Origin of the sequence: Kutzneria sp. NPDC051319 (genome assembly GCF_040682195.1) — a bacterium.
Lineage (GTDB): Bacteria > Actinomycetota > Actinomycetes > Mycobacteriales > Pseudonocardiaceae > Kutzneria.
This window is the reverse complement of record NZ_JBFBAM010000017.1, coordinates 115344-171529: the sequence shown is the minus strand read 5'-3', so window position 1 is coordinate 171529 and position 56186 is coordinate 115344. Positions and strand designations below refer to the sequence as shown.

Genomic DNA, 56186 nt, shown 5'->3' with positions numbered 1-56186 from the left:
TCGCTGGGGGTGCGGCCCGGGATGGTGCGGCTGGTGGTGCTCGCCGCGGCGTCGTTGGCCACGGCGGCGGCGGTCTCGGTGAGCGGATTGATCGGCTTCGTGGGAATCGTTGTGCCGCACGTGATTCGGTTGCTGTTCGGGGCCAGCTACCGCGTTGTGGTTCCTTTGTCGTTGGCCGGCGGGGCCATTTTCCTCATCCTCGCCGACATCGTCGCCCGCACCGCGCTGGCCCCGGCGGAATTGCCGATCGGCGTCGTGACCGCGTTTACCGGCGCGCCGTTCTTCGTACTCGTTCTCCGGAGGCGACAGTCGTGATCGCGCTGAAGCTGGCCGCCGTGACCGCCGGGTATCGGGGTCGCCCGGTCGTGCGGGACGTCACCGTGGACGTGCCGGCCGGCAGCTGGCTGGCGATCATCGGGCCGAACGGAGCCGGCAAGTCGACGCTGCTCAAAGCGGCGGCCGGCCTGGTCCCTTCCACCGGTGACGTGTTCGTCGGCGGGCAATCCGTTGCGGCGCTGGGACATCGCGAGCGAGCACGGTTGATCGGCTACGCACCGCAGACGCCAACGCTCCCCGAAGGCCTGACCGTCACCGATTACGTGCTGCTGGGCCGGACCCCGCACCTCGGGCCGCTGGGTCGCGAGGGCCGGGCCGATCTGGAGCTGGTTTCCGATGCCCTGCAACGATTGGACCTCGAAGCACTGGCCGATCGTCCACTGAGGACGCTGTCCGGCGGCGAACGGCAGCGGGCGGTGCTGGCCCGGGTGCTGGCGCAGCAGGCCGGCGTGCTCCTGCTGGACGAGCCGACGACCGGGCTGGACATCGGTCACGCCCAGTCCCTGCTGGAGCTGGTCGACCAGCTGCGCAAGGCCGACGGCACCACGGTGGTCAGCACCCTGCACGACCTCACCCTGGCCGCCCAGTACCCGGACCGGGTGCTGCTGCTCGACGGCGGCGAGGTGGCGGCGGTCGGCACCCCGGCCGAGGTGCTGACCGCCGACCGCCTGTCCCGTCACTACGCGGCGTCGGTGACCGTGCTGACCGCTCCGGACGGCAGCCTGGTGGTCTCGCCGGCCCGGCGGTGAGTCAGCACCTCCCGTAGCCGGTCCCGGTCCAGCGCGCCCTGCCAGCGGGCGATCACCAGGGTGGCGACGCCGTTGCTGATCACGTTGATGGTGGACCGGGCCTCGGACATGAACCGGTCGACGCCGACCAGAAGGGCAATGCCCACAACGGGAATCGCCGGATTGTTGAAGGCCTGCAACGACGCCGTGAGGGTGATCAGGCCGGCCCCGGTGACGCCGGCCGCGCCCTTGCTGGAGATCAGCATGAACGCCACCATGCCGATCTGCGTCGGCACGCTCACCGCGTGCCCCGTGGCCTGGGCGATGAACAACGCGCCCAGCGTGAGGTAAACGCAGATTCCGTCGAGGTTGAACGAGTAGCCGGCCGGCACCACCATGCCGACCACCGAGCGGCTCACGCCGGCGTTCTCCAGCTTGGTCATCAGCCGCGGCAGGACCGTCTCGCTGGAGGAGGTGCCGACCACGATCAGGATCTCGTCGGACAGGTACCGGATCATCCGGAAGATGTTGAAGCCGGCGAACTTGGCCACCGCGCCCAGGATCACCACCACGAACACGATGCACGTGACCCAGAAGGTGACGACCAGCAGCGCGAGGTTGCCCAGCACCCGGCCGCCGAAAGCCCCTACCGTGTAAGCGATGCCGCCGAACGCGCCGATCGGGGCCACGTACATGATGACCTTGATCAGCTGGAACATGAGCTGTGCCAACGTCTCCAGCGCTCGCACGACCGGAGCCGCCCGCTGGCCGAGGCCGCTCAGGGCGATCGCCACCAGCACGGCGATCACCAGCACCTGGATCGGTTGGCCGCCGGTGAAAGCGCCGACGAACGAGGACGGCACCAGGCCGAGGATGAAGTCGGAGACGCTGGTGCTGGTCGCCTCGGCCGACTTGATGGTCGTCGCGGCCAGATCGGGATCGGCGGCGATGTCGAGGCCGTCGCCCGGCCGCAACACGTTGCCGACGACCAGGCCCAGCAGCAGCGCCACGGCCGTCATGGCCATGAAGTAGCCGATCGCCCGCGCCGCCAGGCCGCCGGCCTTGGCCAGGCTGCCCAGGCCGGCGATGCCGACGACGACGGTCAGGAAGATGGTCGGCGCGGTGACGACCTTGACCAGGTCGAGGAAGAGGTCCGCGAGCCATTTCGAGCCGGCGGCCTGCTTCGGGAACGCCAACCCGAACACGGCCCCCAGCGCGATGGCCGTCAACACCCAGACGTAGAGCCTTCGCATGAGCCGAGAATGGCCCCGGGCGGGGACAGGGGGCCCGTCCGGAGACCACCCGACGCTTCGGAAGTACCCGTACGAACCGGATACCGGGTGAAGGGGAAGGGTCGGCGGGCCTGGTAGGAGGCGGCCCGCCGACCCGGGTCTGGAAGGCGTGGGTCGCGGCATCGGGACACCACGACCCACGCCGCCGCTCCGGTCCTGCCTGTGACCTTCGCGGCATCGCCCCGCCGCGGCCGAAGTCGGGGGTTCGGCCGCGGCGGCGCGTGTCCTACGGGGTGCCGGCCAGCGCCTCGGCCTCGCGCTCGACGTCGACGGTGGTCGGGTTGTCCAGGACCTCCCTGAGGCGGTCCCGGTCCAGCTCGCCCTGCCAGCGGGCGATGACCAGGCTGCCGACGCCGCTGCCGATCACGTTGGTCAGCGCCCGGGCCTCGGACATGAACCGGTCGATGCCGACGATGAGCGCGATGCCCACGACGGGGATGACCGTGCCGAACGCGCTGAGCGAGGCGGCCAGGGTGACCAGGCCGGCGCCGGTGACGCCGGCGGCGCCCTTGCTGGAGATCAGCATGAACAGCAGCAGCCCGATCTGGGTGCCGATGCCGATGTCGTGGCCGGTGGCCTGGGCGATGAACAGCGCGCCCATGGTCAGGTAGATGCAGGTCCCGTCCAGGTTGAACGAGTAGCCGGTGGGCACGGTCAGACCGACCACCGAGCGGCTCGCGCCGGCCGCCTCCAGCTTGGTCATCAGCCGCGGCAGCACCGTCTCGCTGGACGAGGTGCCCAGCACGATCAGCAGCTCGTCCTTGATGTAGCGGATGAACTTGAAGATGTTGAAGCCGACCCAGCGGGCGATCAGGCCCAGCACCACCGCGATGAACAGGACGCAGGTCACGTAGAAGGCGACCATCAGGAAGGCCAGGCTGCCCAGGATCTTGCTGCCGAACGCGCCGACCGTGTACGCGATGCCGCCGAAGGCGCCGATCGGGGCGACCCACATGACCGCCTTGATCACGCCGAACATGAGGGCCTGCAACGACTCCAGCGCCCGCAGGATCGGCTTGCCGCGCTCGCCGAGGCCGGAGAGGCCGATCGCCACGAACACCGCGACCACCAGCACCTGGATCAGCTGGGTCTGGGTGAACGCCCCGACCAGCGAGCTCGGCACCAGGCTGAGCACGAACTCGGTGACGCCCTCGCTGGCCGCGCCGGCCTGCTTGAGGGTGCTGTCGGCCACCTTCGGGTCGATGTGCAGGTTCAGGCCGTGGCCGGGCTGCAGCACGTTCACCACGACCAGGCCGATGACCAGCGCCACCAGCGTCATGACGATGAAGTAGGCGATCGCCCGCAGCGCCAGGCCGCCGGCCTTGGCCAGGTTGCCCAGGCTGGAGATGCCCACCACGACGGTGAGGAAGATGATCGGCGCGGTGACCATCCTGATCAGGTTGACGAACAGGTCGGCCAGCCATTTCGAGCCGGCCGCCTGGTGTGGGAAGGCCAAGCCGAAGATGATGCCCAGCACGATGGCGGCGATCACCCAGAAATACAGCTGGCGGTACCACGGTCTACGGGCGGTGGTCACCGTCGACATTGCCCTACTCCTTCACCCGTCAGTGGGAATTGCAGTGATCCTTGGCACACAGATACCGCGCGACAAGGTCGGCCGGCGAAACTTTGGGTTCACCTGACGTTGACGGCTACCCTTCCAGCCATGCTCGACCGGCGAGCGCTGCTGCGCGGACTGGCCGCCCTGGGTCTCGGCGCCACGGCGGCCGGCTGCTCCGGGCCGCGCACCCCCGAGCTGGAAAAACTGGTCATGCTGACCGGACCTCCGGGCGCGGTGTTCCGGGAGCTCGGGGCGTCGCTGGTGTCGGCGCTGCGGCCGCACCTGCCCAACACGACCATCACCGCCCGGGAGACCGGGTCCTCGGTGGACAACCTCCAGTTGCTGCGCGAGGGCGCCGGCCAGCTCGGGCTGGCGTCCATCGACGCCGTGGAGAGCTCCGGCGAGGCCCCGCCCGGCCTGAGCGCCATCGGCCGCGTCTACGACAGTTTCCTGCACCTGGTGGTGCTGGACGACTCGCCGATCAGGTCCTTCGCCGACATCGACGGCCGCACCGTGTCGCTGGGAGCCCCCGGCTCCAGCACCGGCTTCACCTCCGACCGGCTGCTGTCGCTGACCGGCGTCAAGCCGATCGGCCGGCTGATGAGCCAGGCCGCCGGGGCCGACGCCCTGGCCGACCGGTCCCTGGACGCCATGCTCACCCTGACCGGAATTCCGACGCCGGCCATCACCGATCTCGCCGGCAAGCGTGCCATTCGGTTGGTGTCGCTGAAAAACGAGGCCGCCCTCCTGGCCGACCACTACCTGGGGCCCTACGTGGCGGCGACCATTCCCACCACCACGTACGCCCATGTGCCGCCGTGCGAGACCGTGGCCGTGCCCAATCTCCTGCTCACCCGCGACGACCTCGGCGACGACGTGGTCCGCATCGTGACGGAGACCGTGTTCACCGAGGTCTCCGCGATCACCAAGGGCCATCCCGAGGCCAGCCACATCAACGTGCGGACCGGGATCGCCACCGGCATCGTGCCGCTGCACCCCGGCGCCGCCGGCTGGTTCCGGGACGTGAAGCGCTGAATGCTGTTGCTGCTCAACGGCCCGCCCGGGGTCGGAAAGTCCACTGTGGCCGCTCGCTACGTCGACGAGCACCCGCTGGCCCTGAACCTGGACATCGATCTGCTGCGGGCCCAGCTCGGCCGCTGGCAGGACGATCCGACCAGCGCCGGCCGGTTGGCCCGGGAGCTGGCGGTGTCGGCCGCCCGCACGCATCTGCGGTCCGGGCATGACGTCGTGGTGCCGCAGTTCCTGGCCCGGGTCGAGTTCATCGACCGGCTGGCGGCGCTGGCCGACGAGGTCGGCGTCGACTTCGTCGAGGTGATTCTGTTGGACAGCAAGGAGAATACCCGGCGGCGGTTCCAAGAGCGGGACGATACCAGCAAGGCCGTCGACCCGCTTGAACTGTCCACAATGCACGACCGGCTACTGGCGCTGGCCCCGACCCGGCCGCGGGCCCTGACTGTCCACACCGGAACCGTCGCCGAGACCTACGCCCGGTTGTTGGCCGTCCTCTAGGTTTCCAGCAGCCGCCGGATGTCCTCCGCCGCCGGGGATTCCAGCTCCGCGTACAGGGCCAGCGCCCGTTCCAGGTGCTCGCGGGACTTCAGGCCTCGACCGAGGCCGGCGTGGGCCCGGGCCTGCTGGTCCGGGGCGCTGATCTCCGTCGCCACGATCAGGGCTTCGGCGTGGTGCGTGACGTCGTCCAGGGTTTCACCGAGGCCGTTGAGCGCGTAGGCCTCGCCATCCCGGTCCTCGACCTCGCGGAAGATCGTCAGCGCTCGGCGGAAATGCTCGGCGGCCTGCGCCGGCTCGCCCCGCGAGGCGTGCAGGGCGCCGGTGCCTTCGACGGCCCACGCCTCGCCGTCGCGATCGCCCAGTTCACGGAAGATCGCCAGCGACTGCTCGAAATGGCGTCCGGCGTCGGCTCCGTGCCCCGCCCGCACCTCCACCGAGGCGAGGCCGGTCAACGCCCAGGCTTCGTCGTCACGGTCGCCGAACTCCCGGGACAGGGCCAGGGCGTGCCGCAGGTGCTCGACCGCGGACTCGTGCTGGCCGAGCCGCTCCTCCACGGCGCCGAGGTTGTTCAGCACCCGGGCCTCGCCCACCTTGTCGCCGACCTGCCGGAACAGCGTCGCCGCCCGCTCATAGTGCTCGGCGGCCGCTTTGTAGCGGCACAGCCGGGTGTCGGCCACACCGAGATTGGTCAGGGCCCGCGCCTGGCCGGCCACGTCGCCGGTCTGCCGCAGCAGGGGCAGGACCTGGTCGAGCAGGTCGACCGCCTGCTCCAGATTGCTCAGCTGGAGGTGGGCCGCCGCGAGCTCCATCGTGGCCTGCGCCCGCGCGGCCGGATCGTCGCTGTTCCGCGCGGTTCGGTATGCGTGGCCGTGCACGATCAGCGCGTCCGCGGGATAACCGTGAATGAAGTAGCGCCACAGGATGGTGGAAAACCGGAGCGTGTGGCTGGGCCAGCCGTGGTCGGCGGTATGCGACGCCACCGCGACCAGGTTGGGGCGCTCGGCGTCCAGCCAGGCCCGGGCGGCGTCGGGTGCGTTCAGCGCGGACAGATGGGTGGCGGGCGCGTCGGGCCGTCGGAGCGCGTCGGCCGGGAACAGGGTGTTCACGGCCAGCGCGGCCGCGCCGAGGTAATGGTTGAACAGGCGGGTCTGCGCGGCGCGGCGCTCGGCCGGCGGGTCCTCATCGGCCGCGCGGGCGGCGGCGTAGGAACGGACCAGGTCGTGGCAGGTGTAGCGGGCGGACGCGTCGCGGTGCAGCAGGTGGTCGCGGTGCAGGTGGTCCAGCCCGGCCTGCGCGGCGGACGGCTCGATGTCGGCCAGCGCGGCTGCCGCGTGCACGTCCAACTCCGGGCCGGGATGCAGCGCGGCAAGCCGGAGCAACCGGCGCAGATCGGCTGGAAGGCGTTGGTAGGACAGGGAGAACGCGAGCTCGACGCCGCCGTCGATGCGCCGGGTGCGGTGGCGTTCGTCGAGGCGCTCGGCGTGGTCGGTGAGCGTCCAACCGGGAGTGGCCCGGATGTGCCCGGCGATCAGGTCGAGGGCCAGCGGCAGGCCGCCGCAGCGCTCGGCGATGCGGGCGGCGGCCGTCGGGTCCGCGCCCACGGGCACGTCGGGCAGCATGCGGCCGAGGAACGTCACGGCTTCGTCCGAGGTGAACGGGTCCAGCACGACGTTCGTCACCGCGGCGACACCGTCGAGGCGCCGGCGGCTGGTGACCAGCGTCAGGCATCCAGCGGTCCCCGGCAGCAGGGGCTCGATCTGCTCACGGTCGGCCGCGTTGTCCAGGATCACCAGCGCTTCGGCCCCGGCCAGCCGTTCCCGGTAGGCGGCGGCGCGGGCCGCCAGACCGTTCCCGATCTTGTGGCCGGGCACGCCGAGCAGGCGCAGGAAGCCGTCCAGCACGGCGGCCGGATCGGCCGGCGGCTGATCCGGGTCGAAGCCGCGCAGGTCGACGAACAGCACCTGGTCAAACGGCTTGTCCCGGGCCATCAGATGCCCGACGCGCACGGCCAGCTCGGTCTTGCCGATGCCGGCCATGCCCTCGATCGCGGAGATGACCACGGCATCGCCGGTGCGGCGGCTCTCGGCCAGCACCTGCCTCAGCCGGCGCACTTCGGGCCCACGGCCGACGAAGTCGGCGAGATCCGGCGGCAGTTCGGCGTGCACGCGGACCTGCGCCGCCGCCCGTGCCTCACCGCCGACCACCCGCAGCGCCTGCCGCCACTGTGCCTCGTAGCCGACGTCCGGGTTCAGCGCACGCACGACCGCCGTCACCAGGTCGGTGTTCAGCCGGCGGCGGCCGGACCGGAAGCAGTCCACCACCGTGGTCTTGCCGGCCAGCTCGCCCTCGGGCCGGCCGTCCTCCCGCCAGGCCGCGTTGACCCGGGCCGTGATGCGCTCGTACGAGGGGTCGCCGGCCCAGACCTTCAGCCGCCGCAGGCCGTCGACCAGGTCGTCGAGCGTGCGCGCGAGGCCCGGATCGGGCAGCTCGTCGGCCATGGCGCCGTCCCCCTTCGGCTCGGGCCCCCACGCTAGCCAGTCGGCCGTTCGGCGGCGTTCGGATTCGGTCGGAATTCCCCGTTCGGACACGGGCCCACCGCACGATCGACCCCGTTCGAAATCCACTGGAGGGGAATCCATGAAGAAGTCCATCGCCGCCCTCGCCGTCGGCGCGGCCCTCTGCGCCACGGCACTGGCCGGTGGCGTCGCCGACGCCGCACCGGCCTCGACCCCGGCCACCTGCCCCACTTCGGGCTCCGGCGACGTCCAGGTCGTCACCACCAACCTCACCGTCCGGACCGGGCCCGGCACCAACTACGCCGCGCAGGCGCCGATGGTCCACGGCGGCGACGTGCTGCGCTGCTACCCGGTGCGGGCCGGCGGCCGGTACACCGCGTGCGGGAAGACCAACGCCAACGGCTGGATCGAGATCTACCGGCAGCAGGGATTCGGCTACGTCGCCAGCGCCTGCACCTCCGACTACTGACCAACCCCCCGCGAGTCCCGCTCTCCGTCACACCGAAATACGGTTTCAGGCAGAATTGAGCCTCGAAGCTCAGTTCTGCTTCGTCGCGGGTTTCGGTGTGACGCTGGGCGGGACTCGCGGGGTGATGACGACGTCCAGGCCGGGGGTGGCGGGGTCTAGGCGGAGCGTGCCGCCGGCGGCGGCCACCAGGTCGGCGCAGATGGACAGGCCGAGGCCGGTGCCGCTGACGTTCTGGTGCTGGGGAGAACGCCAGAAACGGCCCAGCGCCAGGGCGCGGTCGGATTCGGTGAGCCCAACGCCGTTGTCGGCGACATGGAGCTCACCGTCCACGAAGAACACTCGAACCGTTGTGCCGCCGGAGAGGCGGGCGGCGTTGGCGACGAGCTCGTCCAGGACACTGCCGTAGGACACCGGAACCCGTTGCCCCTCAGGCACATCGGTCTCCACGGCGACACCGAGGGCCTGCCACTTGGGCAGGTGCACGGAGACCAGCAGCGCCAGGTCGACGGTCTCGGCGGCGGCGTCGAGACGGGTGGCGGCCAGCAGGGCGTCGAGGACGTTGCCCATCTCCTGGGCCTCCTCCACGGCGACGTGGTGCGCCTCCCGCGCGGACTCGCCAGGAGGCAGATGGTGTTCGAGATTGTCGACGGCCAATCGCAGGCTGGCCAAGGGATTGCGCAGCTGGTGGGAGGCGTCGGCGACGAAGTCGCGCTGCCGGCGCATGGCCGTGTTGACGACGTCCACCATGGTGTTGAAGGAAGTGCTGAGCCGCCGGAGCTCGGGGGGACCGCTGACGTCGTCGACATGGGTGTCGACCAGACCGCCGGCGATGGCCGCGGTGGCCTCGTCCAGCCGCCGGATGGGCCGCAGGATCCACCGGGAGATCGGCCAGGCGGCGGCGATCACGGCCAGCAGCGGCAGAATGCCCAGCAGCGCGCGCCAACCCCACTGGGACAGGATGTCCGCGCGCAGGCGGTCGGTCGGCGACACGGCCACCACCGCCGCCACCACTTCGCTGTCACGGCCCACGGGCTCCACGACGACCAGCGGCGCGGGCACCCACGGCATCACAGCCTCGGGCGGACTGGGCCGGTAGCCGGAAAACGCGGCGGTCAGCCCGGCTGCCACGGCCGGATCGGTCAGGTCAGGCCGCTGCCGCGACGCGAACAACACCTTGCCACCGGGCTGGACCAGCGCCACGGGAATGCCGTACAGCTGGTCGTAGCGGCTCAGCTCGTCCTGTAGGGCCTCGGTGCGGCCGGAGGTCAGCGCGGTCTCGGCCAGGGTCGCGAACCGGCTCACGTCGGCCAGCCGGTCCAGGTACGTCGTCTGGGTCTCCCGCTCCGCGACGGCATTGCCCAGCGGCACGCCCAACGCCGCCCCCAGCAGCAGAATCAGCGGGACGAGCACCAACAGCAGCCGGCGCAGCATCAGCCCACCAGGCGGTAGCCGACGCCCCGCACGGTCTCGATCCGCACCCGGCCGCCGAGCTTGCCGCGCAGCGCCGCGACATGGGTGTCCAACGTCCGCGTCGGCGCCTCCCACGACGCCTGCCACACCTGGTCCATGATCAGGTCCCGGCTCACCACCTGCCCCGGCCGCGCGGCGAGCAGGGACAGCAGGTCGAACTCCTTGCGGGTCAACGCCAGCTCGCGACCCCCGACCGACACGGCCCGAGTAGCGACATCCAGCGTCAACGGCCCGACCCGCACGAGCTCGGCGTCCACGACCTCGGCCCGGGCGGTCCGAGTGCGCCGCAGCACGGCCTCTATGCGCGCCAGCAGCTCGGCCGTGCCGAAGGGCTTCACCACGTAGTCGTCGGCCCCGGTGCGCAGGCCCAGCACCCGGTCGCGTTCCTCGCCACGGGCGGTCACGGCGATCACCGCGGTCCCCGAGTCACGTCGCAGCCGGCGCAGCACCTCGATGCCGTCCCCGTCGGGCAGCCCCATGTCGAGCAGCACGACGTCGGCCGGGGGCGCGCTCAGCGCGTCCGCCACCGTGGCCACGCGATGGACGTCGTAGCCGGCGTGGCGCAGCGCCGTCATCAGGCCCCGCGCCACCCGGTCATCGTCCTCGACGACGAGGATCCGCATGGACAGCGATGGTAGGCCGCCTCAGCTCTTGCGCTCGGCCGCCTCTTCGACGCGGGTCTTCTCGTCGGCAGCCTTGTCGGCCTCGGCCTCGTCGGTCGAGGCGGGCCCCTCGTCGACCGCCTTCTCCGAAGGCTCGGCGTCCTCGGAGCCCTCGACGGCGTCGGCCTCAGCGGCGTCACTGTCGACGGCCGAGGCGGCAGCGCCGGTCAGACCTTCCTCGCGCGCCTCGCGGATGGCCACCAGGTCCTCACGCGGCCCGCGCTTGCGCGCCACGATCATGTAGACCACGGCCCCGATGAACACCAGCGCCGCGACCCAGACGTTGACCCGGACGCCGAACACCAGCGTGGCGGTGTCGTCACGCATGAGCTCGATCCAGAACCGGCCCGCGGTGTAGGCGGCGACGTAGAGCGCGAACGCCCGGCCGTGGCCCAGCTTGAACCGCTTGTCGGCCCACACCACGAGCAGCGCGACGCCGATGTTCCACAGCAGCTCGTACAGGAAGGTCGGGTGCACCAGCTCGGTGGCCGGGCCCTGCGCGACGCCGTTGATCGGGTCGGCGACACCGGTGGCCGGGTCGACCCGGTTGAAGATCTCCAGCGCCCACGGCACATCGGTGACGCGGCCGTAGAGCTCCTGGTTGAAGTAGTTGCCGAGGCGGCCGATGGCCTGGGCCAGCACGATGCCCGGCGCGATCGCGTCGGCCACCGCGGGCAGCGGGATACCGCGCCGCCGGGCGCCGATCAGCGCGCCGACGCCGCCCAGCGCGATGGCGCCCCAGATGCCGAGGCCGCCGTTCCACACCTCAAGGGCGCCGATCGGGTTGCCGCCCGGGCCGAAGTAGGTCCGCCAGTCGGTGGCCAGGTGGTACAGCCGGCCGCCGACCAGGCCGAACGGCACGGCCCAGACCGCGAGGTCGGTGATGAAGCCCTTCTGGCCGCCGCGGGCCTGGAAACGCTTCTCGCCCCACACGATCGCCACGATGATGCCGACGATGATGCACAGCGCGTAGGCCCGGATCGGGATGGGGCCGAGGTGCCACACGCCCTGGGGCGGGCTGGGGAAGCTGGCCAGGTTCAGGGTCGTCGCCACGCGCCCACCGTACTTGAGCCCGTGTGACGGCTGTGCCCCGGCCAGGTCCGCATCAGGTCACAAAGCGGGGACCGCCGGGTTGCGCACGCCCTCGGCCAGCTCCTTGGCCAGCGCCGCGACGCCGGACTCGCCCTCGGCCGACCTGGTCACGAAGGCCGAGCCCACGATGACCGCGTCGGCGAAGCCGGCCAGCTCGGCCGCCTGCGCCCCGGACTTCACGCCGAGGCCCACGCCGACCGGCAGGTCGGTGTGCGTGCGGACCCGCGCCACCAGCTCGGGGGCCAGGGAGCTGGTGACCTCCCGGGCGCCGGTCACGCCCATCACCGACGTCGCGTAGAGGAAGCCGCTGCTGGCGGCCGCCGTTGTGGCGATGCGCTCCTCGGTGGAGGACGGCGCGACCAGGAAGATGCGGTCCAGGCCGTGGGCCTGTGACGCCGCCATCCACTCCTGCGCCTCGTCCGGCACGAGATCGGGCGTGATGATGCCGAGGCCGCCGGCCGCGGCCAGGTCACGCGAGAACTTGTCCACGCCGTAGTGGTAGATCGGGTTCCAGTAGCTCATCACCACGGCCTTGCCGCCGGCCGCGGAGATCGCCTCGACGACCTCGAACACGTGGCGCAGGCGGAAGCCGTTGGCCAGGGCCTGGTCGGCGGCGGCCTGGATGGTCGGGCCGTCCATGACCGGGTCCGAGTAGGGCACGCCCACCTCGACCAGGTCGCAGCCGCCGTCGACCATGGCGTTGAGCAGCGCCTTCGAGCCCTCGACGGTGGGGAAGCCGGCCGGCAGGTAGCCGATCAGCGAGGACCGTCCCTCGGCGAGCAGCGACATCAGGAATCACTCTCCGGCACGAGGTTGAAGAACGCGTTGGCGGTGCCCATGTCCTTGTCGCCGCGGCCGGACAGGTTCACCAGGATCACGCCGTCCGGGCCCAGTTCGCGGCCCAGCACCATGGCGCCGGCCAGCGCGTGCGAGGACTCGATGGCCGGGATGATGCCCTCGGTGCGGGACAGCAGCATCATCGCGTCCATGGCCTCGGCGTCGGTCACCGGGCGGTACTCGGCGCGGCCGATGTCCTTGAGGTGCGAGTGCTCCGGGCCGACGCCCGGGTAGTCCAGGCCGGCCGAGATGGAGTAGGCCTCCATGGTCTGGCCGTCCTCGTCCTGCAGCAGGTACGAGCGGGCCCCGTGCAGCATGCCGGGCGTGCCCTCGGACAGGGTCGCGCCGTGCTCGCCGGAGTCGATGCCGTGCCCGCCGGGCTCCAGGCCGACCAGCCGGACCTCGGGGTCGTCGATGAAGCCGTGGAAGATGCCGATGGCGTTGGAGCCGCCGCCGACGCAGGCCGCGACCACGTCCGGCAGCCGGCCGATCAGGTCCAGGCACTGCTGGCGGGCCTCGATGCCGATGATCCGGTGGAAGTTGCGGACCATCACCGGGAACGGGTGGCCGCCGGCCGCGGTGCCGAGCAGGTAGTGCGTGTCCTCGACGTTGGCCACCCAGTCCCGCAGCGCCTCGTTGATGGCGTCCTTGAGGGTGCGGGAGCCGGTCTTGACCGGGATGACCTCGGCCCCGAGCAGCCGCATCCGGGCCACGTTGAGCGACTGCCGCTCGGTGTCGACCTCGCCCATGTAGACCACGCAGTCCAGGCCCATCAGCGCGCACGCGGTGGCGGTGGCCACGCCGTGCTGGCCCGCGCCGGTCTCGGCGATGACCCGCTTCTTGCCCATGCGCTTGGTCAGCAGGGCCTGGCCCAGCACATTGTTGATCTTGTGCGAGCCGGTGTGGTTGAGGTCCTCGCGCTTGAGCAGGATCCTCGCGCCGCCCGCGTGCTCGGCAAACCGCTTGGCCTCGGTCAGCAGCGAGGGCCGCCCCGCGTAGTCACGCAGCAGCCGGTCGAACTCGTTGATGAACTCCGGGTCCAGCCGGGCCTTCTCGTACACCGCGGTCAGCTCGTCCATCGCGGCGATCAGCGCCTCCGGCATGAACCGGCCGCCGTACGCGCCGAAGTACCCGCGCTGATCCGGGTCGTGCTTGTCGGTCATGTCTCCCCAGAACCTGGTCGTTAGCGCGCCCGGATTGTCATCGGCTGGGCCGTGGGCACGCCGGATGCGAGCCGGCGGTGACCAACTGCGTCACGGCCGCCTTCGGATCCCCGCTGGTGATCAGACTTTCCCCCACCAGCACCGAATCGGCGCCGGCTCCCGCGTACGCCATCAGGTCGCCGGGGCTGCGCACACCGGACTCCGCCACCTTGTAGGTGTCGAACGGCAGGCCCGGGGCCAGCCGGGAGAACACGTCCCGGTCCACTTCCAGCGTGTGCAGGTTGCGGGCGTTGACCCCCAGCACCGTCGCGCCGGCCTCCAGCGCGCGGTCGCACTCCTCGGCGTTGTGCACCTCGACGAGCGCGACCATGCCCAGCGACTCCACGCGGTCCAGCAACGCCTCCAGGGCGTTCTGCTCCAGCGCGGCGACGATCAGCAGCACCATGTCGGCGCCGTGCGCCCGCGCCTCGTGCACCTGGTAGGGGCTGACCACGAAGTCCTTGCGCAGCAACGGAACACTGACCGCGGCCCGCACCGCGTCCAGGTCGTCCAGCGAGCCGCCGAAGTGCCGGCGCTCGGTGAGCACGCTGATCACGCGGGCCCCGGCCGCGGCGTAATCCCTTGCCAGCTCGGCAGGATCGAGCACCGGGGCCAGCTCGCCCCGGGCCGGGCTGCGCCGCTTCACCTCGGCGATGACGCCGATGCCGGGCGCGTTGAGGGCGGTCATCACGTCCCGCGGCGCGGGCGCCGTCTGGGAGCGTTCCTTCATGACCTCGAATGGGATCTGGGCCTCGCGCACGGCCAGATCGGCGCGGACGCCGTCGATGATCGAGTCGAGCACGGACACGCCATTTCCCCTTCCCGCCGCATTTGATGCTAACCCCGCGACGCATCCGGCACGTACGGCGGGTCACCGAAAGACCCCCTGGTAGTCAAGGCCCTATCCGGTAACAATCACGCCGCGTGCCGCTTCCGTCACTGGCTGGCGGTGGGGTCCGAGCCCGAGTCCAGCGCCTGCCACAGCTCCCGGTCCGGATCGCTCACCCGCCTGGCCTGGGCCGGGGCCTGGTATTTGGCCCCGAGACGGGGCATCCGGTGGCCGGACCGGACCAACAGGACACCGGCCAGCGTCACGGCCAGCCCGGCCAGCACCGCCACGCCGTGACCGACCGCGATCGTCCAGAACGGATAGGCGGCCGGGTGCGTCGCGAAGACCTCGCCCACCCCGTCGAAGGCCAGCCACACCGTGCCCACGCCGACCAGGAACACCACCCCGCCGGCGATCCGCCGCACCAGGCCCCCGGTCGCCACCACGGCGGCGATCAGGGCCAGCGACAGCAGGGCCAGCGGCACGAGCGCGGTCTCCCGCTCCGAGCCGTTGAGCCTGGTGGTGACCAGCCCGGTCAGCGGGTCGCTGTGCTGCGTCCAGGACCACGTCATCAGCGACGACACCCAGAGCAGCAGCGCGGCCAGCGCCAGCAGGCCCACCACCGTCCAGAGTGGACGCCGGTCAGACATCGGCGGTCACCGACTCGCGGGCCGGCCGCAGCGTCTCCGCGGTGGCGATGGCGGCCAGCACCGCGCGCGCCTTGTTCAGGCACTCGGTGTCCTCGGCCTGCGGGTTCGAGTCGGCCACGATGCCCGCGCCGGCCTGCACGTAGGCCACGCCGTCGCGGACCAGCGCGGTGCGGATGGCGATCGCGGTGTCCCCGTCGCCGGCGAAGTCCAGGTAGCCGACGATGCCGCCGTACAGGCCGCGCCGGGTCGGCTCCAGCTCCTCGATCAGCTCCATGGCCCGCGGCTTGGGCGCGCCCGACAGCGTGCCGGCCGGGAAGCAGGCGGCCAGCGCGTCGTACGCGGTGCGGCCCTCGTCCAGCTCGCCGGTGACCGTGGAGACGATGTGCATCACGTGGCTGTACCGCTCGACCTTGAAGAAGTCGACCACGTGCACCGAGCCCGGGCGGCAGACGCGGCCCAGGTCGTTGCGGCCCAGGTCGACCAGCATCAGGTGCTCGGCCCGCTCCTTGGCGTCGGAGAGCAGGTCCTTCTCCAGCATCGCGTCCTCGTCGGCGTCGGCCCCGCGCCAGCGCGTGCCGGCGATCGGGTGCGCGGTCGCCTTGCCCTCGCGCACCGTGACCAGGGCCTCCGGGCTGGCGCCGACGATGTCGAAGCCCTCCAGCCGCAGCAGGTACATGTACGGGCTGGGGTTGGTGGTCCGCAGCACGCGGTAGACGTCCAGCGCGTCGGCGGTCGTGTCGATCTCGAACCGCTGCGACAGCACCACCTGGAACGCCTCGCCCGCGCGGATGGCCTCCTTGGCCGTCTCCACGGCCGCGCCGTACTCCTCGGACGTGCGGCGGCGGCGCAGGCGCACCTCGGCCGGCCGCAGCACCGACGCCGTCGGCGGGGCCTCCGTGGACAGCTCCTCGGTCATCTGGTCCAGGCGGCGCACGGCGTCGTCGTACGCCGCGTCCACGCGCTCCTCGGAGTCGTCCCAGTTGACGGCGTTGGCGATCAGCGTGATGGAGCCGGAGTGGTGGTCGAGCGCCGCGAGGTCGGTGGCCAGCAGCATCACCATCTCGGGCACCTGGAGGTCGTTCTCGGCCAGCTCCGGCAGGCGCTCCAGGCGGCGCACCGCGTCGTAGCCGATGAAGCCGACCATGCCGCCGGTGAGCGGCGGGAGGTCGGGCAGCGGGTCCGTGCGCAGGATCTCGATGGTGGCGCGCAGGGCCTCCATCGGGTTGCCGCCGGCCGGCAGGCCGACCGGGGGTGTGCCCGTCCACGCCGCCTCGCCGTCGATCACGGTCAGCGCAGCCGGGCTGCGCACGCCGACGAAGGACCAGCGGGACCAGGAGCGGCCGTTCTCGGCCGATTCCAGCAGGAATGTGCCCGGTCGGTCGGCGGCTAGCTTGCGGTACACCCCCACCGGCGTCTCGGCGTCCGCCAGCAGGCGGCGGACGACCGGGATGACCCTGCGCTGCGCCGCCAGCGCGCGGAACTCCTCGCGGCTGGGACTGACCTCCCCGAAGGCACTGACCATGACTGCCATTCTGCTCCATGAGGTTGACGCCGTGACGACGCGACCCTAGATTTCAATGGTTGTTGAAATTAGGAGTGGACGTGACCGAGCTTGCGGGGGAACCGTTCAACACTGGGACCTGGGTACCAGACCCGCCGAGCGCCAGCGAGGTGGGCCTGTGACCGACCCGAAGCGGCGGGGCCGCCGGCCCGCCGGCGAGGACACCAAGGCCGCCTTGCTCGCGGCCGCCCGGGAAGTCTTCACCGAGCAGGGGTTCGACGGTGCCACCGTACGCGCCATCGCCGCCCGGGCCGAGGTCGACGCGGCCATGGTCAACCACTGGTTCGGGGGCAAGCAGGGCCTGTTCGCCGCGGCCGTGCAGCTGCCCGTGACACCCGAATGGATCAAGGAGACCGTGCTCAACGGGCCCGCCGACCAGGTGGCCGTGCGGGTGGTGCGGACCTTCGTGACGACCTGGGACAACAGCGCCGGCGGGGCCTTCGCCACCCTGGTCCGCAGCGCCGCCACCCAGGAGTCGGCGGCGCAGATGCTGCGCGAGTTCATCACGTCCGTGTTCGGCGGCATACTCCGTGAACTCGGCGTCGACCAGCCCGAACTGCGGCTGAGCCTGTTCGGCTCCCAGCTGGCCGGCCTCGGCCTGGCCCGCTACGTGATCCGCCTGGAGCCCTTGGCTTCCGCCGACATGGAGACCATCGTCCGCACCATCGCCCCCACCCTCCAGCGCTACCTCACCGGCAACCTCTGAGCCTCAGCCCAGGAGACCGCTCGGCCGCCCCGGTGCCTGGACATCGTTTGGACCGAGCAAGGGCGTGATCCCCATGCAGGGAAGGACGCCTTACCCTCGTTGAACGCAGGGAAGGACGCCTTACCTGCATGCGCCCATGCAGGTAAGGCGTCCTTCCCTGCATAAAGGGGGGTCGTCAGAGGAGCTGGTCGGCATCGAAGCAGGTGCGGTCGCCCGTGTGACAGGCGCCGCCCTCCTGGTCGACCACCAGCAGGATCGTGTCGCCGTCGCAGTCGAGGCGCACTTCGTGCACTCGCTGCGTGTGGCCCGAGGTCTCGCCCTTGATCCACTGCTGCCCACGGCTGCGGGAGAAGTACGTCGCCTCGCGCGTGGTCAGGGTGCGGTGCAGCGCGGCGTCGTCCATCCACGCCACCATCAGCACCTCGCCGGTGCCGCGCTGCTGGGCGACGGCGCACACCAGGCCCTCCGCGTTTCGCTTGAGGCGCTGGGCAATCGCCGGGTCGAGCGTGTCGGTCACGTTGCGCTTCCCATGTGTCGGCGGGCGGGCAGGGTGATCTGCATGACGATCGAGTACACGTGCGCGGCGGCCAGAATCCCTGACAGCACGGCGATCCAGACGTCGACCGCCAGCAGCGTGAACGAGGCGTAGATCAGCGCGCACAACACCGTCCACAGTAGAGCCGGGATGCGCACGGGCCGGATTCCCCCGAGCAGCCCCGCGCCCAGCCCCAGGCTGATCACCGCCACCGGCGCCGGCAGGATGATCGAGCCGAGGTCGCCGGCCTGGATGCCCAGCACCAGGAACGTCAGCAGGAACAGCAGTCCCCCGCCGGCCAGCACCAGCGCCGCGATCTTGATCTCTACGGGCGCGGACGACCCGGGCAGCACCTGTCTCACCGGATCACCACTCCCGCGCCCCTGAGCTCGTCCTTCACCTCGCCGATGGACAGCGTGCCGAAGTGGAACACGCTCGCCGCCAGCACCGCGTCCGCGCCGGCCAGCACGGCCGGCGGGAAGTGATCGACCTGGCCGGCGCCGCCGCTCGCGATCAGCGGCACGCTCACCCGGGCCCGCACCAGGCGGATCAGCTCCAGGTCGAAGCCCGCCTTGGTGCCGTCGGCGTCCATGGAGTTGAGCAAGATCTCGCCGACCCCCAGCTCCTGCCCGCGGGCCGCCCACTCGACGGCGTCGATGCCCGTGCCGCGACGACCGCCGTGCGTGGTCACCTCGAAGCCCGACGGCGTCGGCCGGCCGTCCGCCGGCACCCGCCGCGCGTCCACCGACAGCACGATGCACTGCGCCCCGAACCGCTGCGAGCACTCTTGCAGCAGCTCCGGCCGGGCGATCGCCGCCGTGTTGACGCTGACCTTGTCCGCTCCCGCGCGCAGCAGCCGGTCCACGTCCTCCGGCGCGCGCACGCCGCCGCCCACCGTCAGCGGGATGAACACCTGCTCCGCCGTGCGCCGCACCACGTCGTAGGTCGTCTCCCGGTCCGACGACGAGGCCGTCACGTCCAGGAACGTCAGCTCGTCGGCCCCCGCCGCGTCGTAGGCCGCCGCCAGCTCCACCGGGTCGCCCGCGTCGCGGAGATCGGTGAAGTTGACGCCTTTGACGACACGACCCCGGTCGACGTCGAGACACGGGATCACACGGACTGCGACCGACATGGCCTCAGCCTACGGGCCGGTCAGCAGGTGGCGCAGGTACCGGTCCGGGTCGGCCAGGAACTCCCGGGTCAGCCGCACCGGCTGCGCCGTGTCGAACTCCACCCGTTCGATCGCGCCGTCCTCGCCGACCTCCAGGATCGCCGCGCCGGGCAGCGACAACAGGATCGGCGAGTGCGTCGCCACGATCAGCTGGCAGTCCTGCTCCACCAGCTCCGCCATCCTCGCCACCAGCGCCAGGCACCCTCGCACCGACAGCGCCGCCTCCGGCTCGTCCAGGACGTAGAGCCCGTTGGGCCCGAACCGGTGCGTCACCAGGTCCAGAAAGGACTCCCCGTGCGACCGCTCGTGCGGGGAGCGTCCCCCGTAGTGCTGGATCGAGTCGCCGCCCAGCCGCTCGATCTCCGTCGCCACGTTGTAGTACGACTCCGCGCGCAGGAAGAACCCCGTGCGCGGCTTCCCGATCCCCCGGCTCAGCGTCAGGTAGTCCCCCAGCGACGACTCCGTCGCCCTCGTCGCGAACCGGAAGTCCCGACTTCCCCCTTCCGGGTTGAAGCCCGCCGCCACCGCGATCGCCTCCACCAGGGTGGACTTGCCCGCCCCGTTCTCCCCGATCAGGAACGTCACGCCCGCCCCGAGGTCCAGACCGTCTACTTCGGACAGCCACCGCACCACCGGCAGTGTGAAGGGGTAGCGCCCGGTCGACGGCTCGTCGAGCCGCACCCGCCGAATGAACAGTCCAGCCACCCCTCCACCCTACGGGCCGAACCCGTCCAAACCGTCCAAGTCAAGGCACACCGGGAACGGCTGCGACGTGGTGAACCCACCGGTGACCCGGCCGTTGTCCCGATAGCCGGAACCCTCGCCCAGACGGCATTCGACCAGCGAGACCTCATCGTCCATGTCGATGATCCAGTAGTGCGGAATGCCGGCCTCGGCGTACTCGGCGCGCTTGACGACATGATCCATCCGGGCCGATCCGGGCGACACGATCTCCACAACCAGCCGCACCTCACAGGCGCGCAGGAGTGTTTCTCCCTCTCGATTGGCCCGCTCATAGGCGTCGTGGTCGACCATGATCAGGTTGGGCCGGCGGACATGGCCGGGGCCGTCCGGCGGGACGAGCTCCAGATTGACATCGATGTTCGGAAGCAGCACCAGACCAGCGGGCAATTGGACATCGAGCTCGGACCACAGGTGTGCATCGGCCGCCGCTTGGCGCGGGCGCCGTGGCGACATCATCACCAGGCAGCCTTCCTGGAGTTCCCACCATATTTCGGCATCCTCGGGCAGGCGCTCGTAGTCGGCGATCGTCAGCGGGCGACTGAAATGGCCCGACAAGGGCAAGGTCATAAATTCCCTCCTCTGTCCACATTGTCCCGAAGAAGGACCGCCGACACACGCCCCAGCCCCACGGTGCCGTCTACCGGAACGGCTTGATACCCACTCCCGGGCCGGCGTCGTCACCGTGCGTGGTGAACTTAGGTAATCCGGCCATACCTAGGTTCATCTCGGGATGGCAACGGCCGTCACGCCACCAATACGCTGCGGATGGCGGGACCCGCCATGAGGTCACGCATACCCGCACATCCTCTTCCCTGCGGAGGCACGCGTGTCGACTACGCTGCAAACGATTGCACACCTGGAGCTGCGAATACATCGGTGGTTGAGCCGGAACAGCGTAATACTGCTGCGGATCAGCATGGGTGGAATCATTCTGGTCTTTGGGTTCCTCAAGTACTTCCCGGGCCTGAGCCCGGCGGAGCACATGGTGGAGACGGTGAGCCGGATGCTGAGCCTGGGCCTGGCGCCGGACCGGCTGACGATGGACGTGTTCGCGACGGTGGAATGCCTGATCGGGCTGTCGCTGATCACCAATATCGGGCTCAGAATCGCGATCTACCCGATGGCGCTATGGGCGATCGGAATTCTGCTGCCGCTGGCGCTGATGCCGGCGGAACTGTTCAGCGGGCCGGACCACATGCCCACCCTGGAGGGCCAGTACGTGCTCAAGGACCTCATTCTGCTGGCGGCGACAATGGTCATCGCGGACACCACGGTGCACCGCGCACAGCGGAAGCACGGGGCCTCGGGCCGCTGGACCTGATCGTCAACCAAAGGTTGACAGTGCCGCTTGAGTCAACCTAACGTTGACGGCATGACCACACCACGACTCGACGACATGATCACCCTGGTCGCCACGCTGCACCCCGACGGCGACCCGCTGGACCGGCTGTCCGAGGCGGTGCTGCTGGCCGACCGCCTCGGGGAGCTGTCCGACCACCTGGTCGGCCACTTCGTGGACCAGGCCCGCCGGGCCGGCTCCACCTGGACCGACATCGGCCGCAGCATGGGCGTGAGCAAGCAGGCCGCGCAGAAACGCTTCGTGCCCAAGGACGAACCGCTGGACTGGGGCCCGTTCAGCCGCTTCACCGACCTCGCCCGCAAGGTCGTGGCCCAGTCCCAGACCGAGGCCCAGACCGCCGGCCACGGCTACATCGGCACCGAGCACGTGCTGCTGGCGCTGATCTCGCTGTCGGACGGCCTGGCCGCGAAGGCCCTGATCGCCCAGGGCCTCACCGAGGAGCAGGTCCGCGCCGCGGTGAAGGTCGCGGCGCCGGCCGGCGGCGAGACCGTCACCGGGCACATCCCGTTCACGCCGAGGGTGCGCAAGGTGCTGGAGCTGGCCGTGCGCGAGGCGCTGCGCCTGGAGCACAACTTCGTCGGCACCGAGCACATCCTGCTCGGCCTGATGGCTGAGGGCGAGGGCATCGGCGTCAAGGTGCTCACGGGCCTCGGCGTGAACACCGAGGAGCTGGAGCGCCACATCGTGGCCAAGCTCAGCGAGTTGCTGCGAGAGCGTCAGGGAGAGTGAAAGCGCCGGCGTAGAGGGCCTTGCCGACGATGGCGCCCTCGACGCCGTCCGCGGCCAGACCCGAGAGCGCGACGAGATCGTCCACACTGGACACTCCGCCGGAGGCGATCACGGGGGCGTCGGTCCGGTCGCAGACCGCGCGCAGCAGCTCGATGTTGGGGCCCCGCAGCGTGCCGTCCTTGCTCACGTCGGTGACCACGTAGCGGGTGCAGCCGTCACGGTCCAGCCGCTCCAGCACGTCCCACAGGTCGCCGCCGTCGCTGGTCCAGCCGCGGGCGGCCAGCCGGTGGCCCCGCTCGGTGATCCGGACGTCCAGCCCCACCGCCACCTTGTCGCCGTGCTCGGCGATGGCCTTGGCGCACCACTGCGGGTTCTCCAGCGCGGCGGTGCCGAGGTTGACCCGGGTGCAGCCGGTGGACAGCGCGGCGGCCAGCGACTCGTCGTCACGGATGCCGCCGGACAGCTCCACCTTCACGTCCAGCTTGCCGACGACGCCGGCGAGCAGCTCGCGGTTGGAACCACGGCCGAACGCGGCGTCGAGGTCGACGAGATGGATCCACTCGGCGCCGTCGTTCTGCCACGCGAGCGCGGCCTCGAGCGGGTCGCCGTAGGAGGTCTCGGTGCCGGCCTCGCCCTGGACCAGCCGGACAGCCTTGCCGTCGGCGACATCAACGGCGGGGAGCAGGTAGAACGTCACGGGTAGGACCCTATCGCGTGCTGGCCAGCCAGTTCTCCAGCAGGTGCGCGCCGGCGTCGCCGGACTTCTCCGGGTGGAACTGGGTGGCGCACAGCGCGCCGTTCTCCACCGCGGCCACGAAGTCCTCGCCGTGGTTGGCCCACGTCACCATCGGGGCCTTCAGGGTGTCGCTGTCCGGCACCAGTTCCCACTTGCGCACGCCGTAGGAGTGCACGAAGTAGAACCGGGCGTCGCCGTCGAGGCCGTCGAACAGGACGGAGCCCTCGGCGGCGCGCACGGTGTTCCAGCCCATGTGCGGCAACACGTCGGCGTGCAGGCGTTCCACGGTGCCCGGCCACTCGCCGCAGCCGGCGGACTCGATGCCGTGCTCGACGCCGCGCTCGAACAGGATCTGCATGCCGACGCAGATGCCCAGCACTGGCCGTCCGCCGGCCAGCCGCTCGCCGATGATGCGGCCGCCGCGCACGGCGTTCAGGCCCGTCATGCACGCCGCGTACGCGCCGACGCCGGGCACCACGAGGGCGTCCGCGGCGAGCGCGGCACGATGGTCGGCGGTCACCTCGACATCGGCGCCGACGCGGCGCAGCGCGCGTTCGGCCGAGCGGAGGTTGCCTGATCCGTAATCCAGCACGACTACACGGGGCACGCGCACAGCTTAGAGGGCCGACACGAACGTGATCTCCATCACGCTACGGAACGCATTCTCCCCGGCAGACCAACTATTCGAGTAGCTCGTCCGTCTTACGGGCTATTGCCGGTGTCGTACCGTAGCCGGCTGCTGCCGCCGACGAGCCGATCGAAGGACGCACCTTGACTCAGCTGGCCACCCCAGGCCGAACCACGAGCCCCGGGACCGAGTCACTGGGTGGACGCCTGCCGTCGCTGACCGGCCTGCGCTGGGCCGGCGCCTTCCTGGTGTTCGGCATGCACGTCCGCAACTTCGGCTTCTTCGGCCCCGGCCCGGCGGCCAACGTGATGGCCACCGTGTTCCAGGCCGGCGGCACCGGCGTGTCGTTCTTCTTCATCCTGTCGGGTTTCGTGCTGATGTGGTCGTCCCGGCCCAAGGACACCGCGCTGGGCTTCCTGCGCCGCCGGGTCGCCCGCATCTACCCGGTGCACCTGGTCTGCCTGCTGCTGGCGCTGGTGCTGGCCCTGACCATCGGCTCCGAGATGGTGCCGACGGGCGGCCAGCTGGCGGCCAACGTGCTGCTGGTGCACTCGTGGATCCCGGACTACTTCTACTACCAGAGCCTCGACCCGGTCAGCTGGTCCCTGGTCTGCGAGCTGCTGTTCTACGTCACGTTCCCGCTGTTCGGGCGGCTGGCCCGGCACCTACAGGCCCGCGGCGCGATGGTGTTCGCGGCGGTCAGCGTGCTGGCCGTGGTCGCGGTGCCGATCGCCATCACCGTGCACCCGGTCTCGTGGCCGGTCTACTTCCTGCCGCTGGCCCGCCTCGGCGAGTTCACGCTCGGCATCGCGCTGGCCCGCCTGGTGATGCTGGGCCGGTGGCGCGGCCCGGGCCTCGACGTCGCGCTGGGCGTGACCCTGATCGGCTACTTCGTGGTGCCGGCGCTGCCCAGCGCCTTCGGCAACACCTTCTGCACGCTGCTCGGCTTCAGCCTGCTGATCCCCGCGGCCGCGCTGGCCGACCTGCGCGGCACCCACTCGGTGTGGCGGCTGCCGGTGATGGAGCGGCTCGGCGAGTGGTCGTTCTCGTTCTACATGGTGCACGTGCTGGTGCTCGGCGCCGTGAAGACGCTGCTGCCGGGCACGATCTCCCTCAGCGCGCCGGCCGGGCTGGTGGTCGTGCTGGCCATGTTCGGCGTCAGCCTGGGCCTGTCCTGGGCCCTGTTCACGTTCGTGGAGACGCCGGGCCGCAAGTTCATCACCGGCTCCCGCAAGAAAATCAAGACGGCGCCATCCCCTGCGTGACCGGCACGACCGGCAGCACGGTGTTCAGCGGGGCCTCCTTCACCACCCTGCGGCTGGCGTCGGCCGGCAGCTTGGCCAGCCACGCGTCGGCGTGACCGGCGTCGACCAGCGACGCCACCTGCGCCACGTCGTCCCGCCCGGCGGCGGTGAACAGCGCCGCCAACGCCTGCGGGCCGCCTGACGGCCAGTCCTGCACACGGTTGAGCATCGCCTGGTCGGCGGCGTCCAGCGTCTCGCCGAAGTGCCGCGCCACGGCGTCGTGCCGGCTGCGCTGGTCCCGCTTGTCGCTGTGCACGAGGAACATGCCGCGCAGCAGGACCCGCGCCGCCCCGCCGCGCGGGTTGGTCGCCTCCAGCAGCGTCAGCACGTCCCGGTGCGCGCCCCAGGCCCAGCCGTACAGGGCCTTCTCGTAGATGGGGTGCGCGGTGACGGCGTTGTCGTCCCAGCGCACGGCCAGCGCCCGCTCGCCGATGCGCAGGCAGGTGCGGGCCAGCGCCACGGCACGCGGGAAGCGCGCGGTGAGGGCGGGCAGCACCACGGTGCCGGAGCCCACGGGGACCAGCACCGCCGGTCCCTCGCCCTCCTCGTGCAGCCGCATCTGCAGCTTGGCGGTCGGCACAGGAGTCCAGATGAGCGTCCTAGCGGTCACGGGCGCACATTCTGCCAAGATCGTCAGCGCCACACCGCGCCGTGCCCGAATCGCTGCGCATCCGTGTCGTGGGCCGATCGGTTCCGTCGAACGGGCGTAAACCCCTGGTCGATGGATACGCCGTCCGGGCAGCCCGGCTGATCGGGTGACCATCATTTCGACCAGGCCACCTGCTGCTAGCGTGGCGGCGATGTCGTCGGCGGAACGGAGTTGCGCGGTCTGCGGGCAGGTGCTCGCCGACCAGCACCGCGTGCGCTACTGCTCCAACGCCTGCCGCCAGCGGGCCTATCGCCGACGGGCCACCTCCGCCGCGCGGGCCACCATGCCGTCCGCGGTGAACTCCGAGATCCCGGGCGCGCTGCCGGCCCTGGTCGACAGCTTCGTCGGACGCCGCCCCGAGATCGAACGCCTGAGCACGCTGCTCGGGCAACGCCGGCTGATCACGCTCGTGGGACCGGCCGGTGTCGGCAAGACGCGGCTGGCGCTGGAGGTGGCCGGGCGGCTGCCGCAGCGGGCGGTGCTGGTCGAGCTGGACAGCCTCGACGACGGCGACCGCATCACCCAGGTCATCGCCGGCGCCTTCGGCGTGCGCGAGCTGCCCGGGCGGACCATCACCGAGGCGCTGTTCGACGTGCTGCGCGGCACGCGGACGCTGCTGGTGCTGGACAACTGCGAGCACCTGGTCGACGCCAGCGCCCGCTTCGTCGACCTCGCGCTGCGGCGCTGCCGTGGGCTGCGCGTGCTGACCACCAGCCGGGAAGCGCTCTCCATCCCCGGTGAGCTGGTGTTCTCCCTCGACGGGCTGACACTGCCCAGCCGCGAGTCCGATCCGCTGCGCAGCGACGCCGTGCGGCTGTTCATCGACCGGGCCCGCGAGCGGGACAAGGACTTCGGGCTGGACGAGGGCACCGTCCGGCAGATCGCCGCCGTGTGCGCCGAGCTGGACGGCAGCCCGCTGGCCATCGAGCTGGCCGCGCACCGGATCCCGATGCTCTCGGTCGGCGCGATCCATGATCGGCTGGCCGGCCGGCTGGAGCTGTTGACAACGTCGAATCGCACTGGATCTGCACGTCAACGCAGCCTTCGGCAGGCCATCGACTGGAGCCACCAGCTGCTCGGGCCGGACGAGCAGGTCGTGTTCCGCCGGCTGTCGGTGCTGGCCGGTACGTTCGATCTGGACACGGCGATCGCGGTCTGCGCCGACGACGAGTTCCGCCCGGAGCAGGTGTTCGAGCTGGCCTTTCGCCTGCAGGCCGGCTCGCTCATCACCACGGCGGGCTCGTCGAGGCTGCGGATGCTGGAGTCCATCCGGTTGTACGCGCGGGAACGTCTCGACGCCTCCGAGGACGGGGCCGCCACCCACGACCGGTTGACGAGCTGGTTGACCGAGCTGGCCCAGCCGCTGGTCCGGGAGCCCGTGTGGTTCCCGCTGGCGGCGCAGCGCCGACTGGAGGGATTGATCGACAACTTGATGGTGGCGGTGCGCTGGACCGCGTCGGTCGACGACGAGCGCAACGCGGTCCTGACCATCGCCACCGTCCGCTGCTGGATGCCACGTGGCTTCCTCACCGAGGGCCGCAAGCTGTTGCGGGCCGCCCTGGACCGGGTTCGGAGCCGGCCCGAGCACCGCTGCCTGCTGCTCACCTACGCTGGCTACCTCGCCGCCGTGCAGGGCGACGCCCGAGAGGCCGTCACGCACCTGGCCGAGGCGCTGGCGCTCGCCCGCTCCACCGGCGAGCCCGTGCCGCTCATCGGGGCGCTGTACACCATGGGGGCGGTGTGCCAGGCCACCGAGCGCCTCGACGACGCCCACGAGCGCTTCGCCGAGGCTCTGGCGCTGGCCGAGGGCCTGCGCGACGAGACCGCCGTCGCCATGGTCCTGGAGCGGCTGGCGCTGACCGCGCACTGGCAGGGCGACCTGGACGGGGCCGACGAGCTCATCACCTCGGCGCTCCGGCGCTTCCGGGCCGGGCCCGTCTGCCACGGCATGAGCCTGGCGCTGCACACCGCCGGCACCATCGCCCTGCGTCGCGGCTCGCTGGCCTCGGCCGAGGAGTTCTTCGCCGACAGCCTGCGCAACGCGCCGGCGTCGTGGCTGGAGGTGCCGTTCGCGCTGGAGGGCCTGGCCATGGTGGCCGGCGGCCGGGGCGACGGCGAGCGGGCGATCCGGCTGTTCTGCGCGGCCCGCTACATCCGTGGCGGCGACCGGCTCTACGCCGAGCCCGCCTGGCGGCGTCAGGTCGAGGGCAGCCTCGGCGACTGGGGCGTGCCCGACGACGACGAGATCGACCGCATCGCCGCCGAGGTCGGGCGGCTCACGCGGGACCAGGTGATGGCCTATGCCCTGCACGATGTGTGGACCGTGACGGTCGGCGGACCGGCCGAGGATCTCGCCCCCGACGAGCGGGAGGTCGCCTCGCTGGTGTCGGCCGGACTGACCAATCCGGAGATCGCCGCGCGGCTGGGCGTGAGCGTGCGGACCGTCGCGTATCGCCTCAACCGGATCCGGACCAAGCTCGGTCTGCGGACCCGGGAGGACCTGGTGGCCTGGACCGCGCCCGGCCCGCCACCGGCGGAGAGCCCGGTCGGCTGAGCAGTCGGTCGGCTGAGCCTTCGGTCGGCCGAGCGCACCGGTGGGCGGCGGACGCCACCGGAATGCGCTTTCCGTCAGGCGCTGACCAGACGGGCGTTGTGCGCGAGAATCGCGGCCTGCACCCGGTTGTCGCAGCTGAGCTTGGTCAGCAGCCGGCTCACGTGGGCCTTCACGGCGCCCTCGCTGAGGTAGAGCTTGCGGGCGATCTGGAGATTGCCCATGCCCTGCGCCAGCAGGCCCAGGACCTCGCGCTCGCGGCCGGTCAGGTGGTTGACCAGCGTGCGGGCCCGCTCGACCGGTTCGGGGTCGATGTCGACGATGCGGTCGAGCACCCGGCGGGTGATGGCCGGCGACAGCATCGCCTCCCCGGCGGCGACGGCCCGCACGGCGGTGACCAGCTCGCGTGGACTGCCGTCCTTGAGCAGGAAACCGGTGGCGCCGGCCCGCAGGGCCCGCCGGATGTGGCTGTCGTCGGCCACGGAGGTGAGCAGCACGACGGCGGTGGCCGGTGACAGCGCGCGGACCTGCTCGGTGGCCGCGAGGCCGTCCATCCCGGGCATCCGCACGTCCATCAGCAGCACTCTGGGCACATGTTTGCGCGCGAGTTCGACCGCTCCGAGACCGCTGGCGGCCTCGGCCACGACCCGCACGTCCGGCGCCTGTTCGAGCACACGGCGGATACCGCCGCGCACCAGGGCCTCGGAGTCGACGACTCCCACGGTGATGGCTTGGTTCATACCGGTGATTGTGGGGGTCGACCGGCTGAATGAAAACCGTTGCGTAACGGTTTGCAGGGGTGCACGTAACGCGGAACCGGGTCCGGGCCGCCGCACTGCCCACGACTGTAGGCCCCGCCTGCCCGGTCAGCCGGTCACCTGGTCGGAAGATACGCGGGCCGCCGGGCCATCGTGTCCGGGCGACGATTGCCACGGCCGATAGGCGTCATCAGGATGGGACATATGGAGGCAGCCGTCGCCGGTGATCCGCTGGGTCTGCTCGGTTCGCTGGCCGCGGGCGGCCCCGGCCTGACCTCGCTGTACATCGGGCCACGGCTGGTGCACGCGGTCACCGCGCCCGAGCTGGTCCGGGCGGTGCTGATCGGCGACCCCCGGCGCTACGCCGGCGTGGTGGCCGAACGGACCCGGCGGCTGACCGACGGCGACCTGGCCAGCCTGGTGGCCACGGTCGCCGAACGGGCCCGGCAACTGCCCCTGAGCTGGCGGCCCGGCGTCGAGCTGGACGTGAACGCGGCGATGGCCGGCTACGAGCCGGTGCACCGCGGCCAGGTCGACGGCCAGTCCACGATCACGCTGTTGATGCGGCGGTTCTTCCCGGCCGCGGAGCCGCTCCGCGGCTGCCTGACGGCCTTCGTGGCCGCGACGCTGGCGTGGATGTGGCACGAGCTCGCCTCGCATCCGCACGCGGCGGCGCGGTTGCACGCTGAAGTGGACACCGTGCTCGCGGGCCGGCGCGTCACCGCATCGGACCTGCCCAACCTGCGCTACACCCGACGCGTCGTGAGCGAGGTGTTGCGCCTGCATCCGGTGTTGCTGGTGATGCGCACGGTGGTGAAACCCGTTCGGTTGGGCGGAATCCCGCTGTCGCCGGGCGCGGAACTGCTGCTGCGGCCCCATTCGCTGCACCGGGATCCGGCGGTGTACGCCGATCCCGGGACGTTCGACCCGGACCGCTGGCGCGCCGACCGCTGCGCGCACCAGCCGCGCGGCGCCTTCGTGCCGTTCGAGTGCGACGATCGGGGCTCGTTCCTGTGGACGGAGTTCACGGTCACGGTCGCCACGATCGCGCAGCGCTGGCAGCTGCTGCCCACGCTGGGCCGGGTGCGGCCGTGCGTCGCGGTGGTGGAGCGCCCCGATCGGCTAATGATGGTGCCGCGGCAGCGAGGCGTCTGAGTGTTCGAGTTAACTCCAGGTTAGGCTCAACGGGTGGTGAAACTCCCCGACTGGCTGTCCATCGGCCAGGTGTCCGAACGCAGCGGAGTCGCGCAGACGGCGTTGCGGTTCTACGAGGAACGCGGCCTGATCGCCGCCGAGCGCACCGGCGGCAACCAACGCCGCTACCCACGCTCGGTGTTGCGCCGGCTGGCGTTCATCCGCACGGCGCAACGAGTCGGGCTCAGCCTGGAGGACATCGGCGCGGCGCTGGCCACGCTGCCCGAGCAGCGCACGCCGACCAAGGCGGACTGGGCCCGGCTGTCGCGGGAGTGGAAGACCGAGCTGGACGCCAGAATCGATGCCCTGCAACGACTTCGCGACAAGCTGGAGGGCTGCGTGGGCTGCGGCTGCCTGTCGCTGCGGGTGTGCACGCTGTTCAACGCCGAGGACCGCATGGCCGGCTACGGTCCGGGAGCGCCCCGGCTGCGTGCCGCCGCCGAGGGGGGTATCGACTGAGCGCCACGCGCGCCGGACAGTGATCACCGTTGCGCCATAAGGATGCAGCTGCCCGACTGTGCTTGAAGGCCGGTGTCGGCAGTCGCAGACTGGACACGTGAAGGTGATCTCGGACGCCGAGGTGCGCACCGCCCTGTTGGCCGGGGCGGCGGTCCGCGTTTCGCGAGACGCCCTCGTGGATGCCCACCGCGGCACGCTCAAAGCCCCGCCACGAACCGGGATCGACGTCGGCTCCACGGAGCTCGTCTTCACGGTCGGCGGAAATGCCGCCGGCACCGTGGGTTTCCGCTGCTACGGCCTGTGGCCCGGCCACGCCGACCAGCTGGTTGCCGTGTGGGACAACAAGGGCACGCTGCGCGGCGTCGTCGTCGGCACGGCGCTGGGCGCGCTGCGCACCGGCGCCCTCGGTGGCGCGGCCGTCGACGCGTTGGCCAAGCACGACGCCTCGGTGTGCGCCGTCATCGGTTCCGGCACGCAGTCGTGGGCGCAGCTGTGGGCCGCCTGCGCCGTGCGCACCTTCAGCGAGGTCCGGGTGAGCTCGCCGACTCCCGAGAACCGGGCCAAGTTCGCCGCCCGGGCCCGTGACGAGCTCGGGCTCAACGCCATCGACCTGGCCGACTCCGTCGAGGCCGTGCGGGACGCCGACGTCGTGCTGGTGGCCACCAAGTCGACGCGCCCGGTCCTGCCGGCCACCGCGTTCGCCCCCGGCTGCCACGTCAACACCATCGGCCCCAAGCTGCGCGGCGCCAGCGAGCTGCCGCCCGAGCTGGCCAGCGTGGCCGCCATCGTCGCCAGCGACTCGCCCGCGCAGGCCGCCGCCTACGGCAACCCGTTCTTCACCGGCCGCAAGCTGGCCCATCTCGGCGGCATCATCGCCGGCGACCTGCCCGGCCGGATCAGCGAGGGCCAGATCACCCTGTTCTGCTCCACCGGCCTGGCCGGCGTCGACGTGCTGCTGGCCGACCACGTGTTCAACGAACTCGACCTGGCCGCCTGAAACCGGCAGGCCGCGCTGACCACACGGCGGGCCGCCCGGACCGGCTGCCCGGCCCCGGCAATCCGCTGGACACATTCACCTCCTGCCGCCCACACTTCCGGCACATGAACGACAAAGACATGATCCGGATCTCCAAGCGGCTGTCCCGACATCTCAGACACGCGCCCGACGAGATCGGCATCCGGCTCACGACCGACGGTTGGACCGAGGTCGACGGCCTGCTCGCCGCCCTGAACATCACCCGCGAGCAGCTCGACCACGTCGTGACCAGCAACGACAAGCGCCGCTTCGCCTTCGATGACACCGGCGCCCGGATCCGCGCCAACCAGGGCCACACCGTGCCGGTCGAGCTCGACCTGCCCGTTGCCACCCCGCCGGCCACGCTCTATCACGGCACGGTCGCGAAATTCCTCGACGCCATCATGACCGAGGGGTTGCGGCCGATGGCCCGCCACGACGTGCACCTGTCGCCCGATGTCCCCACCGCCGTGAAGGTGGGTGCACGCCGGGGCAAGCCGGTCGTGCTGGCCGTGGACGCCGCCCGCATGCAGGCCGACGGGCACGTGTTTCGGTTGAGCGCCAATGGAGTCTGGCTCACCGGTCACGTGCCCGCGACGTACCTCAGCTCGACATGAACCAGGCGACAGCGCCGCCGGCGGCCAGCAGGGCGAGCACGCCCAGCACGAGGGCGGCGATCCTGGAGGCCTGCTTCACCATCGTGTAGACGCCACCGATCAGGAAGCCGGCCACGGCCAGCAGCGCGATGGCGATGTACTGATGCTGCGACATCACAGCACCCCCTTGGTGGACGGCACGCCCGAGACGCGCGGGTCGGGCTCGGTGGCCGCCCGCAGCGCGCGGGCGATGGCCTTGTACTCGGCCTCGGTGATGTGGTGCGGGTCCCGGCCGTGGATCACGCGGACGTGCAGCGCGATCTGGGCGTGGAAGGCCAGCGACTCGAACACGTGCCGGTTGAGCACGGTCGCGTAGTTGTTGCCGACGGTGAAGGACTCCATCGACTCCGGCTCGCCGACGTGCACGCAGTACGGCCGGCCGCTGGCGTCGATCGCCGCGTGGGCCAGCGACTCGTCCATCGGGATCCAGCAGTCGCCGAAGCGGCGGATGCCCGACTTGTCGCCCAGGGCCTGGCGAATGGCCTGGCCCAGCACGATGGCCACGTCCTCGACGGTGTGGTGGGCGTCGATGTGCACGTCGCCGGTCGCCCGCACCACCAGGTCGAAGCTGCCGTGCACGCCGAACGCGGTCAGCATGTGGTCGAAGAACGGCACACCGGTGTCGATCTCCACCTTGCCCGTGCCGTCGAGGTCGATCTCGACCAGCACGGAGGATTCCTTGGTGGCGCGCTCAACACGCCCGATACGGGTCACAGAAGCTCCTCGCAGGGCTCGTCGCAACTGCGACAGTCCCTGTGCTCGACGGATTCGGTCGCAAGCTCCCTCATCGGACGATCTCCTTGCTGGCGGCCAGGAACGCGTCGTTCTCCTCCGGCGTCCCGATGCTGACCCTGAGGTGGTGGGCGATGCCGACGTCCCTGATCAGCACGCCACGGTCCAAATAGGACTGCCAGGCGGCCTTGGCGTCGTCGAACCGTCCGAACAGGACGAAGTTGGCGTCGCTGGGCACGACCTGGAAACCCAGGCCGGCCAACGCGTCCACCACGCGATGGCGTTCGGCGACCAGCTTGGCCACCGATTCCAGCGTGCGGTCGCCGTGCCGGAGCGCGGCCAGCGCGGCCGCCTGCGTGAGCGAGGACAGGTGGTACGGCAGGCGCACCAGCTGCAACGCGTCGACCAGCGCCGGCGCCGCTGCCAGATAGCCGAGGCGGCCGCCGGCGAAGGCGAACGCCTTGCTCATGGTGCGGGTGACGACCAGCTTCTCGGCGAATTCCTCCAGCAGACCCAGCGTGCTGGCGTGCTCGTTGAACTCCGCGTAGGCCTCGTCGATGACGACAATGCCCGGTGTCACGGCGATCAGCTCGCGCAGCTGGTCGAGCGGGATGGCCTGGCCGGTCGGGTTGTTCGGGCTGGTGATGAACACCAGGTCCGGCGCCTTCTCGACGAGGATCCGCGCCGCTTCCCCGGTGTCCAGGGAGAAATCGGCGCGGCGGGGCGTCGGCACCCAGTCGGTGCGGGTGCCGGCCGCGATGATCGGGTGCATCGAGTACGACGGCTCGAAGCCCAGCGCGCTGCGGCCCGGGCCGCCGAAGGCCTGCAACAGCTGCTGCAGGATTTCGTTGGAGCCGTTGGCCGCCCAGACGTTGGCCGTGGTCACCGGCACGCCCGTGGACGCGGCCAGGTAGGCCGCCAGCTCCGTGCGCAGGGCGATCGCGTCGCGGTCCGGGTAGCGGTGCAGGGTGGTCGCGATCTCAGCCGCCGCGGCGGTGAGGTCGGCCACCAGCTCCGGCGGCGGCGGGTACGGGTTTTCGTTGGTGTTCAGGCGGATCGGCACGTCCAGCTGCGGCGCCCCGTAGGGCGTGCGGCCACGCAGGTCCTCGCGCAGCGGCAGGTCGGCGAGCTGGACGCGCGCGCCAATCGGTTCGGTCATTCAGGCGTCCTTGAAGCGTGCGGTGACGGCTTGGCCGTGAGCGGGCAGGTCCTCGGCGTTGGCCAGCGCGACCACCTTATCGGCGACGTCGCGCAACGCGTCCTCGGTGTAGTCGATGACGTGGATGCCGCGCAGGAAGGTCTGCACGGACAGGCCGGAGGAATGACGGGCGCAACCGGCGGTGGGCAGCACGTGGTTGGAGCCGGCGCAGTAGTCGCCGAGCGAGACCGGCGCGTAGGCGCCGACGAACACCGCGCCCGCGTTGCGGACCTGGGCGGCCACCGCGCGGGAGTCGGCCGTCTGGATCTCCAGGTGCTCGGCCGCGTAGGCGTTCACGACCTTCAGCCCGTCGTCCACAGTGGACACCAGGATGCAGCCGGACTGCCGGCCCGCCAACGCTTCCGCCACCCGGGCGCTGTGCTTGGTCGCGCCCACCTGCCGGTGCAGCTCGGCGTCGACCGCGTCGGCCAGCCGCTCCGAGTCCGTGACCAGGACGCTCGCCGCCAGCGTGTCGTGCTCGGCCTGGCTGATCAGGTCGGCCGCCACGTGCACCGCGTCCGCGGTGTCGTCGGCCAGGATCGCGATCTCCGTCGGGCCGGCCTCGGAGTCGATGCCCACCATGCCCCGCAGCAGCCGCTTGGCCGCCGTCATGTAGATGTTGCCCGGGCCGGTGATCATGTCCACCGCCGTCAGCTCCGCGCCGTCGGTGTCCACGCCCCCGTACGTCAGCAGCGCGATCGCCTGCGCGCCGCCGACCGCCCACACCTCGTCGACGTCCAGCAGCGCGCACGCGGCCAGGACCGTCGGGTGCGGCAGGCCGCCGTGCTCGGCCTGCGGCGGCGAGCACACCACGAGCGAGCCCACGCCCGCCGTCTGCGCCGGCACCACGTTCATCACGACGCTCGACGCCAACACCGCCACGCCGCCCGGCGCGTACAGGCCCACCCGGTCCACGGGCACCCAGCGCTCCGTCACGGTGCCGCCCGGCACGACCTCGGTGGTCTTGTCCTGCCGGCGCTGGTCCGCGTGCACCTTCCGGGTCCGGACGATGGCTTCCTCCAGCGCCGCCCTGACCTTCGGGTCCAGCTCCTGGAGGGCCTGCGCGATCCTGGCCTGCGGCACGCGCACCGACGCCGGCCGGATCCGGTCGAACCGCTCGGCGAACTCCAGCACCGCCGGCACGCCCCGGTCCCGCACCGCCTCCACGATCGGCCGCACCTGATGCAGCACGACGTCCACGTCAACCTCGGCGCGCGGCAGGGTGACGCGCAGCTGGGCCGGGGACGGGACGTGACCACGCAGGTCGGTGCGGTTGAGCATGGCCATCAGGGTACCGACGCCGCCCGTCAACCCGGCCGGCACCGGCCGGTCAGACTCGGCCGCGGCACGGCATCCGCATTTCGGTTGTCCTCGAACAACCGGATCGCCCGATTGTCCCCCTACTTCCTGCACGACATGGACGAACACATGAATATACCTCATATTACCGAAGAGTAGAGAGTTCGAACGTGCCACTTTCACGGGTAAATACGGAGCAGGCGATTGCCACCCAAAGCCTCCGAATTGCATCCTTTTCCCCGTAGCACCCAACTCGGGCAGGCCGCGACACAACAAACCGAGATTGTCTCATGTTGTGCTGCCGGCCGCCCGTGAATCGCCATTCGATCCGCCGCACCGTCGTACCAGGCCGCGCGGCGACACCAGCACGACCGGGAGTGAAAAAATGGGAATCCTGAGCAGGAAAATGACCGCCGCCGCCGTCGGCGCCGCCATCATCGGCGGCGTCGTGCTGCCCAGCGCCGGCGCGATGGCCGCACCGGCCCAGCACAACGCGCCGGCCGCCGCGGCCAGCGCGCAGGGCATCGGGGTGGACGCGTTCAGCCACGTCCTCGACATCACCAAGACGATCCTCGACGCGATCGAGGCGGCCAACAAGCTCAAGGAGAACCGGCCCGGCTACGTGAAGAGCCTGCTGGAGGCCGCCTTCAACGCCCAGGAACTGCACGAGAACTACAACGTCATGGTGATCAACACCGGCAACAAGTTCACCTTCACCCTGAACAACGTCGTCTACGACGCGGTCGCGCACGATTCCGGCTACCCCGACTTCCACATCTACGTCTTCGACTCCGGCCGGTTCGAGAACCAGGGCAAGGGCGGCTACGAGAACTGGGCCTTCCGGGGCTGGTTCGACCGCCCCGGCAACGCCGGCGTCGTCAACTTCCACAAGAAGGGCTGAGCCGTGGTGCGCAAGCTGCTCGCCGCGATGGCCCTGACCGCGTTCGCTCTGGTGGGCGCCGGCGCCGGCCCGGCGCTGGCCTCGGTCCAGACGACGCACAACCCGACCGTCGACATCGTCTCGGACCGCACGGGCGGTGGGCTCGGGCCCCGGATCGGCGGCGCGATCAGCCAGCTGGCCGAGGACAACCAGGCCCAGCTGGTCAAGGACTCGATCGACAAGGCCTTCCACCTGGCCGGCCAGCACTACAACGTGATCATGATGAACCTGGCCCAGCACTACCAGGAGCAGCTGAACAACAAGGTCCTCTACGCCAACATCCGGTGGGAGGGCATCTACTACGGACTCTGGGTGTTCGACGACGGCCATTTCGAGAACCAGGGCAAGGGCGGCTACGAGAACTGGGGCATGGTCGGCTGGTTCACGAAGAACAACGGCGTCGTCGACTTCAACAAACCCTGATCCGGAAGGAACGAGAAAACCGATGAAGTCCACCCATCGCGCCGCGGCCATCACCGCCGCCGCCATCACCGCGGCCGTCGCGTTCGCCACGGCACTGCCCGTCTCGGCCGGGGCCTCCGCCCTGGAGCTCAACACCTGCGACCTGAGCGGCAAGGCCAAGGAAATGCAGACCTGGGACGCCGCCGGAAAGTACAACATCATCGTGTGGAAGGAGTCCGCGGCGGCCACGTACGACCTGCACGGCGAGATCCAGGAAGCATCGGGCACCGCGGTGTACACCGAGTGCAAATCCGTGATCGCGAAGTCGTCCCGGTACCGCTGGGCCACGTTCGAGGACGGCACCTTCGTGCACCAGGGTGACGGCGGCTTCCGCAACTACGCGTACATCGGCAATTTCACCAAGAACGGCGAGACCATCACCTTCCACCGACGGTGATCGAGCCGGCGGAAAGGGGTGCGGCCGCGAGGTCGCGCCCCTCGGCGTCTCAGCGAATGGTCCAGGTCTCCAGGTTCCACCACGGGCCCCAGGTCAACGGCCCGTGCACGGCGGGCTCGATGACCGGGACGGAGCCGGCCCAGTTGTCGTGGACGGCGTAGGTGTGGGTGACGAAGGCCAGGGTGACCAGGCCGGGGTCGCCGACGTAGGCGCGCTGGGCGGAGCGGAAGGCGGTGGCGCGGGCGGCCGGGTCGGTGGCCCGGTGGGCGGTGTCCAGGGCGGAGTCGACGGCGGCGTCGCTGTAGCCGGTGGTGTTGTCGGCGCCGCCGGTGCGCAGGACGGAGCGGACGGCGAGGTCGGGGTCGAAGGGGTTGCCGCCGGAGACGATCTGGGCGCTGCCGGCACCGGCGTCAGGGGCGGCGGTGACGTCGAAGCCGATGGCCCGGAGCTGGGTGGCAAACGCTTGCGCGACGGAGCGGCGTTCGAGGTCGCCCCCGGGGTAGCCGACAGTGAACGCGGCCCGGACGCCGGCCTTGGCACGAACGCCGTCAGCGCCGGCCACCCAGCCGGCCTGGTCGAGGATGCGGCCGGCGGCGGTCGAGTCGTAGCGGTAGGTCGCCTGCGGGTCGACGAACTCGGGCAGCGAGTCGGGCATCGGCGTGTACGCCGGAGTGCCCTTGCCACCGAGCGCGGTGCCGATGAGCTCCTTGCGGTCGATGGCGAAGTTCAGGGCCAGCCGCACGGCCCGGTCACCGGTCACGGGGCCGCCGGCCGGCAGGGTGACGGCACGGTAGTCGGCGGTGTCCTCGGTGATGACCTTGACGCCGTCGAACTTGGCCACGGCGACCGCCTCGGACGGCGGCACCTCGATGCCGTCGAAGGCGCCGGACTGGAGGCGCTGGATCCGGGTGGCGTCGTCGGGCACGAAGGCGACGGTCACCTTCACGACCTTGGGCGGCACGCCGTAGTAGTACTTGTTCAGCCCCAGCAGCAACTGCTTGCCCTTGTCCCACGAGGCGACGGAGTAGGCGCCGGTGCCGGGCGGCTGCGGGCCGGCCAGCGCGGTGTGCGGAACGACGCCGAGCACCAGCCGCGTGGGGAAGGACGGGAACGGGAACGACAGGTCGAAGCGAACCGTCAGCTCGTCCACGGCGGTGACGCCGGCGAGCATGTCGAAGTCGGGCCGCAGCGGGGACCGGCCGGCGGGGTCGAGCACGGCGTTGTACTCGGCCACGATGTCGGCGGCGGTGAGCGGGCTGCCGTCGGAGAACCGCACCCGCTGGTGCAGCTTGACGGTCCACGACTTGCCGTCCGGCGAGGGTTGCGGCAGGTCGGTGGCCAGCACCGGCCGCAGGGTCCGGTCGGCCTGGTAGCCGACGAGCCCGTCGTACATCCGCGAGCCACCCTCGGGCGCGAAGCCCTGAACGGGGTTCAGGGTGGCGGGCTCGGCGGAGTCGGCCAGCGTCATGGTGGTGTTGTCGTCGACGGTCCCGGCCCGGCTCGGCGCCGGCTCGCCCGTGCACGCCGCCACGGCGACAGCAGCGGTGAGCAGACACACGGGAAGCAGGAGTCGACGCACACCCCGACAGTATCTTCGCCGCTCGTGCCGCGCGGGGCGAGGTCGCTCTAAGCCGGTCTCTTCGCCTTGGCCGCGAAAATCGCTGGAAGGATGCGATTTTTCCGGCCCGCGGCTCCAGAGACCGGCGCGACCTCGCACCAGAGCCGGCGAACCCTACATGTCCAGCCCCAGGTCCAGCGCGGGCGAGGAGTGCGTGAGGCCGCCGACGGACAGGTAGTCGACGCCGGTCTCGGCGTAGGCCCGGGCGACGTCGAGGGTCAGCCCGCCGGAGGCCTCCAGCAGCGTGCCGGTGCCGGCGGCCTTGGTGCGGCGGAACGCCTCCGCGCAGTCCGCGGGGGTGAAGTTGTCCAGGAGCACGAGTTCGGCGCCGGCGGCCAGGGCCTCGTCGAGCTGGTCCAGGGTGTCGACCTCCACCTCGCACGTGAGCTCGGGGGCGTAGGACCGGGCGGCCACCAGGGCGGCGGTGACGGAGCCGGCGGCCTGGACGTGGTTGTCCTTGATGAGAATGGCGTCGCCGAGCCCGAGCCGGTGGTTGACGCCGCCGCCGCACCGAACCGCGTACTTCTCCAGCAGCCGCAGGCCGGGCAGGGTCTTGCGGGAGTCCCGGACGGCGCAACCGGTGCCGGCGATGACCTCGACCCACGCGGCCGTGGCGGTGGCGATGCCGGAGAGGTGGCACAGCAGGTTCAGGGCCGTCCGCTCGGCGGTGACGAGGCCTCGGACGGGCCCCCGCACGACCAGCGCCGGCTCCCCGGCGGCCAGCCGGGACCCGTCCTCGACCTTGGCCACGACCTCGTAGTCGGTGACCTCGTCGAGCACGGCCAGCGCCGCCGGCACGCCGGCGATCACCCCGGCCTTGCGCGGCGTGAAGCTGCCGACGGCGATGGACTCGGACGGCACGGTGGCCAGCGTGGTGACGTCCGGCCCGTAACGAAGATCCTCGGCCAGCGCGGTCTTGATGACCCGCCGCATGTCCTCGATGTCCACGGTCATGCCACACCCCCGAGCAAGGCCCGCTCGAACAGGAACGGCCGCCCGGCCGCGTCCAGTCGAACGGGGATGGACCGCTGCCACGAGCCGTCGTTGCGGCCCGGGTAGTCGGTGCGAACATGGCAGCCGCGGGACTCCGTGCGCTCCGCGGCCACCGCCAGCAGGATATCGGCGGCCACGGTCAGCGCGGCGTCCTCGACCGCTTCCCGCGTCCGAAGTGGACGGACGACGGTCGACTTCTCCAGCACGGCGGCCGCGGCGGCCAGGCCCTCGACATTGCGCCCGATCGCGGCGTGACGGGACATGGTGCGCTGCAACACATCCCGCTCCGTCACGGCCGCGGCCAGCGGCCCGAGCGGCAGCTCCGCCCTGCGCGGATCGTCGAGCAGGCCGGCGGCTCGGTCGGCGACCACCGCCCGAGCGGCACGGGAACCGACGACCAGACCCTCCAGCAAGCTGTTGGAGGCCAGGCGGTTCGCCCCGTGCAGCCCGGAACGGGCGACCTCGCCGGCGGCGTACAACCCGGTCACCGCGGTCCGACCGTCCACAGTGGCCATAACGCCGCCACACGAGAAATGAGCCGCCGGGGCAACGGGAATCGGGTCCACCGAGGGGTCGACACCGATGGCGGCACAGGCCGCGTGCACGGTCGGGAAGCGGCGACGGAACGCCTCCCCGTCCAGGTGGGTGGCGTCCAGGAACACGTGATCGGTGCCGGTCTCGTTCATGCGACGGGTGATCGCCGCCGACACCACGTCCCGGGGAGCCAGATCGGCCAGCGGATGCACGCCGACCATGACCCGGGAACCGTTGGCGTCGACCAGAACCGCGCCCTCGCCCCGAACGGCCTCGGTCACCAGCGGGCACCGCCCGCGAGCGCCCGAACCCGTGTACAGGACGGTCGGGTGGAACTGCACGAACTCCAGGTCCGCGACGACGGCGCCGGCCCGCAGGGCCAGCGCTATGCCGTCGGCCGTGGCGACCTCGGGGTTCGAGGTCACCTGGTACATCTGGCCCACACCACCGGTCGCCAGCAGCACGGCCGGCGCCCGCAGCACGCCGGGAACGCCTTTCCCGTCCAGCACAAGCAAACCACCGACGGCCCCGGACGGCGTCCGCAGCGTCTCGACGGCAACATGGTTGTCCAGCATGGCGATTCGGCCGTCACGGGCCTGCGTCAGCAGTGCACGCTCGACCTCGGCCCCGGTCGCGTCGCCGCCGGCGTGCACCACGCGGAACGCCGTGTGACCGCCTTCCCGGGTACGCGCCAGCTTGCCGTCCGAACCCTGGTCGAACACCGCGCCCCACTGCCGCAACCGGCTCACCGCCGCCGGCCCGCCGCCGACGATCGCCTCCACCGCCGCGGCGTCACACAGCCCCGCGCCGGCGGTCAGCGTGTCGCTGACGTGCCGGTCGACGGTGTCGCCCTCCTCGTGCTCGCCGGGCAGCACGACGGCCACGCCACCCTGCGCCCAGCGGGTGTTGCCGTCGCCGAGAGCCGCCTTGGTGACGACGAGAACCCGCAGGCCCAAGGCCTGGGCGTCCAACGCGGCGGTCAACCCCGCCACGCCGGTTCCGACGACGACAAGGTCGGCGGAGGCCTCCCAGCGGGGCTTCACTCGGCACCGCCGGGCTGGCCGATCTCGATCATCCGCTGCACCGCGCCGCGGGCCCGGGCGGCCGTGTCGGCGTCCACGAAGACCTCGTCGGCCTCGTCTCGCAGGCAGCGCAGCAGCGCCGCCGGGGTGATCATCTTCATGTACCGGCACGAGGCCCGCTCGTTGACCGCCTGGAAGTCGATCTCCGGCGCGGCCTTGCGCAGCTGGTGCAGCATGCCGACCTCGGTGGCCACCAGCACGCTGCGGGCGTTGGTCGACCGGGCGGCGGTCAGCATGTCGCCGGTCGACAGGATCTTGACCTTCTCGGCCGGCACCGCGCCCTCGCCGGCCAGGTACAGCGCCGAGGTGGCGCAGCCGCACTCCGGGTGGATGAACAGGTCCGCGTCCGGGTTGGCGGCGGCCCGGTCGGCCAGCTCGGGGCCGTTGATGCCGGCGTGCACGTGGCACTCGCCGGCCCACACGTGCACGTTGTCCCGGCCGGTCTCCCGGCGCACGTGGGCGCCGAGGAACTGGTCCGGGCAGAACAGCACCTCGCGGTCGGCCGGGATGGAGGCGACCACGTCGACGGCGTTGGAGGACGTGCAGCAGATGTCGGTCTCGGCCTTGACCTCGGCCGTCGTGTTCACGTACGAGACGACGACGGCCCCCGGGTGCTGGGCCTTCCACTCACGCAGCTGCGCGCCGGTGATGGAGTCGGCCAGCGAGCAGCCGGCCCGGGCGTCCGGGATGAGCACCCGCTTGTCCGGGCTGAGGATCTTCGCCGTCTCGGCCATGAAGTGCACGCCGCAGAACACGATGGTCGACGCGCTGCTGCTGGCCGCGATGCGGCTCAGCGCCAGCGAGTCGCCGGTGTGGTCGGCGATGTCCTGGATCTCGGGCAGCTGGTAGTTGTGCGCGAGCAGGACGGCGTCGTGCTTGTCGGCCAGTCGTCGGACCTCCTCCCGCCAGGCGGCGTCCGGCTGGACCCCGGTCCAGCCGTCCTCGGTCCGCTCCAACTGCGCGGTAGCGGCCATGGTTCCTCCTCGGTTTGCGGTCCCCCGGTTTTCGCCTTACAATCGAAAACGTGCCTGATCCTATCAGCCGCCCCGGGTTGACCGGCAATGAAGTTCTGGCGGCAGTGCTGCAAGTGAGGCGGGAATCACTCCAGGTCCTGCTCTGGCAGCGCGCTCAGGAACCGCACGCTCGCCGCTGGTCACTGCCCGGCGGGCGGCTGCGTGAGGACGAGGACGTGGAGGCCTCGATCCGCCGGCAGCTGGCCGAGAAGGTGGACGTCAGGAAGCTGGCACATGTCGAGCAGCTCGCCGTGTTCAGCGCCCCGGACCGGGTGCCCGGGGGCCGGATCGTGGCCACCGCCTTCGTCGGGCTGATCCCGTGCGACGTCGACCCCGAGGTGCCGGCCGACACCGCCTGGTACCCGGTCGACGGCCTGCCGGACACCGCCTTCGACCACGAGGCCATCGTGCGGCGGGCCCAGGGCCGGCTGCGGGCCAAGCTCTCGTACACCAACCTCGGCTTCGCCCTGGCGCCGCCGGAGTTCACCATCTCGGCGCTGCGCGGCCTGTACTCGGCGGCGCTGGGCTACCGGGTCGCGGCGACCAACCTCCAGCGTGTCCTGTCCCGGCGCGGACTTCTCGAGGCCACCGGTCACACTTCCCCGCCGGGGCCGTCCGGAGGCCGCCCAGCTGCGCTGTTCCGCTTCACGGGGCACGGAATGCTCGTCACGGACCCCTTCGCCGTGCTGCGACCACCCAGCAGGGGGTCAGCCTCCGACGTACGGTAGACCCCGTGGCCGAGACGCTCCCGATCTTCCCGCTGGGCACAGTGCTGTTGCCCGGGGCGTCCTTGCCGTTGCACATCTTCGAGCCGCGCTACCGTCAGCTCACCGTGGACCTGGTGACGGGCGCGGTGACCGGGCGCAGCTTCGGCGTGGTCGCGATGAGACAGGGCTGGGTCACCGATGTGGACGAGCTTACCCAGCTGCACGACGTCGGCTGCTCGGCCACGCTGCGCCAGGTCAACCGGCTGCCGGACGGCCGGTTCGACATCGTCACGCGCGGCGAGCGCCGGTTTCGCCTGCTGGACCTGGACTCCGCCAGCGCGCCCTACCTGCTGGGCAGCGTGGAATGGCTGCCCGACGCGGAAGTAGCCGGCGCGAGCGTCGCCGCCGCGCCCCAGCTGTCCGAGTCGGCCCGGGCCGCGCATCGCCGCTACTGCAACGCCGCCTGGCACCGTGAGGACTGGTCGGAACCCGAGATCGGCGCCGACACCGGGACCCTGGCCCACCTGCTGGCCGCCGACTGCCTGCTGACCATTGAGGACCGCCAGGGCCTGCTGGAGGAGCGCAACCCCTTGCGACGCCTGCGAATGGTCCGCCGCGTCCTCAACCGCGAGACCGGGATCCTCCGCGAACTCCGCGCCATCCCCGCCGCCCTGTCGGAGTTCTCCGTCCGTCCCAGCACGAACTGACCACCTTCATGCAGGGAAGGACGCCTTACCTGCATGGCGGCATGCAGGTAAGGCGTCCTTCCCTGCGTTCAACGAGGGTAAGGCGTCCTTCCCTGCATCACGGCTAACCGAGGCGGCGGCCCAGGTCGTCCATGCCGTTCCAGGCCGTGAGGGTGCCGTAGGCCAGGGCGGTGGCCAGCGGCTGGGCCAGGATGACCCACGTGGACTCCAGAACCGGGGCCTGCTCGAACACCGAGCGGTTGGCCGGCGTGCCGGACAGGGCGTAGTGGCTGCCGGCCCAGGAGACGCCGACCTTCATGGCCAGCCACGCGCCCAGCGCCGACCCCAGCACCGCGGCGATCATGATCACCGGGCCGCGGCGTTCCCGCAGCAGCCACACCACACCGCCGACGACCAGGCCCATGCCCAAGCCCATGAGCACGAACAGGATCAGGTCGTCGAACCGGTGGTAGCTCTCGTCCAGCAACGGCAGCTGCTGTCCGTCCACCAGTATCACGCGCTGCGCCGGCGCCAGGATCGACCACAGCCAGCCGACCAGCAGCCCGGTCAGGGCCACCGTGGACAGCACGCTGACCGCCGGCAGCAGGTCCCGCTTGATCACCACGTGGGGACGGCTGGGCTGCGGCAGCATGGCCATGATCTCGGCCACCGACGGCGTCCGGACCTCCGTGGCCGGAGGCGCGGCAGCAGCCGTCGTCGACGAGGCCGGCTCCGGGTCCTTCTCGGTCACCGGCGGGATGCGCATCGGCTCGGCCCGCTCGCCCGCTTGCTCCGACATTCGAGCGACCCTAGTCCACCGAGGGTGACGTCGACGTTCGCTCGCCGTGTCGGCTGCAATTCGCCACCCATCCGGCGGGCGTCACCTGCACGACCATGCGCCGCCCGCAGTCGGCGCAGAACCGGGGCGGGTCGATGGAGGCGAGCAGGACCGCGCAGCGCGTGTGGTCGCCGTCGGCCTCGACCCGCCCGCAGCGGGCGCAGAACTCGGTGCTCATAGCGACTGGTTCAGCGCCTTGACCGGCATCTTCAGGTCGTCCAACATCTCCAGGTCCTGGGCCGCCGGGCGGCCGAGGTTGGTCAGGTAGTTGCCGACGATGATGGCGTTGATGCCGCCCAGCATGCCCTGCTTGGTGCCCAGGTCGCCGAACGTCAGCTCACGGCCGCCGGAGAAGCGCAGCAGCGGCCGCGGCATGGCCAGCCGGAACGCGGCGACGGTGCGCAGCGCGTCACGGCCCTCGACGATCTCGTACTGCTCGTACGGGGTGCCCGGCTGCGGGATGAGGAAGTTCATCGTGCACTCGTCGGGCCCCAGCTCGGCCAGCTGGGCCGCGAACTCGGCCCGCTGCTCGACGCTCTCGCCCATGCCGATGATGCCGCCGCAGCAGACCTCCATGCCCGCCTCGCGGATCATGCGCAGGGTCTCCCAGCGCTCTTCCCACGTGTGCGTGGTGACCACGTTCGGGAAGTGCGAGCGGGCGGTCTCCAGGTTGTGGTTGTAGCGGTGCACGCCCATCGCGACGAGCTCGTCCACCTGCTCCTGCGTGAGCATGCCCAGCGAGCAGGCGATCTGGATGTCGTTGCCGTCCTCGCGGATGGCCTTGATGCCCTCACGGACCTGCGAGAGCAGCCGGGCGTCCGGCCCGCGCACGGCCGCCACGATGCAGAACTCGGTGGCCCCGGTGTCGCGGGTCTCACGGGCGCTGCGCACCAGGCCGGGGACGTCCAGCCAGGCCGAGCGCACCGGCGACGGGAAGCGGCCGGACTGGGAGCAGAAGTGGCAGTCCTCGGGGCAGCCACCGGTCTTCAGGCTGACGATGCCCTCGACCTCGACCTCCGGCCCGCACCAGCGCATCCGCACCTCGTGGGCCAGCTGGAGCAGCTCCTCCAGCCGGTCGTCGCCGAGCCGCAGCACTGCCAGCAGCTGCTCCTGGCCCAGTCCTTCGCCCCGCTCCAGCACCTGCTCACGGGCGACGGCGAGGATGTCGGTGTCGACGGCGGTCACAGGCGGCTCTCCTTACTCGGGTGACGCTGGCCAGCAGTCTGCCTCACGCGACCTCGTCACATCGGGCTACATCGTGTTACGAGTCTCACGCGGTGAACTGCTCGGCGAACACGTCCGGATCGAACGTGCCGCCGAGCCACGGTGACATGGCGGCCCGAGCGACCTCAAGAAAGTCTGAGGGGTCCAACAGTCCTGCGCCCTCGGGCAGCGCGCCGAGCAGCGGACCACCGGCCGCCTCTGGTAGGTCGACGAGGTTGCAGCGCGACGCCAGGTCCGGCTCGGACGGCCAGCTGCCGATCACCACGCCCGCGCACTCGATGCCCCGTTTGAGCAGCACCTCGGCCGTCAGGGCGGTGTGGTTGAGCGTGCCCAGGCCGGCCTGGGAGACGATCAGGACCAACGCGTTGAGCGCCCAGGCCACGTCGGCCAGGGTCGCCCCCTCGTCGTCGAACCGGACGAGCAGCCCGCCCGCGCCCTCGACCAGCACCAGGTCGTGCTCGGCGGCCAGCTCGGCGACCACGGAGGCGATCTCGCCGGGGTGCACCTGCGGCATGCCGGCACGGGCGGCGGCGGTGTCCGGGGCCAGCGGCTCCGGGAAGCGGCGCAGCTCACGCGTGGTGATCTTGCCGGCGAACCTCGCGACCTCGTCCAGGTCACCCGGCTCCTGCGGGCCGACGCCCGTCTGCGCGGGCTTGACCACGGCGACCCGCTGGCCGTTGTCCACCGCGAGGGCCGCGCAGGCCGCGGTGACCATGGTCTTGCCGACACCGGTGCCGGTGCCGGTGATCACGAGGATGTTCACGACCCATCAGGTTAGTGGTTCGCCCCGCCCCGCTCTCAGCCGACCGTCGCGGCCGCGACTATCGCGTGGCAGACCTGAGACAGGTCCTCGTCGGAAATCACGTACGGCGGCATGGTGTAGATGAGGTCGTTGAACGGCCGCAGCCACACTCCGTGATCGACGGCGGCCCGCTGCGCGGCGGCCATGTCGACGGGGTGGTCGAGCTGCACGGCCCCGATCGCGCCGAGGATCCGCACGTCCAGCACGCCCGGGACCTGCCGCGCGGCGTCCAGGGCGTGCAGGCCGGTCTCGATGCGCTTGATCTCCGCCCGCCAGTCCTGCCCCAGCAGCAGGTCGATGGACGCGTTGGCCACCGCCGAGGACAGCGGGTTGCCCATGTACGTCGGCCCGTGGGCCAGCACGGGGACCTCGCCCCTGGAGATGCCGTCGGCCACGCGAGACGTGCACAGCGCGGCCGACATGGTCATGTATCCGCCGGTCATGGCCTTGCCGACGCACATGACGTCCGGGCTGATCCCCGCGTGGTCGGCGGCGAACAGCTCGCCCGTGCGGCCGAAGCCGGTGGCGATCTCGTCGAACACCAGCAGCACGTCGTTGGCCAGGCTGACCTCCCGCAACACGTGCAGGTAGCGGGGGTCGTGGAAACGCATGCCGCCGGCGTTCTGCACGACCGGCTCGACGACGATCGCCGCCAACTCGTCGGCGTGCTGTTCGACCAGGTCCACGAGGTGCTGCACGTAGTCGTGCTCGAACTCGGCCGGCGGGGCATCGGCGAAGACCTGCTCCGGCAGGACGCCGGCCCACAGCGAGTGCATGCCGCCCTCGGGGTCGCAGACGCTCATCGGGTGGAAGGTGTCGCCGTGATAGCCGCGTCGCCACGTCAGCAGGCGGCGCTTGCCCGGCTTCCCGAGCGACCGCCAGTACTGCAGGCACATCTTGATCGCGACTTCCACCGACACCGAGCCCGAGTCGGCCAGGAACACGTGCTGCAACGGCTCCGGCGTGATCTCCACCAGCTTCGTGGCCAGGCGGACCGCCGGCTCGTGGGTGAGGCCGCCGAACATCACGTGGCTCATCCGTCCCAGCTGCTCCGTCACGGCCGCGTCCAGCACGGGGTGCCGGTAGCCGTGGATCGCCGACCACCAGGAGGCCATGCCGTCGACCAGCTCCCGCCCGTCGGCCAGCCGCAGCCGCACCCCCTCGGCCCCGGTGACCACCAGCGGATCGATCCGCCCGGGCATGGGCGCGTACGGGTGCCAGACGTGGGCGCGGTCGAGGGCGCTGAGCTCGTCGGGAGTCACGAGCGAGCACCCTAACCCGGGCGGACCAATCCGGTCTCGTACGCGAACACCACTGCCTGCGCGCGGTCGCGTAACCCTAGTTTCGGCAGGATCCGGCTCACGTGCGTCTTGACCGTGGAGTGGGCCAGGTGCAGGCGGCCGGCGATCTCCGCGTTGGTCCGGCCCGCCGCCAACTCCACCAGGACCTCGCGTTCACGGGGTGTGAGCAGGCCGATGCGGTCGTTTTTCGGGGCGCTCCCGGCCCTTCTCGCCTCGGCCACGGCCCTCTCGCGGTCGGCTGTCACCTGCTGTCGCCGTTGCCGCATCACCGCGCCCAGCACCGACGCGGCGAGGGCGCCCATGGTCAGGAAGGCCGCTGAGACGAGGAATCCTCCGCCCCAGGCCATGGCGTACAGGACGATGCCGGCTTCGAGCAACGCGGCGGCCGCTATCAGCCAGCGCCGGGCCATGTGCGCGCCGACGGTGTAGACCGCCACCAGCAGCGCCATGTCCGCCGGCAGCCGCAAGTCCAGCAGCCACTGGACAAACGCCGCCGCCGCGATCAGCCCGAACACCAGCGCCGGCGCCTGTCTCCGCCACATCAGCGGCGCCACCAACGCCACCTGCAGCGGCACGGCCTCCTGCGTCAAGGCAAAGGCCACGAGGAAAACCGCGGCGGCCAGCAGGGCATCCACCGCCAGCACACGTTTCACGCGACGGAATCTATTCCCGACCAGCTGAGAAATCCCTGAGCTACATCCCGCGACATAGCTGGATTCACATCTCCAGACCGACGCGCCAGATGCGCCGATCGCCCTAGCGTCGACTCCGTGATGAGCATCCTCACCGCGGCTGTGATGGTCGCGGCAACCGTGACGGGCATCCACCTGCCCGCGCCGACCGGGCCCTTTCCGGTCGGCAGCAGCACTCTGCACCTCGTCGACCATGACCGACCGGACCTCTGGGTCCCGTCCAGCCCCCGTGAACTGATGGTCAGCCTCTACTACCCCGCCTTCCCCGGCGGTCCACCCGTCCCCTACGCCACCGCCGCCGAGACCCAGCTTCTCGTGCAGGCCCAGGGTTTCCCCGTCTCCGCCGCCCCGGCCTTCGCCGCCGCCAGAACCAACAGCCGGGTTTCGCGACCTCTCCCCGGCCGCCGGCCGTTGATCCTGTTGTCCCCCGGCCTCGGCGCGCCCCGCTACACCTTGACCACTTTGGCCGAGGACCTGGCCAGCCACGGCTACGTCGTCGCCGCCATCGACCACGCCTACGAGTCCGTCGGCACCCTGTTCCCCGGCAACCGCATGCCGCCGTGCCTCGCCTGTGCCGCAACCGATCTGCGCCCCCTGACCCTCAACCGCGGCCAGGACGCCTCGTTCGTCGTCGACCAGCTCACCCGCCGCTATCCCGGTTTGATCGACCCCACTCGCATCGGCATGGCCGGCCACTCCATCGGCGGCGCCAGCGCCTTGGCCGCCATGGAGGCCGATCCCCGCATCCTTTCCGGCGTCAATCTCGACGGCGCCTTCCACGTCGACGCCCCATCCGGCATGAGCCGCCCGTTCCTCATGCTCGGCAACGAAACCCACCGGCCCGGCGGTGCCGACTCCACCTGGGACCAGGTCTTCCCGCAGCTCACCGGCTGGCACCGCTGGCTCACCGTCACCGGCTCCAGCCACCTCTCCTTCACCGACGCCCCAACCTTGTTGGCACAGATCGGCCTCCCCATGCCCGGCCTCTCCGCCGACCGCTCTATCGCCATCACCCGCGACTACGTCACAGCCTTCTTCGATCAGACCTTGAAAGGCCAGCACCGATCCATCCTCGACGGCCCCACCCCAACCAACCCGGAGGTGGTGTTCAACTAGTCTTCGTTCGGCCAGGGCAGCACCGTCAGCTCCGGCCACTTCTCGCGCCAGCGCCGGGTCTTCGTCTCATAGACGTGGCGCGGTGCCAGCACCGGATTGGGCCGCACAACGAGGTTGAACACATCGGCGAGCCCGTGGGGCGCATAGACACGCCAGTCATCGGCCCCGGTCCGGCGAACGCCCAGACAACAGGTCGTCGCCGCGAACGAGTCGATGGCCGCCTCGGTCGACGAATGGGGTTCGCACGACACACCGAAGCTGTCCTGGTACCACAGATGGACCCGCGCTTCGTTGCAGATCTCCACCACGGCCGGCAGGTCGCCGAACAGTTGGGCACCGGCCTCGACAACCGCGTTCTCGGCTTCACGGCTGAGGTCCGAGCCGTCGAAGTAGAACAGGTCGTAGTCCTTGATCCCCTCGGTCGGTGGCCGACCGGTGACCACGTTCCACACGGTCTGGAACAGGCACCCACCGGTCAGATACCAGCCGGGAAGGTCGAACTCCGCGGCCCGGTTCAGCACCTCCACCAACAGTTCGTTGCGGTTCAGCGCCGCGCGGAGGGCGTCCAGTTGCTCGGTGACGGCCAGCCGGCCGGTCCTCGTCACTGTCCGGTGAGCCGCTGACGCAACACCGCCAGCAAGGCGTTGCCGTCGGGGGAACCGAGGCCGGTGCACGGGTCCCAGCCCGGAGAGGCCGGGTAGCCCTGGTTGTCGCCGGCGGTGACGTCCCGGAAGCCGGAGGTGAGCACACCGGGCTGGGAATCCTTGTACAGCAAGGGTTGCACCAATCCGAGGGGCCGGCCGAGGTGCTGGACGAGGCGGGCGACGAGGGCGGACCAGAGCGGGGCGACGGCGCTGGTGCCGCCGGCGGGGTAGCTCTTGCCGTGCACCAGGACCATGTAGCCGGTGTTGGGGTCGGCGACGGCGCTGACGTCGGGCACGCCACGGCCGGAATCCGGGACGCCGCAAGCGGATTGGTAGTCGGGGCGGGGGAAGAAGGCGCTGACCCCGCCGCCGGTGGCGTGGTCGCCGACGCCGTTGTTCCACACCGTCTCACTGCCGATGACGCCGGTCGCGGAATCGGCGCGAAGGGAGGTTCCACCACAGGACAACACATGCGGGCTCGATGCGGGGAAGTCGACGTGCTGCTTGCCGTCGGTCTGCTCGTCGGCGGCGCCCCAGTCTCCGCTGGAGGCGACGACGGTGACGCCGAGGGCCGCGGCATCGGCGAAGGCGTCGTCCAGGGCCGTACGGGTCTGCTCGGTCCACAGCTCCTCGGCCGCGCCCCAGCTGATGCTCACCGCCGCCGGTGTCGGCGAGGCGTGCACCGCCGTGCTGACCGCGTCCACAAAGCCCTGATCGGTGTTCGGGGCGAAGTAGACAAGCTGCTGCACCTCCGGCGCCAGCCCGCCGATCACCTCGATATCCAGCAGCACCTCGTCATCCACGCCGGAGTTGGGCGTGTTGGCGCCCCCATCCACGCTCACCGCCCGCACCGCCACCGGGCCCACAGCCAGCCCTTGGAAGTACGTCGCCAGCTCGGCATCGGTGTAGCCGCCACCGAGCTCGATCACGGCAACAGTCGACGCCACCCCGTCGACCGCCGGCGGAAAGCCGTAGATCTTGCCCAACACGGGCGGTGTGTACCCCACTTTGGCCTCCACGGCCGGGGAAGCGGCCGGGCGGCGGGCCTGAGGCCGATCGTCCAGGCCCAGCACGGCCTGCACGACGCCGGCCAGTTCCGACGGCACCTCCAACGCCCCGACCCGCTGCCGCAACCGGGTGTCGCCAAGGGACACGGCCTCCAACGACACACCGAACGCCCGGTGCAGGGCGGCCAGATCACCTCGGACGGACAGACGTCGCGACGCCGGGTCCTCGGCCACCACGGAGAGGCCGAGTCCACTCAGGACGGTCCGAACCCGGAGCACGTCGGCGGGATCGGCCCCGTAGCGGTCGGCCAGCTCCTGCCGGCCGATCACCGAGGGCCCGGACACGAGACCGGCCGGCAGCGCCGCCCGCCGCCGAAGCACCACCGTTGCGGTGACTTCGGTCGACGGGTCGAGCGTGCCGGCCGGGGTGAAGCCGTGGGCCGCCGGGCGAGTGCTTCCGGCCAGGACTACTCGTGCTGCCATGCCCCGATGGTCACAGACCCAGCCTCGCTGGCGCTCGGCAGGTCCCTGCGCTCAACGGCAACCTAGCAAGCTCGGTCACAGGACCACGGGCAGCTTCTCAAGCCCGTGGATCAGGATGCTGACCCGCCACTGGAGCTCGGCCGCCGACTCCGCCAGCTTCATGTCCGGGAACGCCGTGAGCAGGCCGCGGAAGGCGATCTCGCCCTCCAGCCGGGCCAGCGGCGCGCCGAGGCAGTAGTGGATGCCGTGGCCGAAGGCCAGGTGCCCGCCGAGCGGACGGGTGACGTCGAGCTCGTCGGCGTGCTCGAACCGGTCGCCGTCGCGGTTGGCCGAGCCCAGGCCGACCAGCACCAGCGAGTCGGCCGGGATGGTGACGTCGCCGACCACCACCGGCTCGGTGGTGAACCGGAACGTGGACATGTTGACCGGGCTGCGGAAGCGCAGGAACTCCTCGACCGCGCCGGCCATCAGCGACGGGTCGGCCTTGAGCTTGGCCAGCTGCTCCGGATGGTTGAGCAGGGCCAGCATGCCGTTGCCGATCAGGTTGACCGTGGTCTCGTGCCCGGCGACCAGCAGCAGGAAGGCCATGGAGACCAGTTCCTGCTCGCTGAACCGGTCGCTGTCCTCGCTGGTCTCGATCAGCGCCGACAGCAGGTCCTCGCCGGGGTTGGCCCGCTTGGCCGCGACCAGCTGCATCAGGTAGCCGGCCATCCACTTGCCGGCGGCCTGCGTCTCCTCCGCGCCGGAGCTGGCGATCAGCGTGTTGGAGGCACGGCGGAACTCGTCGCGGTCCTTGTCGTCCACGCCCAGCAGCTCGCTGATCACGGTGATCGGCAGCGGGAAGGCGAACACGTCCAGCAGGTCGACCTCGTCGCCGGCGGTCAGCCGACCCAGCAGCTCGGCGGTGATCTCCTCGATGCGCGGCCGCATCTGCTCGATGCGCCGGGCGGTGAACGCCTTGGTGACCAGGCGGCGCAGCCGGGTGTGGTCCGGCGGGTCCATCGACAGCATGTGCGCGTTCAGGTCGGGGGAGAACTCCCGGGCCCCGCCCTCGTCGGTCTTGTTCCGCTCCATGGCGTTGCGCATGCCGGCGCTGTTCTTCTGCACGGTCGGGTCGGCCAGCACCGCCTTGGCCTCGTCGTACCGGCTGACCACCCACACCCGGAAGCCGTTGGGGGTGATCACCTCACGGGCCGGGGCCTCGGCGCGTAGCTCGGCCTGGAAGGACTGCGGGTCCTGGAAGAACTCCGGCGTGAACAAGTTCGCGGGCGCCGTCTCGGTGCCTGTCATGGGCTTCCCCTAACCATGCCACGTAATTGGGGTTCACCAACGATAGGTTAACCCCGTTTACAACAGTGTGCCCACGTGCACCCCCAGGCGCACCCATTATCGATGAATGTGCCCGGGCTCACAGCCGTTTCAGCCCAGGCAACCCGGTCCCAACAGGGCCTTGAGGTCGCCCATCAGTGACGGTGAGGGATCCACCCGCAGCCCGTCGTCCAGCCGCAGCATGGTGCCGCGCCGGCCGTTCATCAGGTTCAGGTGCACCTCGGTCGAGCCGGGGTGCGACTTGAGCACGTCCTTGAGCTGGGCCACCAGCGGCCGCGTGCACTTGGCGGCGTGCATGGTCAGCTTGATCGGCATGCCGCTGGCCGCCATCTCCAGGTCCGGCAGGGCCAGGTCGTTGGCGATCAGCGAGATCCGGTCGTCGCGCCGGGCGATACGGGCCTTGACCAGCACGATGGCGTCCTCGGCCACGCTCATCCCGACCACCGAGTAGGTCTTCGGGAAGAACAGCACCTCGATGCCGCCGGCCAGGTCCTCCAACTGCGCGGACGCCCACGACTCGCCGGACTTGTTGATGCGCCTGGTCACCGAGGCCAGGATGCCGCCGACTGTCACCTGCGCGCCGTCGGGCAGGTTGCCCTCCAGGATGGTCGCGATCGCGGTGTCGGCCTGGGCCTCCAGCACGCGCTCCACGCCGTTGAGCGGGTGCCCGGACACGTACAGGCCCAACATCTCCCGCTCCAGCGTCAGCTGGTGCTTGGAGTCCCACTGCTCGTCGGGCACCTTCACGTCGAACACGCTGGCGCCGAGATCCTCGCCGCCGTCCCCGGCGCCGAACAGGTCGAACTGGTTGTCCGCCTCGGCCTTCTTGGTGACCATCATCGCGTCGACCGCGTCGATGTGGACCATGTGCAGGCCCTTGCGCGGGTGGCCGAGCGAGTCGAACGCGCCGGCCTTGATCAGCGATTCGATGACCTTCTTGTTGCAGGCGTTGACATCCACCTTGCGCAGGTAGTCGGAGAAGTCGGTGAACGCGCCCTTCTGGGTGCGGGCCGCGACGATCGAGTCGACCACGTTGGCGCCGACGTTGCGTATGGCGCCGAGGCCGAACCGGATGTTCTCGCCGACCGGCGCGAACTCGCGCATCGAGTCGTTGACGTCCGGCGGCAGCACGGTGATGCCCATCTTGCGGCACTCGGCCAGGTAGATCGCGGCCTTGTCCTTGTCGTCGCCGACCGAGGTGAGCAGGCCGGCCATGTACTCGGCCGGGAAGTTCGCCTTGAGGTACGCCGTCCAGTACGACACAAGTCCGTACGCGGCCGAGTGGGCCTTGTTGAAGGCGTAGTCGGCGAACGGGACCAGGATCTCCCACAGGGTCTTGACGGCGTCCTGGGGGTAGCCGTTGTCCAGCATGCCCTTCTCGAAGCCGGCGTACTCCTTGTCCAGGATCTCCTTCTTCTTCTTGCCCATCGCGCGGCGCAGCAGGTCGGCCTGTCCCAGCGTGTAGCCGGCCAGCTTCTGCGCGATGGCCATGACCTGCTCCTGGTACACGATCAGGCCGTAGGTCGTGCCGAGGATGTCCTTGAGCGGCTCCGCCAGCGACGGGTGGATCGGCGTGATCTCCTGCTGCTTGTTCTTGCGCAGCGCGTAGTTCGTGTGCGACTTGGCGCCCATCGGGCCCGGCCGGTAGAGCGCGCCGACTGCGGAGATGTCCTCGAAGTTGTCCGGGCGCATCAGGCGCAGCAGGTCCCGCATGGGCCCGCCGTCCAGCTGGAACACGCCCAGCGTGTCGCCCCGGCCGAGCAGCTCGTAGGTCTTCTTGTCGTCCAGCGCCAGGGTGTCCAGGTCGGGCGGGGTCTTGCCGTTGAGCGTGATGTTCTTCATCGTGTCGTCGATGACCGTGAGGTTGCGCAGGCCGAGGAAGTCCATCTTCAGCAGGCCGAGCGTCTCGCAGGTCGGGTAGTCGAACTGCGTGATGATCGAGCCGTCCTGCGGCCGCTTCCACACCGGGATGTGGTCGGTCAGCGTCTCCGCGGACATGATCACCGCGCAGGCGTGCACGCCGGCGTTGCGGATCAGGCCCTCCAGGCCGCGGCCGGTGTCGATGATCTCCTTGACCTGCGGGTCCTGCTCGTAGAGCGCGCGGATCTCGGTGGCCTCGCCGTAGCGCTTGTGCTGCGGGTCGAACAGGCCGTTGAGCGGGATGTCCTTGGCCATCACGGCCGGCGGGTAGGCCTTGGAGATCCGGTCGGCCACCGCGTAGCCGGGCTGGCCGTAGAGCACGCGGGCCGAGTCCTTGATGGCCGCCTTGGCCTTGATGGTGCCGAAGGTGATCACCTGGGCGACCTTGTCCTCGCCCCACTTCTCGGTCACGTACCGGATGACGTCGCCGCGCCGGCGCTCGTCGAAGTCGATGTCGATGTCGGGCGGGCTGACGCGGTCGGGGTTGAGGAAGCGCTCGAAGATCAGGCCGTGGGCCAGCGGGTCGAGGTCGGTGATGCCCATCGCGTAGGCGATCAGCGCGCCTGCCGCGGAGCCACGGCCCGGGCCGACCCGGATGCCGTTGTTCTTGGCCCACATGATGAAGTCGGCGACCACCAGGAAGTAGGCCGGGAAGCCCATCTGCAGGATGACGCCGATCTCGAACTCGACCTGCTTGCGGTGCTCCTCGTCGATGCCGCCCGGGAACCGGCGCTCCATGCCGGCCCACACCTGCTGCTTGAAGTACTCGTCCTCGGTCATGCCCTCGGGGATCGGGAACCGCGGCATCAGGTTGTGGAACTTGAACATTTCGGTGGTGTCGACCTTCTCGGCCACCAACAGCGTGTTGCGGCACCCCTCCTGCCAGGCGTCGGAGGAGTCGATCGCCCGCATCTCCTCCGGCGACTTCAGGTAGTAGCCGGTGCCGTCGAACTTGAACCGGGTCGGGTCCTGGAGGGTCTTGCCGGTCTGCACGCACAGCAGCACGCCGTGGGCGTCCCGATCCGTGTCGTAGGTGTAGTGCGAGTCGTTGGTCACCACGAACGGCAGCTTCAGCTGCCGGGCCACGTTGACCAGGCCGTCGCGGACCCGGCTCTCGATCTCGATGCCGTGGTCCATCAGCTCCACGAAGAAGTTGCCCTCGCCGTAGATGTCCTTCCAGTCCGATGCGGCCTGCAGGGCCTCCTTGTCCTGGCCCAGCCGCAGCCGGGTCTGCACCTC

58 protein-coding genes (2 of these 58 cut by a window edge) are annotated in these 56186 nt (G+C 70.8%); 20 read left to right on the top strand and 38 right to left on the bottom strand.

All coding sequences use genetic code 11. The annotated features are described in order from the left end of the window. Both AB0M73_RS20045 and AB0M73_RS20040 read left to right on the top strand, forming a co-directional pair. Nucleotides 1-315, top strand: partial view of an iron ABC transporter permease gene (locus AB0M73_RS20045; protein WP_363892369.1) — the 3' end only. It extends 696 nt beyond the left edge of the window; the window shows 315 of its 1011 coding nt (coding positions 697-1011); the start codon falls outside the window, past its left edge; the stop codon is at nt 313-315. Further along, nucleotides 312-1085, top strand: coding sequence for an ABC transporter ATP-binding protein (locus AB0M73_RS20040; protein WP_363892367.1), 774 nt, complete (start codon nt 312-314; stop codon nt 1083-1085). Before AB0M73_RS20045 ends, AB0M73_RS20040 begins: the two co-directional genes overlap by 4 nt. On the opposite strand, the gene AB0M73_RS20035 is transcribed toward AB0M73_RS20040, so the two are convergent. Continuing rightward, nucleotides 1016-2317, bottom strand: a complete 1302-nt coding sequence (locus tag AB0M73_RS20035) for a cation:dicarboxylase symporter family transporter (protein WP_363892365.1) — start codon at nt 2315-2317, stop codon at nt 1016-1018. The genes AB0M73_RS20040 and AB0M73_RS20035 overlap by 70 nt on opposite strands. 265 nt (nt 2318-2582) lie before the next feature. After that, complete coding sequence (gene dctA / locus AB0M73_RS20030) at nt 2583-3902, bottom strand: C4-dicarboxylate transporter DctA (protein WP_363892363.1); 1320 nt, start codon at nt 3900-3902, stop codon at nt 2583-2585. A gap of 120 nt (nt 3903-4022) precedes the next feature. On the opposite strand from dctA, the gene AB0M73_RS20025 reads away from it, so the two are divergent. Together AB0M73_RS20025 and AB0M73_RS20020 are read left to right on the top strand one after the other, a co-directional pair. Then, complete coding sequence (locus AB0M73_RS20025; RefSeq protein WP_363892361.1) at nt 4023-4952, top strand: TAXI family TRAP transporter solute-binding subunit; 930 nt, start codon at nt 4023-4025, stop codon at nt 4950-4952. Beyond that, nucleotides 4953-5447: an AAA family ATPase gene (locus tag AB0M73_RS20020; RefSeq protein ID WP_363892359.1), complete on the top strand. Its 495-nt coding sequence runs from the start codon at nt 4953-4955 to the stop codon at nt 5445-5447. It begins immediately after the preceding gene. Here AB0M73_RS20020 and AB0M73_RS20015 read toward each other — a convergent pair. Next, nucleotides 5444-7945 (bottom strand): tetratricopeptide repeat protein, encoded by a 2502-nt coding sequence (locus AB0M73_RS20015; protein WP_363892357.1) that lies wholly within the window; start codon nt 7943-7945, stop codon nt 5444-5446. The genes AB0M73_RS20020 and AB0M73_RS20015 overlap by 4 nt on opposite strands. A 139-nt stretch (nt 7946-8084) precedes the next feature. Between AB0M73_RS20015 and AB0M73_RS20010 the strand changes: the two genes are divergently transcribed. Further along, nucleotides 8085-8432 (top strand): hypothetical protein, encoded by a 348-nt coding sequence (locus tag AB0M73_RS20010; RefSeq protein ID WP_363892355.1) that lies wholly within the window; start codon nt 8085-8087, stop codon nt 8430-8432. A 69-nt stretch (nt 8433-8501) separates the two neighbouring features. On the opposite strand, the gene AB0M73_RS20005 is transcribed toward AB0M73_RS20010, so the two are convergent. The 8 genes from AB0M73_RS20005 to AB0M73_RS19970 form a co-directional block, all read right to left on the bottom strand. Continuing rightward, nucleotides 8502-9863, bottom strand: a complete 1362-nt coding sequence (locus AB0M73_RS20005; protein WP_363892353.1) for a HAMP domain-containing sensor histidine kinase — start codon at nt 9861-9863, stop codon at nt 8502-8504. Next, nucleotides 9863-10525, bottom strand: a complete 663-nt coding sequence (locus tag AB0M73_RS20000; RefSeq protein WP_043723180.1) for a response regulator transcription factor — start codon at nt 10523-10525, stop codon at nt 9863-9865. Before AB0M73_RS20000 ends, AB0M73_RS20005 begins: the two co-directional genes overlap by 1 nt. 21 nt (nt 10526-10546) lie before the next feature. Further along, nucleotides 10547-11617, bottom strand: a complete 1071-nt coding sequence (gene lgt / locus AB0M73_RS19995; protein ID WP_363892351.1) for a prolipoprotein diacylglyceryl transferase — start codon at nt 11615-11617, stop codon at nt 10547-10549. A gap of 57 nt (nt 11618-11674) precedes the next feature. After that, the gene (gene trpA, locus AB0M73_RS19990) at nt 11675-12445 is read right to left on the bottom strand and encodes a tryptophan synthase subunit alpha (RefSeq protein ID WP_363892349.1); all 771 of its coding nucleotides are present in this window, start codon (nt 12443-12445) and stop codon (nt 11675-11677) included. Then, nucleotides 12445-13656, bottom strand: coding sequence for a tryptophan synthase subunit beta (gene trpB, locus AB0M73_RS19985; protein WP_363892347.1), 1212 nt, complete (start codon nt 13654-13656; stop codon nt 12445-12447). The genes trpA and trpB overlap by 1 nt, the downstream gene beginning before the upstream one ends. A gap of 37 nt (nt 13657-13693) precedes the next feature. Then, nucleotides 13694-14503, bottom strand: a complete 810-nt coding sequence (gene trpC, locus AB0M73_RS19980) for an indole-3-glycerol phosphate synthase TrpC (RefSeq protein WP_043723171.1) — start codon at nt 14501-14503, stop codon at nt 13694-13696. Between the two features lie 128 nt (nt 14504-14631). Next, nucleotides 14632-15174 (bottom strand): Trp biosynthesis-associated membrane protein, encoded by a 543-nt coding sequence (locus tag AB0M73_RS19975; RefSeq protein WP_363892345.1) that lies wholly within the window; start codon nt 15172-15174, stop codon nt 14632-14634. Beyond that, a complete protein-coding gene (locus AB0M73_RS19970) occupies nt 15167-16696 on the bottom strand; it encodes an anthranilate synthase component I (RefSeq protein ID WP_043723166.1) in 1530 nt (509 codons plus the stop codon). The genes AB0M73_RS19975 and AB0M73_RS19970 overlap by 8 nt, the downstream gene beginning before the upstream one ends. Nucleotides 16697-16853: 157 nt before the next feature. Between AB0M73_RS19970 and AB0M73_RS19965 the strand changes: the two genes are divergently transcribed. Beyond that, nucleotides 16854-17441, top strand: coding sequence for a TetR family transcriptional regulator (locus AB0M73_RS19965; RefSeq protein WP_043723165.1), 588 nt, complete (start codon nt 16854-16856; stop codon nt 17439-17441). 175 nt (nt 17442-17616) lie between these two features. On the opposite strand, the gene hisI is transcribed toward AB0M73_RS19965, so the two are convergent. From hisI to AB0M73_RS19940, 5 genes are read right to left on the bottom strand one after another with little or no spacing between them, the layout of a single operon-like run. Further along, on the bottom strand, nt 17617-17958 hold the full coding sequence (gene hisI, locus AB0M73_RS19960; RefSeq protein WP_363892342.1) for a phosphoribosyl-AMP cyclohydrolase: 342 nt from the start codon (nt 17956-17958) through the stop codon (nt 17617-17619). Next, the gene (locus AB0M73_RS19955; RefSeq protein WP_043723163.1) at nt 17955-18338 is read right to left on the bottom strand and encodes a hypothetical protein; all 384 of its coding nucleotides are present in this window, start codon (nt 18336-18338) and stop codon (nt 17955-17957) included. Before AB0M73_RS19955 ends, hisI begins: the two co-directional genes overlap by 4 nt. After that, the gene (gene hisF, locus AB0M73_RS19950) at nt 18335-19108 is read right to left on the bottom strand and encodes an imidazole glycerol phosphate synthase subunit HisF (RefSeq protein ID WP_363892339.1); all 774 of its coding nucleotides are present in this window, start codon (nt 19106-19108) and stop codon (nt 18335-18337) included. The genes AB0M73_RS19955 and hisF overlap by 4 nt, the downstream gene beginning before the upstream one ends. 9 nt (nt 19109-19117) lie before the next feature. Continuing rightward, nucleotides 19118-19852 (bottom strand): AAA family ATPase, encoded by a 735-nt coding sequence (locus AB0M73_RS19945; protein WP_363892337.1) that lies wholly within the window; start codon nt 19850-19852, stop codon nt 19118-19120. A 9-nt stretch (nt 19853-19861) separates the two neighbouring features. Further along, nucleotides 19862-20458, bottom strand: a complete 597-nt coding sequence (locus tag AB0M73_RS19940; protein WP_363892335.1) for a Uma2 family endonuclease — start codon at nt 20456-20458, stop codon at nt 19862-19864. 349 nt (nt 20459-20807) lie between these two features. Between AB0M73_RS19940 and AB0M73_RS19935 the strand changes: the two genes are divergently transcribed. Next, on the top strand, nt 20808-21212 hold the full coding sequence (locus AB0M73_RS19935) for a hypothetical protein (RefSeq protein ID WP_363892333.1): 405 nt from the start codon (nt 20808-20810) through the stop codon (nt 21210-21212). 51 nt (nt 21213-21263) lie between these two features. Then, entirely contained in the window at nt 21264-21980 is a 717-nt protein-coding gene (locus AB0M73_RS19930; RefSeq protein ID WP_363892331.1) for a Clp protease N-terminal domain-containing protein, read from the top strand. Here AB0M73_RS19930 and priA read toward each other — a convergent pair. Both priA and hisH read right to left on the bottom strand, forming a co-directional pair. Then, the gene (gene priA / locus AB0M73_RS19925; protein WP_363892329.1) at nt 21946-22677 is read right to left on the bottom strand and encodes a bifunctional 1-(5-phosphoribosyl)-5-((5-phosphoribosylamino)methylideneamino)imidazole-4-carboxamide isomerase/phosphoribosylanthranilate isomerase PriA; all 732 of its coding nucleotides are present in this window, start codon (nt 22675-22677) and stop codon (nt 21946-21948) included. The two genes, AB0M73_RS19930 and priA, sit on opposite strands and share 35 nt — an antisense overlap. 10 nt (nt 22678-22687) lie before the next feature. Next, the gene (gene hisH, locus AB0M73_RS19920; RefSeq protein WP_043731788.1) at nt 22688-23323 is read right to left on the bottom strand and encodes an imidazole glycerol phosphate synthase subunit HisH; all 636 of its coding nucleotides are present in this window, start codon (nt 23321-23323) and stop codon (nt 22688-22690) included. A gap of 164 nt (nt 23324-23487) precedes the next feature. Here hisH and AB0M73_RS19915 point away from each other — a divergent pair, with 164 nt between their 5' ends. Then, nucleotides 23488-24609 (top strand): acyltransferase, encoded by a 1122-nt coding sequence (locus AB0M73_RS19915; RefSeq protein WP_363892326.1) that lies wholly within the window; start codon nt 23488-23490, stop codon nt 24607-24609. Here AB0M73_RS19915 and AB0M73_RS19910 read toward each other — a convergent pair. Beyond that, nucleotides 24584-25258 (bottom strand): hypothetical protein, encoded by a 675-nt coding sequence (locus tag AB0M73_RS19910; protein ID WP_363892324.1) that lies wholly within the window; start codon nt 25256-25258, stop codon nt 24584-24586. The genes AB0M73_RS19915 and AB0M73_RS19910 overlap by 26 nt on opposite strands. Nucleotides 25259-25448: 190 nt before the next feature. On the opposite strand from AB0M73_RS19910, the gene AB0M73_RS19905 reads away from it, so the two are divergent. Beyond that, entirely contained in the window at nt 25449-27851 is a 2403-nt protein-coding gene (locus tag AB0M73_RS19905; protein WP_363892322.1) for a tetratricopeptide repeat protein, read from the top strand. A 74-nt stretch (nt 27852-27925) separates the two neighbouring features. On the opposite strand, the gene AB0M73_RS19900 is transcribed toward AB0M73_RS19905, so the two are convergent. After that, nucleotides 27926-28588: a response regulator transcription factor gene (locus AB0M73_RS19900; RefSeq protein ID WP_043723141.1), complete on the bottom strand. Its 663-nt coding sequence runs from the start codon at nt 28586-28588 to the stop codon at nt 27926-27928. Between the two features lie 222 nt (nt 28589-28810). Between AB0M73_RS19900 and AB0M73_RS19895 the strand changes: the two genes are divergently transcribed. From AB0M73_RS19895 to AB0M73_RS19880, 4 genes are all read left to right on the top strand, one after another. Then, nucleotides 28811-29761, top strand: a complete 951-nt coding sequence (locus AB0M73_RS19895) for a cytochrome P450 (RefSeq protein ID WP_363892320.1) — start codon at nt 28811-28813, stop codon at nt 29759-29761. A gap of 33 nt (nt 29762-29794) precedes the next feature. Beyond that, nucleotides 29795-30259: a redox-sensitive transcriptional activator SoxR gene (gene soxR, locus AB0M73_RS19890; RefSeq protein ID WP_363892317.1), complete on the top strand. Its 465-nt coding sequence runs from the start codon at nt 29795-29797 to the stop codon at nt 30257-30259. A 97-nt stretch (nt 30260-30356) separates the two neighbouring features. Next, on the top strand, nt 30357-31256 hold the full coding sequence (locus AB0M73_RS19885) for a hypothetical protein (protein ID WP_363892315.1): 900 nt from the start codon (nt 30357-30359) through the stop codon (nt 31254-31256). A 104-nt stretch (nt 31257-31360) separates the two neighbouring features. Continuing rightward, entirely contained in the window at nt 31361-31891 is a 531-nt protein-coding gene (locus AB0M73_RS19880; RefSeq protein WP_363892313.1) for an RNA 2'-phosphotransferase, read from the top strand. On the opposite strand, the gene AB0M73_RS19875 is transcribed toward AB0M73_RS19880, so the two are convergent. The 4 genes from AB0M73_RS19875 to hisD all read right to left on the bottom strand — a co-directional run bounded on the left by AB0M73_RS19875 (nt 31878) and on the right by hisD (nt 35141). Beyond that, entirely contained in the window at nt 31878-32045 is a 168-nt protein-coding gene (locus tag AB0M73_RS19875; RefSeq protein ID WP_198047417.1) for a hypothetical protein, read from the bottom strand. The two genes, AB0M73_RS19880 and AB0M73_RS19875, sit on opposite strands and share 14 nt — an antisense overlap. After that, the gene (gene hisB, locus AB0M73_RS19870) at nt 32045-32644 is read right to left on the bottom strand and encodes an imidazoleglycerol-phosphate dehydratase HisB (RefSeq protein ID WP_363892311.1); all 600 of its coding nucleotides are present in this window, start codon (nt 32642-32644) and stop codon (nt 32045-32047) included. Before hisB ends, AB0M73_RS19875 begins: the two co-directional genes overlap by 1 nt. 70 nt (nt 32645-32714) lie before the next feature. Beyond that, nucleotides 32715-33821: a histidinol-phosphate transaminase gene (locus tag AB0M73_RS19865; RefSeq protein ID WP_363892309.1), complete on the bottom strand. Its 1107-nt coding sequence runs from the start codon at nt 33819-33821 to the stop codon at nt 32715-32717. Then, entirely contained in the window at nt 33822-35141 is a 1320-nt protein-coding gene (gene hisD / locus AB0M73_RS19860; RefSeq protein WP_363892307.1) for a histidinol dehydrogenase, read from the bottom strand. 403 nt (nt 35142-35544) lie between these two features. Between hisD and AB0M73_RS19855 the strand changes: the two genes are divergently transcribed. From AB0M73_RS19855 to AB0M73_RS19845, 3 genes are read left to right on the top strand one after another with little or no spacing between them, the layout of a single operon-like run. Continuing rightward, a complete protein-coding gene (locus AB0M73_RS19855; protein WP_363892305.1) occupies nt 35545-36060 on the top strand; it encodes a hypothetical protein in 516 nt (171 codons plus the stop codon). Between the two features lie 3 nt (nt 36061-36063). Beyond that, nucleotides 36064-36522: a hypothetical protein gene (locus AB0M73_RS19850; protein WP_363892303.1), complete on the top strand. Its 459-nt coding sequence runs from the start codon at nt 36064-36066 to the stop codon at nt 36520-36522. Nucleotides 36523-36544: 22 nt separating this feature from the next. Next, a complete protein-coding gene (locus tag AB0M73_RS19845; protein ID WP_363892301.1) occupies nt 36545-36958 on the top strand; it encodes a hypothetical protein in 414 nt (137 codons plus the stop codon). 49 nt (nt 36959-37007) lie between these two features. Here AB0M73_RS19845 and AB0M73_RS19840 read toward each other — a convergent pair whose 3' ends face one another. The 4 genes from AB0M73_RS19840 to nadA all read right to left on the bottom strand — a co-directional run bounded on the left by AB0M73_RS19840 (nt 37008) and on the right by nadA (nt 42159). Further along, on the bottom strand, nt 37008-38537 hold the full coding sequence (locus AB0M73_RS19840; protein WP_363892299.1) for an ABC transporter substrate-binding protein: 1530 nt from the start codon (nt 38535-38537) through the stop codon (nt 37008-37010). Nucleotides 38538-38690: 153 nt separating this feature from the next. Beyond that, nucleotides 38691-39530, bottom strand: a complete 840-nt coding sequence (nadC, locus tag AB0M73_RS19835; protein WP_363892297.1) for a carboxylating nicotinate-nucleotide diphosphorylase — start codon at nt 39528-39530, stop codon at nt 38691-38693. Continuing rightward, nucleotides 39527-41146: an L-aspartate oxidase gene (locus AB0M73_RS19830; protein ID WP_363892295.1), complete on the bottom strand. Its 1620-nt coding sequence runs from the start codon at nt 41144-41146 to the stop codon at nt 39527-39529. Before AB0M73_RS19830 ends, nadC begins: the two co-directional genes overlap by 4 nt. Continuing rightward, a complete protein-coding gene (gene nadA, locus AB0M73_RS19825) occupies nt 41143-42159 on the bottom strand; it encodes a quinolinate synthase NadA (RefSeq protein WP_363892293.1) in 1017 nt (338 codons plus the stop codon). Before nadA ends, AB0M73_RS19830 begins: the two co-directional genes overlap by 4 nt. A 107-nt stretch (nt 42160-42266) precedes the next feature. On the opposite strand from nadA, the gene AB0M73_RS19820 reads away from it, so the two are divergent. Then, entirely contained in the window at nt 42267-42926 is a 660-nt protein-coding gene (locus AB0M73_RS19820; protein WP_363892408.1) for an NUDIX domain-containing protein, read from the top strand. A gap of 5 nt (nt 42927-42931) precedes the next feature. Further along, a complete protein-coding gene (locus AB0M73_RS19815) occupies nt 42932-43612 on the top strand; it encodes an LON peptidase substrate-binding domain-containing protein (RefSeq protein WP_363892291.1) in 681 nt (226 codons plus the stop codon). A 103-nt stretch (nt 43613-43715) separates the two neighbouring features. Here AB0M73_RS19815 and AB0M73_RS19810 read toward each other — a convergent pair whose 3' ends face one another. From AB0M73_RS19810 to AB0M73_RS19785, 6 genes are all read right to left on the bottom strand, one after another. Next, a complete protein-coding gene (locus tag AB0M73_RS19810; RefSeq protein ID WP_363892289.1) occupies nt 43716-44390 on the bottom strand; it encodes a DUF2567 domain-containing protein in 675 nt (224 codons plus the stop codon). Nucleotides 44391-44400: 10 nt separating this feature from the next. Then, nucleotides 44401-44607 carry a hypothetical protein gene (locus AB0M73_RS19805; RefSeq protein ID WP_043723119.1) on the bottom strand — a complete coding sequence of 69 codons (207 nt, stop codon included), beginning with the start codon at nt 44605-44607 and terminating at the stop codon, nt 44401-44403. Continuing rightward, nucleotides 44604-45614 (bottom strand): biotin synthase BioB, encoded by a 1011-nt coding sequence (gene bioB / locus AB0M73_RS19800; protein ID WP_363892287.1) that lies wholly within the window; start codon nt 45612-45614, stop codon nt 44604-44606. Before bioB ends, AB0M73_RS19805 begins: the two co-directional genes overlap by 4 nt. Before the next feature lie 85 nt (nt 45615-45699). Continuing rightward, the gene (bioD, locus tag AB0M73_RS19795; protein ID WP_043723115.1) at nt 45700-46416 is read right to left on the bottom strand and encodes a dethiobiotin synthase; all 717 of its coding nucleotides are present in this window, start codon (nt 46414-46416) and stop codon (nt 45700-45702) included. Nucleotides 46417-46451: 35 nt separating this feature from the next. Next, nucleotides 46452-47717 (bottom strand): adenosylmethionine--8-amino-7-oxononanoate transaminase, encoded by a 1266-nt coding sequence (locus AB0M73_RS19790; protein ID WP_363892284.1) that lies wholly within the window; start codon nt 47715-47717, stop codon nt 46452-46454. Between the two features lie 11 nt (nt 47718-47728). Further along, nucleotides 47729-48409 (bottom strand): response regulator transcription factor, encoded by a 681-nt coding sequence (locus AB0M73_RS19785; RefSeq protein ID WP_363892282.1) that lies wholly within the window; start codon nt 48407-48409, stop codon nt 47729-47731. A gap of 120 nt (nt 48410-48529) precedes the next feature. Here AB0M73_RS19785 and AB0M73_RS19780 point away from each other — a divergent pair, with 120 nt between their 5' ends. Continuing rightward, on the top strand, nt 48530-49564 hold the full coding sequence (locus AB0M73_RS19780; RefSeq protein WP_363892406.1) for an alpha/beta hydrolase: 1035 nt from the start codon (nt 48530-48532) through the stop codon (nt 49562-49564). Here the strand turns inward: AB0M73_RS19780 and AB0M73_RS19775 are convergent. The 4 genes from AB0M73_RS19775 to dnaE form a co-directional block, all read right to left on the bottom strand. Next, on the bottom strand, nt 49561-50091 hold the full coding sequence (locus AB0M73_RS19775; RefSeq protein ID WP_363892280.1) for a nucleotidyltransferase family protein: 531 nt from the start codon (nt 50089-50091) through the stop codon (nt 49561-49563). The two genes, AB0M73_RS19780 and AB0M73_RS19775, sit on opposite strands and share 4 nt — an antisense overlap. 74 nt (nt 50092-50165) lie before the next feature. Next, a complete protein-coding gene (locus AB0M73_RS19770) occupies nt 50166-51698 on the bottom strand; it encodes a S53 family peptidase (RefSeq protein ID WP_363892278.1) in 1533 nt (510 codons plus the stop codon). Nucleotides 51699-51773: 75 nt separating this feature from the next. Continuing rightward, nucleotides 51774-52988 carry a cytochrome P450 gene (locus AB0M73_RS19765; protein WP_363892276.1) on the bottom strand — a complete coding sequence of 405 codons (1215 nt, stop codon included), beginning with the start codon at nt 52986-52988 and terminating at the stop codon, nt 51774-51776. 129 nt (nt 52989-53117) lie between these two features. Then, nucleotides 53118-56186: the 3' portion of a DNA polymerase III subunit alpha gene (dnaE, locus tag AB0M73_RS19760; RefSeq protein WP_363892274.1), read on the bottom strand. The gene runs 468 nt beyond the window's last position; only the last 3069 of its 3537 coding nucleotides appear in the window; the start codon falls outside the window, past its right edge — the gene reads right to left on this strand; its stop codon occupies nt 53118-53120.

Coding starts and splice junctions, on each gene's coding strand:
- AB0M73_RS20035 (WP_363892365.1), bottom strand. CDS start 2,317: ATGCGAAGGCTCTACGTCTGGGTGTTGACGGCCATCGCGCTGGGGGCC.
- dctA (WP_363892363.1), bottom strand. CDS start 3,902: ATGTCGACGGTGACCACCGCCCGTAGACCGTGGTACCGCCAGCTGTAT.
- AB0M73_RS20025 (WP_363892361.1), top strand. CDS start 4,023: ATGCTCGACCGGCGAGCGCTGCTGCGCGGACTGGCCGCCCTGGGTCTC.
- AB0M73_RS20020 (WP_363892359.1), top strand. CDS start 4,953: ATGCTGTTGCTGCTCAACGGCCCGCCCGGGGTCGGAAAGTCCACTGTG.
- AB0M73_RS20015 (WP_363892357.1), bottom strand. CDS start 7,945: ATGGCCGACGAGCTGCCCGATCCGGGCCTCGCGCGCACGCTCGACGAC.
- AB0M73_RS20010 (WP_363892355.1), top strand. CDS start 8,085: ATGAAGAAGTCCATCGCCGCCCTCGCCGTCGGCGCGGCCCTCTGCGCC.
- AB0M73_RS20005 (WP_363892353.1), bottom strand. CDS start 9,863: ATGCTGCGCCGGCTGCTGTTGGTGCTCGTCCCGCTGATTCTGCTGCTG.
- AB0M73_RS20000 (WP_043723180.1), bottom strand. CDS start 10,525: ATGCGGATCCTCGTCGTCGAGGACGATGACCGGGTGGCGCGGGGCCTG.
- trpA (WP_363892349.1), bottom strand. CDS start 12,445: ATGTCGCTGCTCGCCGAGGGACGGTCCTCGCTGATCGGCTACCTGCCG.
- trpB (WP_363892347.1), bottom strand. CDS start 13,656: ATGACCGACAAGCACGACCCGGATCAGCGCGGGTACTTCGGCGCGTAC.
- AB0M73_RS19975 (WP_363892345.1), bottom strand. CDS start 15,174: ATGTCTGACCGGCGTCCACTCTGGACGGTGGTGGGCCTGCTGGCGCTG.
- AB0M73_RS19970 (WP_043723166.1), bottom strand. CDS start 16,696: ATGGTCAGTGCCTTCGGGGAGGTCAGTCCCAGCCGCGAGGAGTTCCGC.
- hisF (WP_363892339.1), bottom strand. CDS start 19,108: ATGTCGGTCGCAGTCCGTGTGATCCCGTGTCTCGACGTCGACCGGGGT.
- AB0M73_RS19940 (WP_363892335.1), bottom strand. CDS start 20,458: ATGACCTTGCCCTTGTCGGGCCATTTCAGTCGCCCGCTGACGATCGCC.
- AB0M73_RS19935 (WP_363892333.1), top strand. CDS start 20,808: ATGGGTGGAATCATTCTGGTCTTTGGGTTCCTCAAGTACTTCCCGGGC.
- AB0M73_RS19930 (WP_363892331.1), top strand. CDS start 21,264: ATGACCACACCACGACTCGACGACATGATCACCCTGGTCGCCACGCTG.
- AB0M73_RS19905 (WP_363892322.1), top strand. CDS start 25,449: ATGTCGTCGGCGGAACGGAGTTGCGCGGTCTGCGGGCAGGTGCTCGCC.
- AB0M73_RS19900 (WP_043723141.1), bottom strand. CDS start 28,588: ATGAACCAAGCCATCACCGTGGGAGTCGTCGACTCCGAGGCCCTGGTG.
- AB0M73_RS19895 (WP_363892320.1), top strand. CDS start 28,811: ATGGAGGCAGCCGTCGCCGGTGATCCGCTGGGTCTGCTCGGTTCGCTG.
- AB0M73_RS19880 (WP_363892313.1), top strand. CDS start 31,361: ATGAACGACAAAGACATGATCCGGATCTCCAAGCGGCTGTCCCGACAT.
- AB0M73_RS19875 (WP_198047417.1), bottom strand. CDS start 32,045: ATGTCGCAGCATCAGTACATCGCCATCGCGCTGCTGGCCGTGGCCGGC.
- AB0M73_RS19865 (WP_363892309.1), bottom strand. CDS start 33,821: ATGACCGAACCGATTGGCGCGCGCGTCCAGCTCGCCGACCTGCCGCTG.
- hisD (WP_363892307.1), bottom strand. CDS start 35,141: ATGCTCAACCGCACCGACCTGCGTGGTCACGTCCCGTCCCCGGCCCAG.
- AB0M73_RS19855 (WP_363892305.1), top strand. CDS start 35,545: ATGGGAATCCTGAGCAGGAAAATGACCGCCGCCGCCGTCGGCGCCGCC.
- AB0M73_RS19845 (WP_363892301.1), top strand. CDS start 36,545: ATGAAGTCCACCCATCGCGCCGCGGCCATCACCGCCGCCGCCATCACC.
- nadC (WP_363892297.1), bottom strand. CDS start 39,530: ATGACCGTGGACATCGAGGACATGCGGCGGGTCATCAAGACCGCGCTG.
- nadA (WP_363892293.1), bottom strand. CDS start 42,159: ATGGCCGCTACCGCGCAGTTGGAGCGGACCGAGGACGGCTGGACCGGG.
- AB0M73_RS19810 (WP_363892289.1), bottom strand. CDS start 44,390: ATGTCGGAGCAAGCGGGCGAGCGGGCCGAGCCGATGCGCATCCCGCCG.
- AB0M73_RS19805 (WP_043723119.1), bottom strand. CDS start 44,607: ATGAGCACCGAGTTCTGCGCCCGCTGCGGGCGGGTCGAGGCCGACGGC.
- AB0M73_RS19780 (WP_363892406.1), top strand. CDS start 48,530: ATGAGCATCCTCACCGCGGCTGTGATGGTCGCGGCAACCGTGACGGGC.
- AB0M73_RS19770 (WP_363892278.1), bottom strand. CDS start 51,698: ATGGCAGCACGAGTAGTCCTGGCCGGAAGCACTCGCCCGGCGGCCCAC.
- AB0M73_RS19765 (WP_363892276.1), bottom strand. CDS start 52,988: ATGACAGGCACCGAGACGGCGCCCGCGAACTTGTTCACGCCGGAGTTC.